54 protein-coding genes (1 of these 54 running past the window's edge) are annotated in these 56379 nt (G+C 64.0%); 25 read left to right on the forward strand and 29 right to left on the reverse strand.

Going from position 1 to position 56379, the window contains the following annotated elements; translation table 11 throughout:
* Positions 1-100, reverse strand: partial view of an aminotransferase gene (locus ACN6KF_RS17880; RefSeq protein WP_434958137.1) — the 5' end (the start) only. Its footprint begins 1055 nt before the window's first position; the window shows 100 of its 1155 coding nt (coding positions 1-100); it begins with the start codon at positions 98-100; its stop codon lies off the left edge, out of view.
* A 110-nt stretch (positions 101-210) separates the two neighbouring features.
* On the opposite strand from ACN6KF_RS17880, the gene hslV reads away from it, so the two are divergent.
* Genes hslV through ACN6KF_RS17895 form a run of 3 tightly spaced genes read left to right on the forward strand, consistent with a single transcriptional unit; the run spans position 211 to position 1520 of the window.
* Entirely contained in the window at positions 211-786 is a 576-nt protein-coding gene (hslV, locus tag ACN6KF_RS17885; protein WP_434958138.1) for an ATP-dependent protease subunit HslV, read from the forward strand.
* Positions 787-827: 41 nt separating this feature from the next.
* Positions 828-1223, forward strand: a complete 396-nt coding sequence (locus ACN6KF_RS17890; RefSeq protein ID WP_434958139.1) for a hypothetical protein — start codon at positions 828-830, stop codon at positions 1221-1223.
* Positions 1224-1256: 33 nt separating this feature from the next.
* The gene (locus ACN6KF_RS17895; RefSeq protein WP_434958140.1) at positions 1257-1520 is read left to right on the forward strand and encodes a hypothetical protein; all 264 of its coding nucleotides are present in this window, start codon (positions 1257-1259) and stop codon (positions 1518-1520) included.
* A gap of 146 nt (positions 1521-1666) precedes the next feature.
* Here ACN6KF_RS17895 and ACN6KF_RS17900 read toward each other — a convergent pair whose 3' ends face one another.
* From ACN6KF_RS17900 to ACN6KF_RS17915, 4 genes are all read right to left on the reverse strand, one after another.
* On the reverse strand, positions 1667-2560 hold the full coding sequence (locus tag ACN6KF_RS17900; RefSeq protein WP_434958141.1) for a carbohydrate ABC transporter permease: 894 nt from the start codon (positions 2558-2560) through the stop codon (positions 1667-1669).
* Between the two features lie 14 nt (positions 2561-2574).
* Positions 2575-3513 carry a carbohydrate ABC transporter permease gene (locus tag ACN6KF_RS17905; protein WP_434958142.1) on the reverse strand — a complete coding sequence of 313 codons (939 nt, stop codon included), beginning with the start codon at positions 3511-3513 and terminating at the stop codon, positions 2575-2577.
* Positions 3514-3669: 156 nt separating this feature from the next.
* Positions 3670-4986, reverse strand: coding sequence for an ABC transporter substrate-binding protein (locus tag ACN6KF_RS17910; RefSeq protein WP_434958143.1), 1317 nt, complete (start codon positions 4984-4986; stop codon positions 3670-3672).
* Positions 4987-5161: 175 nt separating this feature from the next.
* Complete coding sequence (locus ACN6KF_RS17915; RefSeq protein ID WP_434958144.1) at positions 5162-6232, reverse strand: ABC transporter ATP-binding protein; 1071 nt, start codon at positions 6230-6232, stop codon at positions 5162-5164.
* 363 nt (positions 6233-6595) lie between these two features.
* Between ACN6KF_RS17915 and hslU the strand changes: the two genes are divergently transcribed.
* Together hslU and ACN6KF_RS17925 are read left to right on the forward strand one after the other, a co-directional pair.
* Complete coding sequence (hslU, locus tag ACN6KF_RS17920; protein WP_434958145.1) at positions 6596-7897, forward strand: ATP-dependent protease ATPase subunit HslU; 1302 nt, start codon at positions 6596-6598, stop codon at positions 7895-7897.
* 194 nt (positions 7898-8091) lie between these two features.
* Entirely contained in the window at positions 8092-8895 is an 804-nt protein-coding gene (locus ACN6KF_RS17925) for a MetQ/NlpA family ABC transporter substrate-binding protein (RefSeq protein WP_434958146.1), read from the forward strand.
* Between the two features lie 68 nt (positions 8896-8963).
* Here ACN6KF_RS17925 and ACN6KF_RS17930 read toward each other — a convergent pair whose 3' ends face one another.
* The 3 genes from ACN6KF_RS17930 to ACN6KF_RS17940 form a co-directional block, all read right to left on the reverse strand.
* Positions 8964-9626 (reverse strand): class II aldolase/adducin family protein, encoded by a 663-nt coding sequence (locus tag ACN6KF_RS17930; RefSeq protein WP_434958147.1) that lies wholly within the window; start codon positions 9624-9626, stop codon positions 8964-8966.
* Between the two features lie 345 nt (positions 9627-9971).
* A complete protein-coding gene (infA, locus tag ACN6KF_RS17935) occupies positions 9972-10253 on the reverse strand; it encodes a translation initiation factor IF-1 (RefSeq protein ID WP_149253648.1) in 282 nt (93 codons plus the stop codon).
* 237 nt (positions 10254-10490) lie between these two features.
* Positions 10491-11798 (reverse strand): DEAD/DEAH box helicase, encoded by a 1308-nt coding sequence (locus tag ACN6KF_RS17940; RefSeq protein WP_434958148.1) that lies wholly within the window; start codon positions 11796-11798, stop codon positions 10491-10493.
* A gap of 638 nt (positions 11799-12436) precedes the next feature.
* On the opposite strand from ACN6KF_RS17940, the gene ACN6KF_RS17945 reads away from it, so the two are divergent.
* From ACN6KF_RS17945 to ACN6KF_RS17955, 3 genes are all read left to right on the forward strand, one after another.
* A complete protein-coding gene (locus ACN6KF_RS17945; RefSeq protein WP_434958149.1) occupies positions 12437-13465 on the forward strand; it encodes a tetratricopeptide repeat protein in 1029 nt (342 codons plus the stop codon).
* Between the two features lie 204 nt (positions 13466-13669).
* A complete protein-coding gene (locus ACN6KF_RS17950) occupies positions 13670-14017 on the forward strand; it encodes a tetratricopeptide repeat protein (protein WP_434958150.1) in 348 nt (115 codons plus the stop codon).
* A gap of 109 nt (positions 14018-14126) precedes the next feature.
* Positions 14127-15725 (forward strand): inorganic phosphate transporter, encoded by a 1599-nt coding sequence (locus tag ACN6KF_RS17955; RefSeq protein ID WP_434958151.1) that lies wholly within the window; start codon positions 14127-14129, stop codon positions 15723-15725.
* Between the two features lie 57 nt (positions 15726-15782).
* Here the strand turns inward: ACN6KF_RS17955 and ACN6KF_RS17960 are convergent, their stop codons facing one another.
* Positions 15783-16499, reverse strand: a complete 717-nt coding sequence (locus ACN6KF_RS17960; RefSeq protein WP_434958152.1) for a copper homeostasis protein CutC — start codon at positions 16497-16499, stop codon at positions 15783-15785.
* Complete coding sequence (locus ACN6KF_RS17965; protein WP_434958153.1) at positions 16496-17410, reverse strand: ROK family protein; 915 nt, start codon at positions 17408-17410, stop codon at positions 16496-16498. The genes ACN6KF_RS17960 and ACN6KF_RS17965 overlap by 4 nt, the downstream gene beginning before the upstream one ends.
* 192 nt (positions 17411-17602) lie before the next feature.
* Here ACN6KF_RS17965 and ACN6KF_RS17970 point away from each other — a divergent pair, with 192 nt between their 5' ends.
* Positions 17603-18592: a LacI family DNA-binding transcriptional regulator gene (locus tag ACN6KF_RS17970; RefSeq protein WP_434958154.1), complete on the forward strand. Its 990-nt coding sequence runs from the start codon at positions 17603-17605 to the stop codon at positions 18590-18592.
* A gap of 54 nt (positions 18593-18646) precedes the next feature.
* Here ACN6KF_RS17970 and ACN6KF_RS17975 read toward each other — a convergent pair whose 3' ends face one another.
* The 12 genes from ACN6KF_RS17975 to ACN6KF_RS18030 all read right to left on the reverse strand — a co-directional run bounded on the left by ACN6KF_RS17975 (position 18647) and on the right by ACN6KF_RS18030 (position 32659).
* Positions 18647-19438, reverse strand: a complete 792-nt coding sequence (locus tag ACN6KF_RS17975) for a transporter substrate-binding domain-containing protein (RefSeq protein ID WP_434958155.1) — start codon at positions 19436-19438, stop codon at positions 18647-18649.
* Between the two features lie 19 nt (positions 19439-19457).
* Positions 19458-20375, reverse strand: a complete 918-nt coding sequence (locus ACN6KF_RS17980) for an isoaspartyl peptidase/L-asparaginase (RefSeq protein WP_434958156.1) — start codon at positions 20373-20375, stop codon at positions 19458-19460.
* Positions 20375-21109 carry an amino acid ABC transporter ATP-binding protein gene (locus ACN6KF_RS17985; protein ID WP_434958157.1) on the reverse strand — a complete coding sequence of 245 codons (735 nt, stop codon included), beginning with the start codon at positions 21107-21109 and terminating at the stop codon, positions 20375-20377. The genes ACN6KF_RS17980 and ACN6KF_RS17985 overlap by 1 nt, the downstream gene beginning before the upstream one ends.
* 1 nt (position 21110) lies before the next feature.
* Complete coding sequence (locus ACN6KF_RS17990) at positions 21111-21782, reverse strand: amino acid ABC transporter permease (protein ID WP_434958158.1); 672 nt, start codon at positions 21780-21782, stop codon at positions 21111-21113.
* A complete protein-coding gene (locus tag ACN6KF_RS17995; RefSeq protein WP_434958159.1) occupies positions 21782-22453 on the reverse strand; it encodes an amino acid ABC transporter permease in 672 nt (223 codons plus the stop codon). The genes ACN6KF_RS17990 and ACN6KF_RS17995 overlap by 1 nt, the downstream gene beginning before the upstream one ends.
* Before the next feature lie 161 nt (positions 22454-22614).
* Positions 22615-23571 carry an ABC transporter substrate-binding protein gene (locus ACN6KF_RS18000; RefSeq protein ID WP_434958160.1) on the reverse strand — a complete coding sequence of 319 codons (957 nt, stop codon included), beginning with the start codon at positions 23569-23571 and terminating at the stop codon, positions 22615-22617.
* A gap of 299 nt (positions 23572-23870) precedes the next feature.
* Positions 23871-24773, reverse strand: a complete 903-nt coding sequence (locus ACN6KF_RS18005; protein ID WP_434958161.1) for an OmpA family protein — start codon at positions 24771-24773, stop codon at positions 23871-23873.
* A gap of 10 nt (positions 24774-24783) precedes the next feature.
* A complete protein-coding gene (locus ACN6KF_RS18010) occupies positions 24784-27492 on the reverse strand; it encodes a DUF4384 domain-containing protein (protein ID WP_434958162.1) in 2709 nt (902 codons plus the stop codon).
* A gap of 10 nt (positions 27493-27502) precedes the next feature.
* Positions 27503-28981, reverse strand: coding sequence for a caspase family protein (locus tag ACN6KF_RS18015; RefSeq protein ID WP_434958163.1), 1479 nt, complete (start codon positions 28979-28981; stop codon positions 27503-27505).
* 38 nt (positions 28982-29019) lie between these two features.
* On the reverse strand, positions 29020-30609 hold the full coding sequence (locus ACN6KF_RS18020) for a caspase family protein (RefSeq protein ID WP_434958164.1): 1590 nt from the start codon (positions 30607-30609) through the stop codon (positions 29020-29022).
* Positions 30610-30917: 308 nt separating this feature from the next.
* Positions 30918-31844, reverse strand: a complete 927-nt coding sequence (locus tag ACN6KF_RS18025) for a c-type cytochrome (protein ID WP_434958165.1) — start codon at positions 31842-31844, stop codon at positions 30918-30920.
* A gap of 380 nt (positions 31845-32224) precedes the next feature.
* Positions 32225-32659 (reverse strand): c-type cytochrome, encoded by a 435-nt coding sequence (locus ACN6KF_RS18030; protein ID WP_434958166.1) that lies wholly within the window; start codon positions 32657-32659, stop codon positions 32225-32227.
* A gap of 345 nt (positions 32660-33004) precedes the next feature.
* Here ACN6KF_RS18030 and ACN6KF_RS18035 point away from each other — a divergent pair, with 345 nt between their 5' ends.
* From ACN6KF_RS18035 to ACN6KF_RS18090, 12 genes are all read left to right on the forward strand, one after another.
* On the forward strand, positions 33005-33886 hold the full coding sequence (locus ACN6KF_RS18035; RefSeq protein WP_434958167.1) for an AraC family transcriptional regulator: 882 nt from the start codon (positions 33005-33007) through the stop codon (positions 33884-33886).
* A 55-nt stretch (positions 33887-33941) separates the two neighbouring features.
* Positions 33942-35030, forward strand: coding sequence for an alcohol dehydrogenase catalytic domain-containing protein (locus tag ACN6KF_RS18040; RefSeq protein ID WP_434958168.1), 1089 nt, complete (start codon positions 33942-33944; stop codon positions 35028-35030).
* Between the two features lie 256 nt (positions 35031-35286).
* Positions 35287-35874, forward strand: coding sequence for an acyl carrier protein phosphodiesterase (locus ACN6KF_RS18045; protein WP_434958169.1), 588 nt, complete (start codon positions 35287-35289; stop codon positions 35872-35874).
* 88 nt (positions 35875-35962) lie between these two features.
* Positions 35963-36469, forward strand: a complete 507-nt coding sequence (locus tag ACN6KF_RS18050; RefSeq protein WP_434958170.1) for an invasion associated locus B family protein — start codon at positions 35963-35965, stop codon at positions 36467-36469.
* A 256-nt stretch (positions 36470-36725) separates the two neighbouring features.
* Positions 36726-38198: a L,D-transpeptidase family protein gene (locus ACN6KF_RS18055; RefSeq protein ID WP_434958171.1), complete on the forward strand. Its 1473-nt coding sequence runs from the start codon at positions 36726-36728 to the stop codon at positions 38196-38198.
* Positions 38199-38341: 143 nt separating this feature from the next.
* On the forward strand, positions 38342-38965 hold the full coding sequence (locus ACN6KF_RS18060) for a PadR family transcriptional regulator (RefSeq protein ID WP_434958172.1): 624 nt from the start codon (positions 38342-38344) through the stop codon (positions 38963-38965).
* Positions 38966-39097: 132 nt separating this feature from the next.
* Positions 39098-40543 (forward strand): FAD-dependent oxidoreductase, encoded by a 1446-nt coding sequence (locus tag ACN6KF_RS18065; RefSeq protein ID WP_434958173.1) that lies wholly within the window; start codon positions 39098-39100, stop codon positions 40541-40543.
* Positions 40544-40566: 23 nt separating this feature from the next.
* On the forward strand, positions 40567-41379 hold the full coding sequence (locus tag ACN6KF_RS18070; RefSeq protein ID WP_434958174.1) for a class I SAM-dependent methyltransferase: 813 nt from the start codon (positions 40567-40569) through the stop codon (positions 41377-41379).
* Between the two features lie 162 nt (positions 41380-41541).
* Positions 41542-42456 carry a class I SAM-dependent methyltransferase gene (locus ACN6KF_RS18075; RefSeq protein ID WP_434958175.1) on the forward strand — a complete coding sequence of 305 codons (915 nt, stop codon included), beginning with the start codon at positions 41542-41544 and terminating at the stop codon, positions 42454-42456.
* Positions 42457-42553: 97 nt separating this feature from the next.
* On the forward strand, positions 42554-43408 hold the full coding sequence (locus ACN6KF_RS18080; protein ID WP_434958176.1) for a TrmH family RNA methyltransferase: 855 nt from the start codon (positions 42554-42556) through the stop codon (positions 43406-43408).
* A gap of 10 nt (positions 43409-43418) precedes the next feature.
* On the forward strand, positions 43419-44417 hold the full coding sequence (locus ACN6KF_RS18085; RefSeq protein ID WP_434958177.1) for an Lnb N-terminal periplasmic domain-containing protein: 999 nt from the start codon (positions 43419-43421) through the stop codon (positions 44415-44417).
* A 133-nt stretch (positions 44418-44550) separates the two neighbouring features.
* Entirely contained in the window at positions 44551-45414 is an 864-nt protein-coding gene (locus tag ACN6KF_RS18090) for a hypothetical protein (RefSeq protein WP_434958178.1), read from the forward strand.
* Positions 45415-45426: 12 nt separating this feature from the next.
* On the opposite strand, the gene ACN6KF_RS18095 is transcribed toward ACN6KF_RS18090, so the two are convergent.
* The 6 genes from ACN6KF_RS18095 to ACN6KF_RS18120 all read right to left on the reverse strand — a co-directional run bounded on the left by ACN6KF_RS18095 (position 45427) and on the right by ACN6KF_RS18120 (position 52320).
* Positions 45427-46098 (reverse strand): class I SAM-dependent methyltransferase, encoded by a 672-nt coding sequence (locus ACN6KF_RS18095; RefSeq protein WP_434958179.1) that lies wholly within the window; start codon positions 46096-46098, stop codon positions 45427-45429.
* Entirely contained in the window at positions 46095-47717 is a 1623-nt protein-coding gene (locus ACN6KF_RS18100; protein ID WP_434958180.1) for a Mur ligase family protein, read from the reverse strand. Before ACN6KF_RS18100 ends, ACN6KF_RS18095 begins: the two co-directional genes overlap by 4 nt.
* Positions 47717-48511, reverse strand: a complete 795-nt coding sequence (locus tag ACN6KF_RS18105) for an alpha/beta fold hydrolase (protein WP_434958181.1) — start codon at positions 48509-48511, stop codon at positions 47717-47719. The genes ACN6KF_RS18100 and ACN6KF_RS18105 overlap by 1 nt, the downstream gene beginning before the upstream one ends.
* Positions 48505-49338 carry a M15 family metallopeptidase gene (locus ACN6KF_RS18110; protein ID WP_434958182.1) on the reverse strand — a complete coding sequence of 278 codons (834 nt, stop codon included), beginning with the start codon at positions 49336-49338 and terminating at the stop codon, positions 48505-48507. Before ACN6KF_RS18110 ends, ACN6KF_RS18105 begins: the two co-directional genes overlap by 7 nt.
* 133 nt (positions 49339-49471) lie before the next feature.
* Complete coding sequence (locus tag ACN6KF_RS18115; RefSeq protein WP_434958183.1) at positions 49472-50803, reverse strand: 8-oxoguanine deaminase; 1332 nt, start codon at positions 50801-50803, stop codon at positions 49472-49474.
* A 293-nt stretch (positions 50804-51096) separates the two neighbouring features.
* Positions 51097-52320, reverse strand: a complete 1224-nt coding sequence (locus ACN6KF_RS18120) for an acyl-CoA dehydrogenase (RefSeq protein WP_434958184.1) — start codon at positions 52318-52320, stop codon at positions 51097-51099.
* Between the two features lie 79 nt (positions 52321-52399).
* Between ACN6KF_RS18120 and cobD the strand changes: the two genes are divergently transcribed.
* Positions 52400-53413: a threonine-phosphate decarboxylase CobD gene (gene cobD, locus ACN6KF_RS18125; protein ID WP_434958185.1), complete on the forward strand. Its 1014-nt coding sequence runs from the start codon at positions 52400-52402 to the stop codon at positions 53411-53413.
* Between the two features lie 22 nt (positions 53414-53435).
* Entirely contained in the window at positions 53436-54008 is a 573-nt protein-coding gene (locus ACN6KF_RS18130) for a hypothetical protein (RefSeq protein WP_434958186.1), read from the forward strand.
* Between the two features lie 57 nt (positions 54009-54065).
* On the opposite strand, the gene ACN6KF_RS18135 is transcribed toward ACN6KF_RS18130, so the two are convergent.
* Positions 54066-54782 carry a glutathione S-transferase family protein gene (locus ACN6KF_RS18135; RefSeq protein ID WP_434958187.1) on the reverse strand — a complete coding sequence of 239 codons (717 nt, stop codon included), beginning with the start codon at positions 54780-54782 and terminating at the stop codon, positions 54066-54068.
* Between the two features lie 102 nt (positions 54783-54884).
* Here ACN6KF_RS18135 and ACN6KF_RS18140 point away from each other — a divergent pair, with 102 nt between their 5' ends.
* Positions 54885-55784 (forward strand): LysR substrate-binding domain-containing protein, encoded by a 900-nt coding sequence (locus tag ACN6KF_RS18140; RefSeq protein ID WP_434958188.1) that lies wholly within the window; start codon positions 54885-54887, stop codon positions 55782-55784.
* A gap of 79 nt (positions 55785-55863) precedes the next feature.
* Positions 55864-56343, forward strand: coding sequence for an OsmC family protein (locus ACN6KF_RS18145; protein ID WP_434958189.1), 480 nt, complete (start codon positions 55864-55866; stop codon positions 56341-56343).
* Positions 56344-56379: the final 36 nt, after the last annotated feature.

Here is a 56379-nt window from a genome sequence, read left to right on the forward strand (position 1 = left end):
CCGGAAAGCCCTGGCCGAGATTGACGGCATCATGCTCGCGGGCAAGGCGCGACATGGTTTCGAAGACGGTGGTGGAAAGGCCGGCGAAGATGCTGTTCATGCCGAATCGATAGACGAGTTGAGTGAAGCGATAAAGGGGACTCTCGCCTTCCCGCCCTTTGCCTTTTGCCCGGGACCTCCTAGATAGAGGCCATGTTCAGTGAGGTTCCGATGACATCAGATCGTTCCGCCGGCCCCGACAGCGGCCCCCGTTCGCCCTTTCACGCCACCACCATCCTGATGGTCCGCAAGGGCGGGCGCGTGGTCATCGGCGGCGACGGGCAGGTCAGCCTCGGCCAGACCGTGATCAAGGGCAATGCCCGCAAGGTGCGCCGGCTCGGCAAGGGCGACGTGATCGCCGGCTTTGCCGGGGCCACCGCCGACGCCTTCACTTTGTTCGAGCGGCTGGAAGCCAAGCTCGAGCAATATCCCTCCCAGTTGACGCGGGCCTGCGTCGAGCTCGCCAAGGACTGGCGCACCGATCGCTACCTGCGCCGGCTGGAAGCAATGATGCTGGTGGCCGACAAATCGGCAGGGCTGGTGCTGACGGGCACCGGCGACGTGCTGGAGCCCGAAGGCGGCGTGATGGCGATCGGCTCCGGCGGCAATTATGCGTTGGCTGCCGCAAGGGCGCTGGTCGACACCGACTATGATGCCGAGGCCATCGTCAAGAAGGCGATGAACATCGCAGCGGATATCTGTGTCTATACCAATCATAACCTGGTGATCGAGAGCATCGATCTCTGATAAGAGGTGGGCATTCACATCAGGCAGAAAGCCGCCCGCGCATGCTCTCGTTCCGGATCAGCCTCCCCGTCATCTTCGCCGCTTTCGCCCTTGCCGGCTGCGCGGCGGAAAAGCAGCCCGAATTCCCCACCACCAACCCCCTCGAAAAGGCCTGCCAGGCCGAGGGGGTGAAGGCGGGCACAGCCATGGCGGACTGCATGCGGCGCAAGGCCTCCCAGGGTATTGCCGGCGACACCTGCAGCCGCAAGGGCGTCCGGCCTGGCTCGCCGCAACGGGAGCGTTGCGTCAAGCTGGAAGCCGAGTACAGCCAGGCGAGTTCCGAATGCCAGGCCCAGGGCCTCGGCACTTTTGGGCCTGAAGAAGTCGCCAAGTTCAAGGCCTGCATCACCGGCAAGGCTCCGGAGGCCGCTGCCTACAAATTCGCCGAGGACAAATAGGCGGGACATCGCGTCACCTGAACGGGAGGCCGCGTGAAGGGCAGGCTCGACATCAGCGGCTATGACAGCTGGACGCAATTGGCGATGCATCTGGTGGTGCTGCTGGCATGCCTGCTCGCCAGCGCGCTGATCTGCTTCGGCCTCGTCGCGGTGAGCGCGCCCTTCGTGCTGTTGCAATGGATCGGCTTCTTCACCCTCGCCAAATTCGTCTATTTCGTCGTCGCCTATGTGCTGTTCGGCGGCTCTTTCATCGACCCGCTCGAGCAGATGTATGAGGACCGGCGCAACCGGCGCTGAGACATGGGTGACCACCGCATATTTGATCGCCATTTCCCTGGGACCGCCAGCATCCTGCTGGCTCTTTGTTTCCAACAAGGGCGGCGTTTCCAAGAGCCAGCAGGATGCTGGCGGTCCCAGAGAAAAGCGGCCGCAATGCGAACCAGTTATTCCTTCACCGCGCCCGTCATCGAGGACACGTAATAGTCGACGAAGAAGGAATAGAGGATCACCACCGGCAGGGAGCCGAACAGCGCCCCCGCCATCAAGGATCCCCATTCGAAGATGTCGCCCCGCACCAGTTCGGTGAGCACGCCCACCGGCACCGTCTTGTTCTCGGACGACTGGATGAAGGTCAGCGCGTAGATGAACTCGTTCCAGGACAGGGTGAAGGCGAAGATGCCGGCGGAAATCAGGCCCGGCACCGCCAGCGGCAGGATCACCCGCACCAGGATCTGCCAGCGCGAGGCTCCGTCGACCAGGGCGCTCTCCTCCAGCTCATAGGGGATCGAGCGGAAATAGCCCATCAGCAACCAGGTGCAGAAGGGAATCAGGAAGGTCGGATAGGTGAAAATCAAAGCAAGCTTGGTATCGTAGATGCCGAGCTTGAAGACGATGAAGGCGAGTGGGATGAACAGGATCGAGGGCGGTACCAGATAGGCCAGGAAGATCAGGAGGCCGACGATACGCGATCCCCTGAACCGGATGCGTTCGATCGCATAGGCGGCGAGAACCGAGGCAAAGAGTGCCAGCGCCGTCGCGCCAACCGAGACATAGATCGTGTTGAGCAACCAGCCCGGATAGGAGGTCTCGAACAGGAGATAGCGGATATGTTCGAGCGTGGGTCCTACAACCCAGAACGGGCTGTGATTGGCGTAATCGGTCAATTGGTCGTTTGGCTTTACCGTGGTGATCGCCATCCAGTAGAACGGGAACAGCAGCACGATGACGAAGACCAGTAGGGGCAGGTAGACCGTCACCACCCGCCGCGGCAGGCTGGAGAGATAGGCCATACCCTCGACGTTGTCGGTAAGCGGCGCGGTGGCTTGTTTCGAATTCATCGTCGTGCCTCCGCTCATTCCTGTCCACCCTGCTGCCAGCGCCGGCGCTGCAGGCCGAAGAAGCTGAACAGGATCGCAGCCAGCAGGAAGGGCACCATCGCCACCGCGATGGCCGCGCCTTCGCCGAGCTGGCCGCCGGGAATGCCGCGCTGGAAGGAAAGGGTCGCCATCAGATGGGTGGCATTCACAGGGCCACCCTTGGTCAGCACATAGATGAGCTGGAAATCGGTGAAGGTGAACAGCACCGAAAAGGTCATCACCACGGCGATGATCGGCGTCAGCAGCGGCAAGGTGACATGACGGAAGCGCTGCCAGCTCGTGGCGCCATCGAGCGAAGCGGCTTCCTGCAGCGAAGGCGAAATGGTCTGGAGGCCGGCCAGCAGCGAGATGGCGACGAAGGGAATGCCGCGCCAGACATTGGCGACGATCACCGAGATGCGGGCATTGACGGGATCACCGAGGAAATTGATCGGCTGCTGGATCAGGCCAAGCTGCATCAGCGTCCAGGAGATGATCGAGAACTGCGCATCATAGATCCACCAGAAGGCCAGGGCCGAGAGCACGGTGGGCACGACCCAGGGCAGCAGCACGATCGCCCGGAACAGCGACTTGAAGGGCAGATGCTGGTTGAGGAGCAGAGCGAGCCAGAGGCCGAGGCCGAATTTGAGGATCGAGGCAACGACCGTGTAGACGACGGTGTTGAACACCGACATCCAGAACACCGAATCGGCCCAGAGAAACTCATAGTTCTCCAGCCCGACGAAAACGCCCTCACGCCCGATCTTGGTGTCGGTGAAACTGAGCCAGACGCCCAGGCCCAGCGGATAGGCCAGCAGGCAGATCAGGAACACCGCCGCCGGCAGCATGAAGAGTGTGCCGAGCGCGCCCCTGCTCTGCGCCAGCCTGGCGAAGGCGGAAGGTCGCGGCCGTGCTCTCGATGTCGCGATGCTCATGGGGTGCCTTGGTGGAAAACGGGATATCGAGGTTTACCATGGGGCTACGCATCCACCCCTCATCCCCCTGCCGGGACCCAAGGCACTTCCGCTGAAAGTGCCAGGTCCCGCAAGGGGAGAAGGGGTGCAAGCGCAACCTATCCGACCGGCAAGCCCCTATACCCGGTAATAGCGATTGGCCCGCTTCTCGGCCTGGGCGGCCGCGTCCTCCGGCGACATCTGGCCTGTCACCGCGACCGCATACATGTCGACCAGCACATAATCGGCCATCACGCCGGCCGAGGCATAGCCGAGGGGGCCGGCATAGCCGTTGGGGCGCAGCGTCTCGGAGGCATGCGAATAGGGTTCATGGATCGGATCGGCCGTCCACACCGGATTGGCGGCAAAAGCCTTCAGGGCCTGGCAGCAATAGGCGCTGGATCCGCCGATCCAGGCATTCATCTGCGCGTCCTCATACATGAATTTCAGATAGGCCTTGGCCGCCTCGGGATATTTGGAATGCTTGAACAGCAGCGCCGAGGTGGTCTGGTGCAGTTCGACCTTCTGTCCCACGGGGCCGACCGGGAAGTTGACCGTGCGGATATCCGCGGCCAGGTCCTTGAGCTTGGCATCCTTCTTGGCCGCGTAATAGAGCGAGACGCCATTGGCGGTCAGTGACACCTGTCCGGCCAGGAAGGCACGGTTGTTGTTGATGTCGAGCCAGCTCTCGGTGCCGGGGATGAAGGTCTCGTAGAGCGATTTGGCATATTTGATCGAGGCGATGGTCTCGGGCGAGTTGATGGTGACCTTGCCGCTTTCGTCGACCATCTTGCCGCCATGGCTCCACAAGAGCCAATGGGCATAATTGTTGCCGTCGCCCACGGCCTTGCCATGCGGGAAGCCGGCCGGGGTGCCCTTGGCCTTGAGCGCCTTGCACAATTCGAGGAAGCCAGCGGTATCCTTGGGGAATTCGCTGAAGCCGGCTGCCTTCATATGGCTGTCGCGATAGCAGATGGCGTTGCCGATCGCCGCCAACGGCAGGGCGATGAACTTGCCCTCGCGCGTGGCGTAGCCCTTCAGGCCGTCATACCAGCCGCCATATTTGCCGCCGAGATAGGTGCCGAGTTCGGTGAGGTCGACCAGCTTGTCGGGATATTGATGGGCGTCGTCGAACCAGCACAGCACGATGTCCGGGCCCGAGCCGACATTGGCGGCCACCGCCGCCTTCGGACGAATGTCCTCCCAGCTCTCCTTGTCGACGCGGACCTGCACGCCGGTCGCCTCGGTGAACTTCTTGGTATTGGCGAGCCAGGCATCTTCGTCGCCCTGCACGAAGGGGGTCCAGCGCAGCACGCGCAGGCTTGCGCCTTCCTCGGGCTTGTAGCTGGGTTCGGCTGCCTGGGCGAAGGCTGGCGCAACGCCAAGGCGGCCAAGCCCGGCAGCCGCGGCGAGGCCCGCGGAAGCAGTGAGCAGATCACGTCTGTTGATCGTCATCGAAGTCCTCCCTGGCAATGGCAATTATTTATGGCCCGAACGCCGACCGATATGCCGGGCGTGCAGGCAAGCAGTTTTCGTCAGCCGTCAGAAAAGACGAGCCCAGCCTTCGCAAGGACCGCGCTCGTTCCTGCCGCCGAATGCGGAAGCGATATCAAGATGCCGCCCTGGCCGGTCAGGCGGCAGGCTCCAAGCGGCGGCCATTTTCGGCATCGAACAGATGGGTCGAGCCGACATCGATGGAGACATTGATGGTCTCGCCAGGCTGGGCCCCCACGCGCTCGTGGAAGACGCAGGCCACGTCCACGCCCGCGAGCTTGGCCATCATATGGGTCTCGGATCCCGTCGGCTCGGTGACCACGACGGTCAGCGGAATGCCGCTGGCACTCAATCGCAGGCTCTCGGGCCTGAGGCCGTAGATGAGCGGCTTGTCGGTCGTCTCGCGCGGCACGCGCGTCGGCAGAACGCTGCCATCCGCGGCGATGAAGCGGCTGGCATCCTGGGGATCGAGCCGGCCCTTGATGAAATTCATTGACGGCGAGCCGATGAAGCCGGCCACGAACAGATTGGCCGGCTGGTCATAGAGCTCGAGCGGGGCGCCGATCTGCTCGACGATGCCGTCATGCATCACCACGATCTTGTCGGCCATGGTCATGGCCTCGATCTGGTCGTGGGTGACGTAAACCGTCGTCGTCTTCAGGCGCTGGTGCAGTTCCTTGATCTCGGCGCGCATGGCCACGCGCAGCTTGGCGTCGAGATTGGAGAGCGGTTCGTCGAACAGGAAGACCTGCGGGTCACGCACGATCGCGCGGCCCATGGCGACGCGCTGGCGCTGACCGCCGGACAATTGGCGCGGATAGCGGTCGAGCAGCTTGGACAGGCCGAGAATTTCGGCGGCCGGCTTCACGCGCTTTTCGATCTCGGCCTTGTTGGCGCCCTTCAGCTTGAGCGAGAAGCCCATATTGTCGGCGACGCTCATATGCGGATAGAGCGCGTAGTTCTGGAACACCATGGCGATGTCGCGCTCTTTGGGCGGCAGGTTGTTGACCACATCCTTGCCGATGCGGATCTCGCCGTCCGAGATGTTCTCCAGGCCCGCCAGCATGCGCAGGAGCGTGGATTTCCCGCAGCCCGACGGGCCGACCAGGATCACGAACTCGCCATCGGCAATCTCGATGTCCACGCCCTTGATGACGGGGTGGGTCCCGAATGATTTCCTGACATTGACGAAGTCGACTGACGCCACGACGCTTCCCCCCAAGCAAAAGGATGATGTTGCCCGATCGCCGCCACGAGGGGCGGCATTTCTGCCTTCTCGGCCTCTTTCGGACCGTATCGAACCACCTGCGGAAGCCGGCCCGCCATCGGAAGGGGCCGGTCCATGCAAGCGGCGGCATCCTGACGGTGGGACAAGACCCCTGTCAAGGCAAAGAGCCCCTCATCCCGCACAAATCTTCAGACCAATGTTTTCCAGCGGAAGCGCAGCGCTATCATCATACCGCTGCACCTTTGTTTGCCTCGCACAATTGCACGAGCGCCTTTAATTCTCGATGCTGGATTTTCGCGCTTCAGCCATTATGTAGCAGCTTTACCCTTCCCCCGAGTGCCTATGTCCAATTTCTCTCCCCGCGAAATCGTCTCAGAACTTGACCGTCACATCGTCGGCCAGCACGACGCCAAGCGCGCCGTCGCCATTGCCCTGCGCAATCGCTGGCGCCGCCTGCAGCTCGACGAGACGCTGCGCGAAGAGGTGATGCCCAAGAACATCCTGATGATCGGGCCGACCGGCGTCGGCAAGACCGAGATTTCGCGCCGCCTCGCCAAGCTCGCCAATGCTCCCTTCCTGAAGGTGGAAGCCACCAAATTCACCGAGGTCGGCTATGTCGGGCGCGACGTCGAACAGATCGTGCGCGATCTCATCGATATCGGCATAGCCTTGGTGAAGGCCGAAAAGCGCAAGGAAGTCCAGGCGAAAGCTCATCTCGCCGCAGAGCAGCGCGTGCTCAACGCCCTGGTTGGCGCGACGGCGAGCCCGGCGACCCGCGACAGCTTCCAGAAGAAGCTGCGTGCCGGCGAGCTCGACGACAAGGAAATCGAGATCGAGATGAAGGATACGTCCTCGCCGTCCTTCGAGCTGCCCGGCTTGCCCCAGGGCCAGATGGGCGTGGTCTCGATCGGCGACATCTTCGGCAAGGCCTTTTCGGGACGCACCAAGACCAAGCGCACAACGGTCCGCGAAAGCTATGACCAGCTGATCCAGGAAGAGGCCGACAATCTGCTCGACCAGGACCAGATCGTGCAGGAGGCCATCCGCCAGGTCGAGAACAACGGCATCGTCTTTCTCGACGAGATCGACAAGATCTGCGCCCGCGAGAATCGCGGCGGCGCCGATGTCAGCCGCGAAGGCGTACAGCGCGACCTCTTGCCGCTGATCGAGGGCACCACCGTGTCGACCAAACACGGCGCGGTGCGCACCGACCACATCCTCTTCATCGCTTCCGGCGCCTTCCATGTCGCCAAGCCATCCGATCTGCTGCCCGAATTGCAGGGCCGCCTGCCGATCCGCGTCGAGCTGCAGGCTCTGACCCAGGACGACTTCCGCCGCATCCTCACCGACACGGAAGCCAGCCTGATCAAGCAATATGTGGCGCTGATGGGCACCGAGAACCTCACCCTGGATTTCACGCCGGAAGCAATCGACGCCATCGCCGCCATAGCGGTGCATGTGAACGCCACCGTCGAGAATATCGGTGCGCGCCGGCTGCAGACGGTGATGGAGCGCATCCTCGACGAGATCTCCTTCACCGCCCCCGACAAGGGTGGCGAGAGCGTCACCATCGACGCCGACTATGTGCAGAAGACGGTGGGCGACCTCGCCAAGAACACCGATCTCAGCCAGTTCATTCTGTGAGCGGCTAGCACCGTCCGAGCAAGAAGGGGCGCGATCTGCCTTCCCTCACGTCGTGGAGAAGGCTGATCGCGCCCTGTTTCGCGAGGTCCAATTACGAGGATTGTAGGGTTTAGAATTTAATATATAATTTTTATAGACTATATTGATTGAGCTTACTAGCATCGTTCCGACCTGTTCCAGCAAGAGATCGATCGATGCCTCCTTCCCTCACCCGCCGCTCCGTTCTGTCGCTCGCCGCTGCGTCCCTGCTGACCGCTCCCGCAGCCGCATGGGCCACGCCCACCCGCATCCGCGTCGGCGCCACGCCCGGGCCCATGGCCGAAACCCTGGAAGCGGCCAGGCCGGTCGCCGCCAGGCGCGGCCTGGAGATCGAGGTGATCGAGTTCTCCGACTATGTCGTTCCCAATGCTGCGCTGGATGCGGGCGAGATCCAGGCCAACGCCTTCCAGAACCAGCCCTATCTCGACAACCAGATCGCGGATCGCGGTTACAAGATCGTCGGCATCGCACCGATCATCAATTCGCGGCTCGGCGTCTATTCACGCCGGCACAAGGCCTGGAGCGAGGTGCCCGATGGTGCCACCATCGCCATCCAGAACGACCCGACCAATGGCGGCCGCACGCTCCTGCTGCTGCGCGACAAGGGCGTGATCACGCTCAAGGACGGTGTCGGCTACAAGCCGATCGTGGCAGACATCACCGCCAATCCCAAGCAGTTGCGCTTTCTGGAGGTCGACGCCGCCCAGACGCCGCGTTCGCTCGATGACGTCGATGCCGCGGCGGTCAATGCCAATTACGCCGTCACCGCCGGCCTCGATCCCACCAAGCAGGCTCTGCTGCTGGAGGAACTCAAGCCGCAATACACCAATTTGATCGCGGTGCGCACGGCGGACAAGGACCAGCCCTGGGTGCCGATCCTGGCCGAGGCCTACCGCTCGCCCGAGGTCAGGGCCTTTGTCCTGGACAAATACAAGGGCGCCTATGTGCCGACCTGGTGAAGTGTCGACATCCGCCGACGGGATCCCGCTCCCCTGAACGATCCTCTACTCCACCAGGACTTCGAAGCTTATGGCTTCTTATCCTGCAGGCCGTAGTTCTTGAAGCCCTCGATCACCTGCGCGATCTCGCTGTCGGGCAGGATGTTGGCGCCGCCGATCTGCAGCGCATGATAATATTGCTTGGCCAGCGTTTCCAGCTCATGGGCGAGCCACATCGCCTTGTCCAGGCTGGAGCCGACCGCGATCATGCCGTGATTGGCGAGCAGGCAGCCATTGCGGCCTTCCAGGGCCTCAAGGGCGAAGCGCGACAATTCCTCCGAACCGTAGCGGGCATAGGGCGCGCAGCGTATGTCGGGTCCGCCGAATGCCGCGATCATGTAATGGATGGCCGGGATGGGCTTGTGGGCGATGGCGAGGATGGTGGACCAGGTGGCATGCGTATGCACCACGGCACCGGCATCCGGGCGGCCCTTGAGGATGTCGAAATGGAAACGCCATTCCACCGAAGGCTTGAGCGGGCCTTGCCAGGCGCCATATTCGCCCTCGAAGGGCATGGCGGCGATCATCTCCGGTTCCATCTCGTGATAGGGGACGGCCGAAGGCGTGATCAGCATGCAGTCGCCGAGACGAGCAGAAATATTGCCGGAGGTGCCCTGATTGAGACCGTTGGCATTCATCCAACGGCATTTTTCAATGATGGCGCGGCGCAGGCCGAGTTCGTCTGGGCTCATGAGGGATCTTCCGGATTCGAGGCTATTCCATCGAATGCGGAAGAAGGTCCCGACATGGCAAGCTCTAATCGCGGGATGAGCGAAATTGAGCGCCTCAGAAGGCAATTCAGGGGATTTGCACGCGAAGCTGCGTCCCAAGCTTCTGGATCTACACCGGACAACTCGTCCGATGGGGGCATGCCCCGCGACGACAAAAGTCGAGACTCACCGAGCTTTTCGACCGGCCCCGCAGGGCCGCCCGACTCCTGGAGTAGGCGCGTTGAGACGGAAACGCTGCTTTACTCCAGCTCTTTGGTTCGATGTGTCTTTGCGATTCTTGGCGTGACCGCCAAATCGCAAAACGCTTTAGCGGCGACGCATATTGCCGCCACCGCGCTGCGGCGGGCGGGGGCCGGATGAAGCACGCTCGTCCTTGTGGCGGAAGATGATGCGGCCCTTGTCGAGGTCGTAGGGCGACATCTCGACGGTAACGCGATCGCCCTCGATGGTCTTGATGCGGTTCTTCTTCATCTTGCCGGCCGTGTAGGCGATCATCTCGTGGCCATTGTCGAGCTTCACGCGAAAACGGGCATCCGGCAACACTTCGGAGACCGAGCCTTCAAATTCCATCAGTTCTTCTTTTGCCATGTGCAGGTCCTGTCAAAGCGTTTTGTGATTTGGCGGAATCACCAAGAATCGCAAAGACGCATCCAAACGAAGCGTTAGAACAAAGAAGCGTCCACACCTAGAGCAAAGCGCGTTTTGGCAGAAACGCCGTTTGCTCTAACTCTTTGGTTCAACGCGTCTTTGCGATTTGAAGTGTCTCCATCAAATCGCAAGACGCCATGGACGCCCTTTGCTCCCAGAAAAGGATAGGCCGCGCCCTCAGGCGGCGCGACGCTGGTTGTTGCGGCCACCCGGACGGCGCGCGCCCCCCGAGCGGGGCTGGCCCGATTGAGGCTTTTCGGCTTGCCCATTGTTCCGGGGCTTGCCGTTGGGCTTGCCCTGGTGCGGGTGACGAGGGCCGCGTTCGCCATGCTTCTGATCGGCTTCCAGCCCCTGTACGGGAGCGGCCACCGTCAGCGGCTTCTTGGTCAGGCGTTCGATCGCCTTGAGCTCGTCGCGCTCATTGGGATCGCAGAAGGAATAGGCGATGCCGCTGCGACCGGCGCGGGCGGTGCGGCCGATGCGGTGCACATAGCTCTCGGCATCCACCGGCATCTCGAAATTGATGACATGGCTGATGTCGTCGACATCGATGCCGCGGGCGGCGATATCGGTCGCCACCAGGATGCGCGAGGCGCCGGAACGGAAATCCTCCAGGGCCTTCTGGCGAGCATTCTGCGACTTGTTGCCATGGATCGCCGCCGAGGGGATGCCGGCCTTGTCGAGATGGCCCGAGACGCGGTTGGCGCCATGCTTGGTGCGGGTGAAGACGATGACGCGGCTCATTGCCGGATCGTTGAGCAGGTGCAGGAGCAGCGAGCGCTTCACCGATGCCGGCACGTGGTAGACATGCTGGTCGATCTTGTCGACCGTCACCACTTCCGGCGTCACTTCGATATGCACGGGGTTGAGGAGGATCTCCTCGCCGAGCTTCTTGATCGTCTTCGGCATGGTGGCCGAGAACAACAGGGACTGGCGCTCCAGCGGCGTCTCGTCGACGATCTTGAGTACGTCACGCGAGAAGCCCATATCGAGCATGCGGTCGGCCTCGTCGAGGACGAGAACTTCGACCTTGTCGAGGCGAACCTTGCGCTGCTGCACGAGATCGAGCAGGCGACCGGGGGTGGCGACCAGAATGTCGACGCCATCGGAAAGCGCCTTGACCTGCGGCACCTGGCTGACGCCGCCGAACACCACGGCGCAACGGAAGCCCATATGCACGCCATAGGAGCGGAAGCTCTCGTCGATCTGCAGGGCCAGCTCGCGGGTCGGGGCCAGAATCAGGGCGCGGGTGCCCTTGGCGCCGGCACCGTGGCGGGACTTCGACAGGCGCTGCAGGATCGGCAGCGCGAAGGCAGCCGTCTTGCCAGTGCCGGTCTGCGCCAGGCCCATCATGTCGCGCCCCTCGAGGAGGGCGGGAATGGCCTTGTGCTGGATCGGGGTGGGGGTCACATAGTTGGCGGCGTCAAGCGCACGCAAAAGCGGCTCGGCCAGGCCGAGCGCTGCAAAAGTTACTTCGGAAGTCACATCAAATCCTTCATGCCACGCTCATCGAGCGGACAGCAGCGCGCCACCGTCCGGGTCCGCGATCGCAAGTCCGTCGTCAGCCGGAAAGGCATGATGAGGCGGTACGGCGATATCGCGACCCACGCGCGGATGGGAGCAGCGGAATGTTATTGGGGACGGCCGGGAGGTGAGGCGCTGCTTCTCAAAAAGCCAAAAACCAGCGCGCCGCGCGAACCCCCGAGCGGTCGTTACACACGGTTGCTGCGCTTTTCGCAGTGCAAAGTCAAGGGAAAAGCAAAGAAGCGCCTTTTCATCCAGACATTCGAAGTGGACGGAATGCCCCTCCAGGGATAACGGGCATCCCGGTTTCCTCTCCCACGAATGCGCCGTATCCAGGGGCAGAAGGGGATAACGGCTTCCCGGGGCAACTGACGGGTCCGCCGCCCCTGGAGCAAAGTGCGTTTAGACGGAAACGCTGCTTTGCTCTCGCTCTTTGGTTCCAAACCAATCCAATGGATTGTCTGGAGCGTCTTTGCGATTCTTGGCGATTCTTGGCGATTACGCCAAATCACAAAACGCTCTAAGGCAGCCGTTTCCCACGCCACCGATCGCGCCTATAGATGGTGGGCTGCGTTTACCGCCCCACCGCGACTTCCACGATGCTGCCTCTCAAAGCCCTGGTTCCGGCCTTCCTGGCGCTCCATCCGCACGGTCCTGCCCAGCCGCTCGACTGGAAGGCCTGCCGACAGGGCGCGCCGGACCGCGTCATCATCGCCTGCACCTCGATTGTGGATCTGGGCGGCGTCGACGATGGGGCCAGGGCGATCGCGTTGATCGCACGCGGGAGTGCCTATGCCGCCAAGAAGCAGCCGGCCCGGGCGTTGGAGGATCTGCACCGGGCCACCCTTCTCGATCCGCGCAACCCCGACGGATTCTACGCGCTGGCCGGGCTCTATGGCCGCCAGGGTGATATCGAGCAAGCCATTCTGGCCTATGACAGCGTAATCCGGCTCAATCCCAAGCACGTGCTCGCCCTGACGTCGCGGGGCTATGCCCGTGCCAGCCGCAGGGAATTCACTCTCGCCATCGCCGACTATGATAGGGCGCTGAAATTCAACCCGCGCCATGCCGAGGCCCTGCGCCTGCGGGGTGCCGTCCGCGGCCTCAGGGGTGACGATATTGGGGCCATCGCCGATTTCGACCAGGCCATCGGCCTCAACCGCCGGGACTGGTCCGCCTTCTTCAACCGGGCCATCGCCAAGGACCACCGCCACGATTTCAACGGCGCCGTGGCCGACTATGACGAGGCCTTGCGCTTGAGGCCCAACAATATCGCCGCCTTGCTCGGGCGCGGCGCCGCTCATCATCACATGGGTGCGCTCGACAAGGCGATCGCCGATTACAGCCTGGCGGTCGGCCTGGCGCCGGACAATGCACAGGCCCTCTACAATCGCGGCACCGCCTACGCCAATGCCGACGACACCGCACGCGCCATCGCCGATCTCGACAAAGCGATCAGGCTTGATGGCAGCAACGCACTGGCCTTTCTCAATCGGGCAGGCGCCCATCGCAAGCGCGGCGATTTCGAGCGCGCGCTGGCCGACTACGATCGTGCCTTGCAGCTCAATCCAGGCCTGCCGCAGGCCATGGCGGGGCGCAAGCTCGCCCTCGAGCGTCTGCGCAACTGAAGCCCCCTGCCCTCTAGGCAGAGTTTCCCGGTAATTCCGCCTCATCGCAAGACGCTCTAACGCAACGCCATGGACATTCCCCAACGTTGCTGCTCATATGTGAGCAGGTTCTTTCGAGTGGACCTCATGACTCTTGCAGCGATTGAGGGGATCTTCGTTGCAGTTTCGGCAGGTTCCGTAGAGGTGCAAAGGCGTTTCGTCCGCATGTCCGCATCCGAAACCACTCCGGCCGACGCCACTCCGGCACGGCCCGACGAGCAGGACTTCGACAGGGCAATTGCTGAATTCAGCAAGGCGATCGAACTCAAGCCCGATGCTGTCGACGCCGTTTACGGACGGGCTCTTGCCTATCAATACAAACAGGCCTTTCCCGCGGCGATCGCCGATTATGACAGGGTGATCGCGCTCGATCCCGGCCATGCCGATGCCCTCTTCAAGCGCAGCATCGTCCATCGACAGCTCGGAGCCTTCGAGAAGGCCACTGCCGATTTCGACCGGGCGGTGCAGCTTCTCTGGCGGCAGCGGCTGCTTCCCTCGACGAAAGAGCCCTGATCAGCCCTCCTTCTTCCTCGTCGCCGGTCAAGATTAACATTTTGTCATCCAACCTTCACGAACCCCGCCTAAGGGTCGCCAGACCATGGAAACACGGGGGTGTTTGGAGATGACGGACGTTACATCTGGCCAGAGGAGCGGCCATCCGCTCGATAGGCCGAACTCTCTTGGCAGCTTGCCCAACATCGCGATCGCCGTGATCCTGCTCGGGGGCCTCGGCTATGTCTGCTACGCACTGGCCGCCGATCTCACGGGCGCCGTGGCAGTGCCGTGGATTCTGCTCGGCCTCGCCCTGCTGATCGCCCTCGGCTTCGAATTCGTCAACGGCTTCCACGATACCGCCAATGCGGTGGCGACGGTGATCTACACCCATTCGCTGCCGGCCGAATTCGCGGTGATCTGGTCGGGCTTCTTCAACTTCCTCGGCGTGCTCACCGCGAGCGGCGCGGTCGCCTTCGGCATCATCTCGCTGCTGCCGGTGGAACTCATCATGCAGGTCGGTTCGAGCGCGGGCCTGGCCATGGTGTTCGCTCTGCTGATCGCCGCCATCGTCTGGAACCTGGGCACCTGGTATTTCGGCCTGCCGGCCTCGAGCTCCCACACCATGGTCGGCTCGATCATCGGTGTCGGCCTCGCCAACCAGTTCCTGGCCCCTGCCGGTTCCGCCACCAGCGGCGTCGACTGGTCCCAGGCCAAGAATATCGGCCTGTCCTTGCTGGTCTCGCCGGTGTTCGGCTTCGTGCTGGCCGGCGCCCTGCTGCTGGTGATGAAGCTCGTGGTGCGGAACAAGGCTCTCTATGTCGAGCCGAAAGGCAATCAGCCGCCCCCGCTGTGGATCCGCGGCCTTTTGATCCTGACCTGCACACTGGTCAGCTTCTTCCACGGCTCCAATGACGGCCAGAAGGGCATGGGCCTGATCATGCTGATCCTGATCGGCGTGGTACCCACCGCCTTCGCCCTCAACCGCACGCCCGACATCAACTATCTCGAGACCTACAAGGCTGCTTCGAGCGCGGCGGGTTCGGTCCTGGGCAACTACATCAAGCCGGGCGCGACGGTCGCTCCCGCCGATGCCAAGGCCAAGGTCTCCGAGGCGGTGCGCACGCGCAGTTGGAACGACGAGACGACGCCAGCCCTGAAGACCTTCATCGAGCAGACCACCTCCCAGCTCTCGCCTTACGGCTCGGCCTCGGCAGTGCCCGCAGGACTGGTCTCCAATACCCGCAACGACATATATCTGATCGGCGAGGCCCTGAAGCTGATCGATTCCAAGAAGCTGCTGCCGGTGTCGGACGCCGATCTGAAGACGATCAAGACCTATCACACCGCCACCGACAACACGACCAAGTTCATCCCGACCTGGGTGAAAGTCGCCATCGCCCTGGCCCTTGGCCTCGGCACCATGGTGGGCTGGAAGCGCATCGTGGTGACGGTCGGCGAGAAGATCGGCAAGACCCACCTGACCTATGGCCAGGGTGCCTCGGCCGAGATCGTTGCCGCGGCGACGATCGGTGCTGCCGACTATCTCGGCCTGCCGGTGTCGACCACCCATGTGCTGTCGTCGGGTGTCGCCGGCACCATGGCGGCCAATGGCACCGGGCTGCAGATGTCGACGGTGCGTAACCTGCTGATGGCCTGGATACTCACTTTGCCCGCCTCGATGGCGCTGTCCTTCCTTCTCTTCGTGGTGCTGCGCCAGGTCCTCTGAGGCGGCACATCTTGTTCGCCGGAATGGCCGCCTTCGGGCGGCCATTTCTTTTCCGGCTTATGCCATCGCCTTGCGGAAAGTGCAGACGATGTCGGCGCGGGTCTGGCGCCGCCGCCCCACGGCGAAGCCCAGGCGGACGGCCTCGGCGCTCCATGGCTCCCCGGCGGCGGAACAGGAACTGTGCACCTCGGAGACGGGAAGCGCCGCCAGCAATGGAGCGATATTGGCCGGCGTCAAGCCCGAACCCGGCATGATGCCGATCCGCCCCCGGGCGGCCCGATGCAGGCGCAGCAACGCCTCCAGTCCCTCGGGCGCGGTGACGGCTCCTCCCGATGTGAGGATGCGTTCAAAGCCGAGAGCAACGGCCGTCTCCAGAGCCGCCAGCGGCTCGGGAACGAGATCGAAAGCGCGATGCAGCGTGGTGCCGAGCCCCTGCGCCTGCACCCGCAGGCGCGACAGCAGGGCCTCGTCGAGCTGGCCGCCGGGCTGGGAGGCACCCAGCACCACGCCGGCGAGCCCTGCTCCTCCCGCTGCCTCGATATCATCAAGCATGATCTCGCTTTCCCGCGCGGAGAACACGAAATCGCCGGCCCGCGGCCTGATCATGGCATAGACCGGGATCGGCGCCTGCGCCGCCAGCCGCATCAGCCCTGATGATGGCGTCAGGCCACCGAGTTCGAGCGCCGAGCACAGTTCGATGCGATCGGCGCCACCCTCGATCGCGGCTTCGAGGCTGTGGGCGTCGGCAACGCAGATTTCAAGCAAGGCGGTCATAGGCGTTCTCCCTGGCGGGCGAGCAGGGCCGCGCCGATCAGCCCGGGTTCCGGCGCGAGGATGCTGGGCACCACCAGCGGCTCCGGGGAGTGCCGCAGGATGCGGCTGCGCACCGCCTCGTCCAGCCTTGCGATCAATTCCGGCACGCTGGCAAGGCCGCCCCCGACCGGCACTATGTCGGCGCCGACGATATTGACGGCCAAGGCCAGGGGAGAGGCGACGAGATCGACCTGACAAGCCACGCTGCGCGCCGCCGCTGCGTCGCCGGCCCGCCAGGCCGCGATGATCTCGGTACTGTCGCGTTCAACGCCGGTAAGGTGGCGATGCAGCCTTTCGAGGCCGCGGGCTCCTCCAACCGTATCGACGCAGCCTTTCTGGCCACAGCCGCAGGCGAAGCGGGGGAGCGCGACCGGCGGATTACCCGATTGCGTCGCCGCCACCGGTCCATGCCCCCATTCGCCGGCAAAACCGCCCGCGCCGGTTAGGATCCGCCCGTCGATGACCAGGCCGCCACCGATGCCCGTGCCGAGGATGATGCCGAAAACGATGCGATGCCCGCGCCCAACGCCTTTCACAGCCTCGGCAAGGGCGAAGCAGTCGGCGTCATTGGCAACATGCACCGGCACGCCCAGGCGTTCGGCAAGGTCGGGGCCCAGCCGCCGCCCGTCGAGGCAGGGAATGTTGGCGCAGGTGATAATCTCGCTGCGCGGATCGACGACGCCGGTGATGGACAAGGCGACGCCGCCGCCAGCCCCGCCCCCTGCTTGCCTTCTGAGATCCGCGAGCACCTGCACGAAGGCCTCGAAATCGCCGAGCGGCGTTGCAACGCGGGCAAAGGGCCTGATCTCGCCTTGAGGCGCGGCGACAGCCGCCTTGATGGCGGAGCCGCCGATATCGAAGCAGATCGTCATTGACAGAAGAGACCTTCCAAGCCGCTGTTTCCTGTATTAGAGCAAAGTGCGATTTCCCTGAATCGTGCTTTGCTCTAACTCGTTGTTTTGACGCATTTTCCAGGCGAAAATCTATCGACCTTTCTGAAAAATGCTTTAGGGCGTGTCGTCAGTCATGGTTTCGAATTTCCGGCAAGGAGCGTGCAAGGCCTCATGAGGCGCAAGGCAGCACCGACCATCAGCGACGTTGCCGCACTCGCCGGCGTCTCCAGGGCCGTGGCCTCGCGCGCGCTCTCCGCCTCCAAGCGACCGGTGTCCGGCGCCAAGCGCGATCGCGTCCTGGCCGCGGCCGCCGAACTCGGCTACCGCGTCAACCTCCTGGCGCAGAGCCTGACGACCAAGACCGTCAATCTCGTCGCCGTCCTGGTCAACCATATTCACGACCTTTCCGACCTCGATCTGTTCGACCTGCTGCTCGCCGAGATCCAGGCGGGCGGGCGGCAGGTCATCCTGGTGCGCGTCGGCTCCACAGACAAGGTCGAGGAATTCCTGCGTCAGGGCGTGGCCTATCACGTCGATGCCGCCCTGGTATTCTCCGATTTCGCCGATGCGGCGACGGTGCGGCGCATGTTCCGCTCCGACCTGGTGGTCATGCTGAACGGCCGACATGACCACCGCTCGCCCGCCATCATTCCCCACGAAGCCGTCGGCATCGGCCAGGCGGCCGCGGATGCCGCTGCCAAGGGCGTGAGGCGCGCCAGCCTGGTCACGGGCCGGGCAAGCTCCCTGGTGGAACAGGCGCGCATCGGCCTTTACGCCCAAGCTTTCGCGGCTCATGGCATCGAGTTGCTGCGAACCTTGCAGGGCGACTATTCCTATCGTTCCGGTCATGCTCTCGCGCCGGGCCTGTTCGAGGGCGACCACCCCGACGCGGTATTCTGCACCTCAGATGCCATGGCGATGGGCATTCTCGACGTGTTCAGGGCCGATTTCCCCGGCAACCGGCCGGCACGCTTCCGCCTCTACGGCTTCGACAATCTCTCGCTGCTCGATTTCGAGGCCTATCCGATTTCCTCGATCGGCTATGACAAGGCCGCCTATGTCGCCCGCATGGTGCGCCTGCTCAACGAGCCGCCGGTGGTCGAAAGCACATTCGAGCCGGAGTTGGTGCCGACCCGCTATGTGCCGCGCCTGACGGGGTGAGACGAGGCGTTATTGCCTCCTCCCCTTTGCGGGAGAAGGTTTTGCGCAGTCTCCTCACCACAGCGGCGTGAGCTTGGGCGGATTGGCCTTCTCGCCCCACCATTTCTTGTAATTGGCCTCGTAGGCGCCGGACTGGATATAGTCGGACACGAACATGTCGAGCCAGCGCACGAATTCGGGATCCCCCTTGGCGACCGCGATGCCGATGGGATCGTTGGAATAGAGCCCCGGCAGGGTGGCGAGCGAGGGGTTCTTGGTGGCGAGATAGTCGAGCAAGGACGAATCCTCGATCGCCGCGTCCACGCGCTTTTGCTGGAGCTGCAGCACGCCATCGGGCGCGAACTGGTCGACATAGACGAGATTGGCCGTCGGCACCGCCTTCTTGAGGAAGCTCTCGCCGGTGGTGCCGCGTCCCACCACCACCGACTTGCCGCCGAGATCCTCCAGCTTGGCGATGCCGGCATCGGCCTGCACCAGTATGCGCAGGCCCGCCCGGTTATAGGGAATGGAGAAATCCACCGTCTTGGCCCGCTCCAGCGTGGCCGAAGTATTTGCGACCACGATGTCGAGCTGCCCGGAAACCAGCATCGAGATGCGGGCATCGCCGGAGACATCGGTGAACTCCACGGGCACGCCGAGCTTTTCGGCCAGGAGGGTGGCGACATCGACATCATAGCCGACGGGATTGTTCTGGGCGTCTCGGAAGCCGATCGGCTCTCCTCCCAGCGAGACGCCGATGCGCACGCTGCCGCGCGCGCGGATGTCGTCGAGCTTGCCGGCAAACGCCGGCAGGGCGGCGCAGGCGGCGATCGCCAATCCCAATAATGCGGGCAGGATTTTCTTCATGTTTGTACACTCCCCTCAGTCAGATTGTTCTTGCCGGCCGGAGCTCGGGCTCCGCCATGCCGTCTTCCCACAGCCAGTAGCGGATCTCGCCCTCGCAGCGGAAATTGACGACCTCGTGACGGCCTTCGGCATCGGCCGCATGGATGACGACACCGCCGAGAAACCCCTCGCTGAGTTCGGCGAGTTCCTCCACGGCAAGGTCGACGGCTTGGCGCAACGACCGGCCGAGCTTGAGCGCGAGCACGATGGTGCGCGCGGTGGCGCAGCGCATGGTCATCTCGCCGGTATGGGTGCAGACGGCTGCACCATAGCGGCTGTCGGCATAGAAGCCGGCGCCGGGAATGGGGCTGTCGCCGAGGCGGCCGGGATATTTCCAGGCCCAGCCCGAAGTCGAGGTCGCGGTGTGGATGCCGCGCCGCGCATCGGCACTGAGGAACACGGTGGTGTCCCTCACCCGCTCCGGATCGGTGATCGTGCGCGATAGAGGCGCAAGCGGTATATCGGGAAATCGGGCCAATTGCTCGGCATCGAGCTCGTTTTCCAAGCGCTCGCGCCAGACACGCCTGGAATCTTCGATCAGCACCTCATCGACGGAGAAACCGATTTCACTGGCGAAGCGGCGCGCGCCGTCGCCCGTCAGCATGACATGGGGCAGGCGCTTCATCACAGCCTGGGCCAAGGCGGCGACCGGGATGGTGTCCGGGACGGCCCCGACCGAGCCGATCTCCTTGGTGGTGCCGTTCATCACGGCAGCATCGCATTCCATCACGCCGAGCATGTTGGGCCAGCCGCCATAGCCGACGCTGCGCACGCGCGGCTCGGCCTCGACCCGGCCTATGCCGGCAACCATGGCGTCGAGGCTGTCGGCGCCCGCACGCAGCATCTCGACCGTCAACGGGAATCCGGGCCAGGCTTCGGCATTGGCAAGGAGCAACATCAGTCTTTCCGCATTTTCGAAAGGAATTGCGCGATGCGCGGATGGTCACGCCCCACCTCGGGGGCAAAGAAGGCCTGCGTCGGCAGGTCGACCAGCAGCCTGCCATGTTCCAGGAAGACGATGCGGTCCGAAATGCGCCGGGCGAATTCCACCTCATGGGTGACGAACAGCATGGTGGTGCCGGAGCGGGCAAGCTTGGCCAGGATCGCCAGCACTTCGGCCGTCATCTCCGGATCGAGGGCGCTCGTCACTTCGTCGAGCAGAAGATAGCGCGGGTTCATGGCAAGCGCCCGGCAGATGCCGACACGCTGGCGCTGGCCGCCCGAGAGCTGGGCCGGATAGGAAGCCGCCTTGTCGCGCATACCGACCCGCTCCAGGAGGACGATGGCCCGGTGTTCGGCCTCCGCCCGCGACTGGCGCAACACCTCCAGCGGCGCCAGGGTGATGTTCTGCAGCACGGTCAGATGCGGATAGAGATTGAAGAGCTGGAACACGGTGGCCGAGCGCTTGCGCGCCTCGGTGAGATCCCGTGGCGCGGCGACATCGAAATCGTCGATGGTAATCCGGCCTGCATCGAGCTTCTCCAACCCGTTGATGCAGCGGATCAGGGTTGATTTGCCCGAACCGGAGGAGCCAAGCACCGAGACGACCTGCCCGGGTTCGATGGCGAGGTCCACGCCGTCGAGCACGCGATGGGAGCCGAAATCCTTGCAGACCTTCTCGACCTTCAGCACGTCAGATCCCTCTCCAGGCGCTATGGGCCCTCAGCCTTGTCTCATAGCGCGTACCCAGCCAAGCCAAGGTCTTGGCCGCCGCGTAATAGAACAGGCCGACCACGGTCCAGACCACGAAGGGCTTGAGGGTGCGCAGATTGAGGATGTTGCCGACCTTGGTCAGGTCCATCACGCCGATCACCGAGATCAGCGAGGTGACCTGGAGCTGGTTGACCAGGAGCCCGGTCAGCGGCCCGATGGCGAAGGCGATGGCCTGGGGCGCGACGACATGCTTGAGCACCTGCCACCGGGTGAGGCCGAACACCCTGGCAGCCTCGAGCTGATCGCGCCCCACAGCGTCGATGGCGGCGGTGGCGATCACATAGACGAAGGCGGCGGTGTTGCCGGTCAGGGTGATCGATGCCGCCGTGATGGGCGTGACATTGATCTTCAGGAAGGCCGGCAGGCCGAAGAAGACCAGGAAGAGCTGCACCAGCACAGGCGAGTTCTTCAGCAGTTCGGTTACAGCCGTCAGCACCGGATTCAGCCCCGGAATACGGTAGAAGCGCAATCCCGCCAGCAAGGCGCCGAGCGCCAGCCCGGCCAGCGTGGTGCCGGCGAACAGGCCAAGGGAGACGCCGAGCCCCTGCGCCAGCAAGACGAGGTCATAGGGTGTGAACTCGGTATACCGCATCAGCGCACCGCCTCCATCATGTCCCGGTTGAGGCGGCGATGGATGAGGCCGATGGCGAGCGAGATGAGATAGGTCATCGCGGCGTAGATGACGAGCAGCGCGGCATAGACCTCGAAGGGGCGGAAGGTGTTTGAGGCCACGATCTTGGCCGTGCCGGTCAGTTCGTTCAGCGTGACGACCGACAGGATCGAGGAAGTCAGGACCAGGTTGATGAACACCGAGCCGAGCGGCCGGATCGAAGTGCGCAGGGCGATCGGCATGATGACGCGGGTGAAGATGGTGCGCCTCGACAGGCCGCTGACTTCGGCCGCCTCGAGAATGCCGGTATCGATGGCGAGAATCCCGGAGCGGATGACGTCGGACGCAAAGGCGCCGCCGGCAATGGAGAGCGCGATAACGCCGGTGGCGAAGGCGTTCAGATAGACGCCGATTTCCGGCAGCCCATAATAGAAGAAGAAGAGCTGCACGATGAAGGGGACGTTGCGGAAGAGGTCGACATAGACGAAGGCGAGCCGCCGCAACGTGGGCGAGGCCGAGGTGCGCGCGATTGCCACCAGCGCCCCGCAGACGAGGCTGCCGGCGAGAGCCAGAACACAGGCCTCCAGCGTCAGCAGCGCGCCATGGGCGAGGAAGCCGACATAGGGCGTGAGGATGGCAAGATCGAAGCGCATGCTCGCTTCTTCAATAAGTGAAACCGGTTTCACTCTGAGTTACGAGCCCGCCAGTGTCAAGCTGCCGGGACGAGAGCGTCTCCCTGGAGCGCGGCGTTTCCAAGAGCGGACACCGCCCCATGGCTTCATGGGGCTGTGAGGTCCGCGCTCCAAAAGAGACTTTAGCGGGCGGCTTCCCAGCCCTTGTAGTTCGCAAGGTTTTCACTGGTGATCAGCGCGGGGTCGAGCAGGATCACGTTCGGATCCGGCTTCTTGCCATCGACGATCCCCGCTCCCAGTTCCAGCGCCTTGCCGGCCATGGCGTAAGGATCCTGCGACGCCGAAGCCTTGATCATCGAGGTGCCGCTCTTGAGCTGGACCTCGATATCCGGCGCACCATCGACACTGGTGATGAAGAATTCACTGCGGTTGAGCTGCTTGGCGGCGAGCTCGACGCCAATGGCCGTCGGGTCGTTGATCGCGAAGACGGCATCGACCTTCTGGAAGCGGGTTAGCAGGCTCTGGGCGATGGCGAGGCCGCCGTCGCGCGAACCCTTGGCATCCTGATCGTCGGAGAGGATCTTGATGTCGGGGCTCTTGGCGAACACCTCCTTGCAGCCCTTGACCCGGTCGATCACCGAGGAGACCTGCGGCCCGTTGACGATGAGGACGCTGCCTTTGCCCTTGAGTTGGTCGACGATGTACTGGCAAGCTTCGGCGCCGGCCTTGACGTTGTCGGTCATCACGGTGACATCGACCCCGGTCGCACCGACATCGAAGGCCGCCACCACGATTCCGGCCGCCTGTGCCTTCTTCACGGCCGGCAGGATGGCCTGCGGATCGACAGCGTTGAGCATGATGACGTTCACGCCGGAAGCGATGAAATTGTCGATCTGGGTGAACTGCTTGTTGAGGTCGTATTCGGCGGAGACCGAGGTCACCTCGACGGCGGGATTGATGGATTTGGCCTTGTCGGTGATGCCCTTGATCGTGGCGACGAAAAAGGGATTGCCGAGCGAGCCGACCGAGACGCCAACCTTCTTCAGGCTCTGGGCCGATGCGGGACCGGCGAGCCCCACCGCCAGGGCCATGGCGACCCCCGTCAGCGCGGCGCCTGCGATGCGACGTGAAAACTTCATATGGCTCTCCTCTGGAAACCCGTCCTCCCCCTGCGGCCTTTAACCCGTCAGGGAGGCAAAAAGTCCGGGAGGGCCGATCCAAAGTCAAGCGAGCAAAGGGGTAGACTGCGAAATAATCTGACAAATTCAGGCTCACGCGGCCGGCCTTCGCTGCGAAGCGAACACCACTACGCCTCGCCGGGTAGCATGGTATGTCAGAAACCCCACAGGCACGGCGTTGTCGCCGGCGAGGCCGCTATAGCACCGATATCAGGCCGTGGCGGAGCTTGCCGTCCGGCTGCATGCCTGGCTCCGCCGGATCACTTCACCTGATATTCCACCCGCCGATCAAAGGAGTAGAGGTCGTCACGGCTGTATTTGGAGCGATCGTCGGCGGCGAAGGGCTCGCGGTCGCCGCGACCGACGACGCGAATGAAGATCGGCAGGCCGCGGCGGCGCAGCGCCTCGGCCACCGCCAGGGCGCGGGCACTGGACAGCCTCATATTATGCTCGCCGCTGCCACGCTCGTCGGTATGCCCGATCAGGGTGACCTCGCCAATGCTCTGGGTCTTGAGAAAGTTGTAGAGATCGTCCACCGCCTTATCGCCGTCGGCCGTCAGCACCGCCTCATTGGTGTCGAAGCGGATCGGCACCGGCACGGACACTGCCGTGAAATTGCGAAAGGTCGGCACGATCACGCCTTCGGCCTGGCCGCGCACGCCGCGTGAGGAGATATAGCTCGGCGCCAGCGACTTGGCCTGATAGGCGCGCTTGGCCAGATATTCCTCGATCTCGCGCGGTGGCGCCTTGGGCACGTCCTTGACGTTGCGGATGTCGTTGATGGCCGCCTCATAGGCCTCGACGGCCGCCGGATAGTCCTTGCCATCATATTTCACGTCGCCCAGCGCCATCGCCACCTGCCAGGGCCGGGCGATCGCCGCCGCGCTGGCGACGGCCTGCGGGCTGTAGTCCCCGCCCGACTGCTCGCCGGCGAGCAGCACGGCCAGAGCCATCGAGCGGCGTGCCTTGGCGACATAGGCGCTGTCGCAGGAAGTATCCTTGGTGATGGCCTCCGCCAGGGCCGGCAGGGCATCCGCCTTGCCGGCACCGATCGCCGCCTTCACCTGCGCATCCAGGCTGGCGCAATCGGCCAGGGCCGCGCTGACTGCCGCCAGGCCGACGACCGTGGCGACACCCAGCTTCAGGATGAAGGAAACGCCCATCCTCACCTCCCTATCGCACCGGGATCACGATGGCGGTGGATGCGACCGACTGCTTGGCCGCGTCGGGAGCACCGGCCGCCACCTTGTTGCCCGTCGCCTGCGCAATCTTGGCGAACTGGGCCTGCTTGCGGCTGTCATTGTCAAGGCCGGAGGCTTCCTGGCGGTCCTCATTGGCTTCGACGACAATCTGGCGGGTCAGTCCCTGCTCGAAATTGGGGATCGAGGCAAAGCTATTGGCCACCGGATCGACCTGCATCCCGGCGATGCTGCGCGTCGCGCCGCCCACACGGCAGACCGCTACGACCTTCTCCTGGCCGGGATCGCGCAATTTGAAGGCGAATTTCGAGCCGGAACCGCCGAGCACCACGCGCTCGCCCGCCCGAACCGCGTTCTCGATCTGGAACTTGTTGGGGAAGATGATGGTGCCGGTGCCGGCCTTGTCAACGTTCACCACGAAAAGGTTGCAATCGCGGGTGGAGACCACCTGCATCACCATGCGGTCGCCGACATTATAGCTGCTCTTGTCCGCAGTGAGCTGCAGATCGAAGGAGCCGCCGGAGGCCGGCCTGTCGATCGGAGCTGCAACGGTCTGCGCCCCCTCGAGCTTGGAGGTGTCGAGCACGCGGTCCTCGGTCGCCCCTTCCACGAATTTCGAGAACAGCTGTTCGAACTGGTCGCGCGGCACGATGCCCTGCTCCAGGCGGCGCATCAGGGCGATGGCCTCGGGACCGGCGTCGATGAAGCGCTGCTTGAACTCTTCCGGCGAATAGCCGTACTCGGCGGCGGCGCGGCGCAACGAGAGATCGTCCTCATAGCGCTTGAACAGGGCGTTGGTCATTTCCACGCCGGCGAGCTTGAGCGTCGGGTCGAGCCCGGCCCGCTTCATCGCCGTATTGAAGCGCTGGAAATCGTCCTCGATGATTGCATCCATCTTGGCATTGTCGGGATAGAGCGAGGCGACGGTGTCGCGGATGTCCTTGGAGAAGGAGCGATCGGCCGTTACCGCCTTGCGCACCTCGTCCTTGGCCTTGCGCATGCCCTGGTCGTGGCAGCCCATGCAGGAAATGCCGTTGGTCACCGAAAGGTCGCGCCGCGACGGATCGCGGACGATCTGCGTCGGTCCCTTGTCGAGGCGGGCACCGTCCGACTTGTTGAGATAGTAGCCCTGGAACCCGTTGGGCAGGGAGAAGATGCTCTCGCCGCCGTCATGATGGAAGCCGTTGGCGATACCGTCCTGCTCCGGACCCAGCGGATGCAGGAACAGGCTCTGCTTGCCCTTCGAACCGGCGAAGTCATAGGAGGTCCAGAAATAGCCGGTGCTGATCGGATGACGCTCGATCAGGCGGTTGTTCTGCGACACGCCCGATTTCTGGAAGCCGGCGCGCTGGGCGATGAACTTGTTGATGTTGTCGGCCATCGGCACACCGAGCTTGTCGGTCAGGCCGGGGAAGTCGTTGGGCAGTTGCAGCAGCGTATCATAGAGCGGGGGCTGGGACGCGGTGAAGGCGAACCAGTCGCCGCGCACATAAGGCAGCTCGGTGTTGGTCTGCTGGGCGATGAAGTCATAGGCCCGCACATCCGGCTTGGCGGCGTAGGGATAGTTGGCGAGCACCGTATTCCAGTCGCTTTCCTGCCAGCCGAGGTCCTCGAGATTGATCCCCACGATGGTCTTGGCTTCGTCGACGGTGGCGAGCTTCACCACGTCGGAGCGGCGGCCGAGGCCGTTGATCAGCTTGACCAGGCCCTGGCGATAGACGTTCATCGCCTCGTCGCTGGCGCAGGCATTGTAGAGATTGGTCAGCGTGAAATAGCGCATGCCGCGGACGCGGTGATCGTCCTGCTTCTGGAGGTCGGCCGAGATCGCAGCGACGATATCTTCGGAGGTGACGAATTTGCGCCCGGTGCAGGCAGCAGCCTCCTGGTCGCCGGTTGCCTTGATCCAGGTGCGCAGCGCCTCGATATCCGCCGTCGTGACTTCCGGCTTCGTCGTATCGAACTCGTAGTTCACGTCATACGGCATCTCCTTGTTGAGCACCTGCTGGAACAGCTTGGAACCCTCGGGATTGCCGGCCTGAATGAGATGCGGATCCGCGGCGATCTCTTCCATATGCAGGATGTTGCCGAAATTCTTGGCCGGCTTCTCGCGGTTGAGCATGCCGTTCTGATGGCAGCGCGAGCAGTGCTTGTCCAAGACGTCGAAGGCGGCCTTGGCCACCGGATCGCTCGGCACCTTGATATCGGCGGGAATACCGGCGGCGGCGGCCGCCGGGGCTGGCGCGGGTGCGGGTGCGGGCGCTGCCGGAGCTGGAGCTGGAGCTGCCGCAGGTGTGGGAGCCGGTGCCGGCGCCGGCTCGGCAGCCGGAGCGGCGGCGGGCGCAGGGGCGGCTGGTGGCGGCGGCGCGGACGGAGCGGCGGCGGGCTCGGGTTTCGGCTCGGAAGTGGGTGGAGCCGGCGGTGCAGCGGCAGGCGCAGGCGTCGCAGCGGGAGCAGCGGGTGCGGCCTGGTTGGCCGGTTCGGCAGGTGCCGCCGGCGCGGGGGCGGCTACCGCCGGGTTGGCTGGCTTGCTGTCCCCCGCCGGCGCCTCGGCCGGCGCAGGGGCAGCCGTATTCTGATTGCTGGTCTGGGCGAAAACCTGCGAGGTCGAGGCCGCCAGCCCCGCCGTCAGCAGGGCGCCCGCGACCATCAGGCCGGCGATGCGCAGGGGATTGCGGTAAAACATGACGGTCTCCTCACGGGACGATTTCATAACGCATGGTTGCAACGGAACGTCCTATCGCCTTGGCATTGGCCTTGACACTGTCCGCATTGGCTGTTTTGGCGAGGCTGTCGGCCAGTTCGGGCAGGACCGACCCGTTGACCTCATCCTGCGGGATCACGTCGATCTTGCGCGTGACGAAGCCTTTCGACAGCTTCAAAGGATCAACCGCAACCAGCGCCAGGACTGTACCTTTTGTCACAGAGGTCGCATCGAAGCGCATGCCGTAGCTGGCATCGGGCACCATGATCGGGCTGCCGGCGCGAATCCGGCCATCCTTGCCATGGGCCGCCGCGATGGCGTTGGGAAAGAGCTGTACCACTTCGCCCTCGTCGGAGACCGAGAGCAGGATCAAGAAGCCGTCCTGCGAGGAGGTCACCTTGAAGCGCATGTCCCTGGTGCCCAAACGCACGGGCGATGGCGGAATCTGCTCGACGCTGACGCTGTCGGACAGTTTGGCCCCCAGCAAATCGAGGATCTTGTCCGCCGTTGGCTTGCCCTGGTTGAGTGCCTCGCCGCTCCCGGCCGAGGCGGTTCCTCCAACAACCGCAGCGACCTTGAGCGCCGCGCCATCCCCCGACAGCATTGGCGTCAGGCCCATCTCGCAACGGTCGCGGTGGCGTCCGCAATAGGCCGAGGATTGTGCCCTCACATAATCGAGCAGTTCCTGGTTCGAGACGGTGCCATTGCCATTGGCATCGGCCAGCCCCTTCTCGATGCCGTCGGCAAAAGCGGTGGTGAAGACGCCGCGATAAGCAGGCGCCGCCTCCTCGTCGACCAGAGCGGTCTGGGCGGGGGAGACCGCCTGCCATTTGACGAAATCGGTGCCCGCCGGCGCAGGCGCGGCCACCGGCTCATCCCCCAGCGCGGGCTCGACCACGATCGAGCGGGTGGAACCATCGAGCTGTGGCGAACGAGCGGCTGGATTGCCGCCGCCGCTGGCTTCGACGCTGATCGCCCGCGTCACCGTGCCGGCATGGCTGGAATCGATGACTTCCGTGATCCGGCGTCCGGCAAGCTTGCCGAGCTGCCGGTCGATCTCGTTGCGGCTCAGCGTATTGCCGAAGCCACCGGGCTGCATGGTGGCATCGAACGGCAGAAGGACGTCCTCGCGCCCGCTGCCGGTCTTGGCGGCTTGGCCCTTGCCCGCGAAATAGAAGAATACCCGTTCGCCCGACTTGCTGCCGCCGAGCCAATCGCGCAACCCGGAGAGGATCGCCGTGCCGGTCGCCTGATCGTCGAGGAGCAGCCTGACATCGCTCTTGTCATAGCCGAGCGCGCCCGTCAGCATCGCCTGCATGCGCAGAGCGTCGGCACGAGCGCCGCCCTTGAGCTCGGCCGAAAGCTCATCAGCCCGATAAGTGTCGATGCCGACGATCAGGGCTTTGTCGGCCAAGGCCGGGGTGGCGCCCACCAAGGCCATGACACCGACCACTATCCGGAACTTCCGCATGAATGGCATCCGAATGAAGGGCCTCCAAATGAAGAGCCTCATGGCGTCCCCGCGCTGGTGAAGACGTTGGCGATGCCGACCGTGACCGATTGGCCGCTCAGGGCGTTTTTCAGCGTATCAGGCAGGTCCTCGGCAGCCTGCGGGCTCGACAGTTTCTGCAAGGCAGTGTGCAACTGGTCCAGCGGCTGGTCTGACAGGACGGCGATCAGGTGCTCGGCGCCGAAAGGCGGATCGCGCACCTGCAGCGGCAAGGTGAAGGGCTTGCCGCTCCAATTCTCGTCGCGCTCGGCCTGGGAGGTCGGATAGAGGAATTCGACCTTGCCGTTGGGCGGCAGGTTGAACAGCGTCATGAAACGGTGATTGGAAGCGGCGAGGCCCACCGTCAGCTTTTCGCCGCGGTTGAAGGTGCGCGAGCCGCCTGCCACTTCGAAAGGCTGGATCGAGCCTCCGGCCATGGCCTGCAGGAAGGCGATCGCCCGCCATTTGGCGACGATGCCGCCAAGGCCGGAGGGCTGCACGCCCTCGGCCACCACACCGGCCACGCGCTTTTCCACGGTGCCGGCGGCCGCGTCATAAACGAGGTCGGCGCCGGCTTCGTCGCTCACCAGCGTAGCGCCGGGAGGAGCACCGGCGAGGCTGCCATTGCGCACGGCAAGCGTAAGCTGGGTATTCGTCGCAACCTGCTCGGCAACGGCGATTGCCTTCACGATATCGTCCTGGCTCCCCTTCGGGCCGGCCGCCACGGAGCGGAAGACAGGAATATCTCGGCTGATATCGGGGAAGGACTGCGAGACCTGCTGGCTCTGCGTCGCCTGCAGCACGAAGGCGCGCACGAAGGCGACGAGTTCCTTCTCGGTGGTCACGCCGTCATGATTGGCGTCGGCCTGCCCCTCCACTGCGCGCGAGAAGGCGTAGGACAAGGCACCGCGCGGCTGGCCGTCGATCGCCACCTCCGGCACCAGCTTGTCGTCGGCAACGCCCGCCAGGAAGGTGAAGGGGTCGTTGGCAGCGATCTTGGTCGAGACATCAGGCACGGGCGGGGCGAAATCCAGCAATTCCTCACGCGAGATCTTGGCCTGGGGCGTCGCGCGATAGGTCAGGCCCAAGGTGACCGAGCGATACATTGTGCCGGAGTTGCAGGCGTCGATGACAATGATGGGATAGACCTTCTTGGCGGCCGCCTCCTTGAGCAGTACCGCCATTTCCTTGTCGACGATGCGATTGGCGGCACCCGGCAGCCTGGGGGCGAAGTCGGCCATCACCAGGATATTGTTCAACCCGTCGGGCGAATCGGGATCGTTTGGCTTGCCGGGCTCGCGCGAGCCGTGGCCGGCATAGCTGAAATAGAAGGTGTCGCCGGGCTGGGCCTGGTCCATCAACTCCTTCCAGGCGGCGAGGATGTTGGGTTTGGTTGCCTGCTTGTCGGTGATCAGGGTCAGCTTCTTGACGCCGGCCTTGGTCAGGGCCTGAGCAATGTCCTTGGCGTCGTTGACGGCACCGTGCAAGGAGTTGATCGGCGCTTCATAGGCATCGATACCCACCACCAGCGCATAGGAATCGGCGCCAAGCACCGGTGAAGCGAGTATCAGCCCCGCCCCGGTCACAATCGCCCTGATCGACGTCAGCATTCTCAGCGCTCGCACCACGTTTTGTCCCTGCCTACAGCAAAGCGCGCTTATGAGAAAACGCTGCTTGGCTCTCACTCCCCGTTTCGGCGCGTCTTGCGTTTCAGGCCAGATATCCAGGCCTTCCCGAGGCAAGGCTGGAACCTGGGCACTATCAAAGCCTGCGTGATTCCTCCGGGACAGGAATGGCCCCGTCCCGGGAAGCCTGCATGGAGCGCGTTCCTGCCACACGGACCGGACCACGCTCTTTAAGTCCTTGTTTCAATGCATAATCTTGTCCAAAAAGTCGCGCAACCTTCTGGGATTATGCTCTATGGCTTCTTCGGCGCCTTACCCGGGATCGCCGGCAGCGTCACCAGAAAGGCGGCCATCGCCTTGCGGTCGTCGTCGCTGAGATGGCCCGTATTCTGGACCACTTCGGCCATGCTGCCACCCGCCGAGTCATAGTCAGGCGTGAAACCATCCTTCAGGAAACTCGCGATCTGCGCCTCGGTCCAGGTGCCGATGCCGTCGGCATGGGGGGTGATGTTGGGCACCCAGCCCTTGCCTTCCGGATCGGGCCCGCCCGAAAACCGCTTATCCGCTTCAATACCGCCAAACGCGTTGCGCGGGCTGTGACATTCGGAACAGTGGCCAGGACCGAGCACCAGATAGGCGCCGCGATTCCACTCCGCGGTCTTGGACGGATCGGGCTTGAAGGGTTTGTCGTCGAAGAACAGGAACTTCCAGCCACCGAGCAGCCGGCGGATATTGAAGGGAAAGCCGATCTCATGCGGTTTGTCGGCGGTATCGACCGCCGGCAGCGTCTTCATATAGGCATAGAGATCGCGCACATCCTCCAGCTTCAGCTTGGCGTAGGACGTGAAGGGCAGAGCCGGGTACAGATGCTCGCCCTCGCGCCCGACGCCGCGCTGCAAGGCGTTGACGAATTCGAGCTCACTCCAGGCGCCGATGCCCTGCTTGGCGTCGGGGGAGATGTTGGGGGCATAGAAGGTGCCGAAGGGCGAGCCCAGCGCCAGCCCTCCACCGAGCTTGAGCCGCTCTTCCTGGCCCGGGGACTTGTGGCAGGAGACGCAGCCGCCGATATTGAAGATTGTCTCGCCATTGGCCAGGTTCGGCTTGTAATCCGCCGTGAGGACAGAGGCCGGCAAGGGCGCGGGCTGCGTCACGAACCAGAACACGCCCAGCCCGATCAGGCCAAGCACTACCAACCCACCGAGTATTCGCTTCAGTGACATCCGGGAAAGCCCCCTTTTCCGGCTTGAACGCCATTGTTCAGGCCCGTCTTGCCTGACAGTCGCCGCAGCCGGTTTATTCCCCGGTCGCGCCAGCTGCAGATTGCGCGGCCCTTATCGTTTTTTGCCCCGGCCGTCCCCTCACCAGAGCATTCTGTGATCTGAATGACTCAGTTCAAATCGCAAAGACGCGCCAGAGCAAAGAGCTAGAGCAAATAAGCGTTCAAGCCTGAACGCGCTTTGCTCCAGATGTCCCAGGGTCATTTTGGCGACCCCGGACAATGCGGTCACACAGCCTCAAAACGACATTACCGGGACGAGCCCGGCAATGTCACTTCGAGATCAATTTCCGGTGAAGCATCCCGGCAAGGCGCAAGCCTGCCTCAATTCTTCTTGATGCGATAGGTGCCGTGGCAGGCGTTGCAATTGGCGGCAACCGTGCCGAAAGCCTTGGCGAAACTGGCCTGGTCTGCCGCAGCGAAAGCTGCCGTAGCGTCCGTACCGAGCTTGGCGGCGGCGGTCTTGAAGCCGGCCTGGTCTTCCCAGATCTTCGGTGCGGCCGTGGTCGGATCGGTGCCGCCGGTCTTGCTGTCCTCGGGGAAGAGCGTGGGCAGCTTGGCCGAGTCGTCGACATAAACCTGCAGCAACGCCTTGACCTTGGCAGCGTCGAACGGCGTCTCGCCCTTGGCGACCCCTGCCAGTTCCTTGGTGTTCTTGGCCATGGTCTTCATCAAGGCCTGACGATCTTCGATCGGGCCGGCAAAAGCCGTGGCGACGCCGGCGGCAACCAGAGCAGCGGCGATAACGAAACGTTTCATACAGTTCTCCCTCACATGGGCAAAACGACGCGGTGGCGAATAGCACCTCGTTTTTGTTCCAATCGCAAGTGGGTAGCTTGGAATTATTTCAAATCATCCGGCGTTTTTGCGCTTGACCTTTGCGGATGTCATGGCCGCGTCACGCTACATCGTGGGACCCGGCGGCAGGACGCATGGCCCGAGCCGCTCGACACTTGGCCGGCCCTATCGATCAAAAAAGTATCGGTGTCCACGTCGATGGCTGGTAGCTGGCGCCGCTGCCTTGCAGTAGGGTTTTCAGGGCAGGACACTCCTTGACAAGAAAATGACAATGTCCGGCAGCCTGAGACATGGGAGGCGAGGGCGATGGAGCCACAGCTTGAACTGGTTCAGATTCATAGCGGCGAATCCTTCATCGTCTGGGCGCATGGCTATCCCTTCCGCACGGTCCGCTGGCACTTTCATCCCGAATACGAAATTCACCTGATCACCGACACGACCGGGCATTGTTTCGTCGGTGACTTCATCGGCGACTTCGTGCCCGGCAATCTGGTGATGACGGGCCCCAACCTGCCGCACAACTGGATCAGTGACGTGGCCGAGGGCACCACCATCCCGCGCCGCTGCATCGTGCTGCAATTCACCCAGACCTTTATCGAATCCTGCATCGGTGTGTTCCCCGAGCTCGAACCGGTCGCCGCCCTGCTCGACGAGAGCCGGCGCGGTCTCCTGTTCCGGCCCGAGACCGGAGAAACCGCCCGCAGGATCATGACCGCACTCCTCAACGCCCAGGGTGCCGAGCGTATCGCTTTGTTCGTGCAGCTCCTCGGCCTGCTCACTGCCGACAGAGGCCGCAAGAATCTCACCAGCGCGAGCTATCTGCCCGATCCCTCGGCCTATATGTCGGGCGGCATGAACCGGGCGCTCGCCTATGTCGGCGAACATCTCGAGGGCAATATGAGCGAGGGCGCCATCGCCGCCATTGCCGGGATGACCCCCGGCGGCTTCTCGCGCGCCTTCAAGCGCCACACCGGCATGACCTTCGTGCACTACGTCAACCGCATGCGCATCAACCTGGCCTGCCAGCTCCTGATGAGCGAGAAGAGCCCGGTCACGGACATCTGCTTTCGCATCGGCTTCAACAATCTGTCGAATTTCAACCGGCACTTCGCCTTGCAGAAGGGCATGTCACCGAGCCGCTTCCGCGCTTTGTTCAACGAGAACCGGACCTCGAATTTCGCGGCCTGACGCCGCCGCCGAACCATTCAAAAACACGATCGATGCCCCAGCACAGAGGAACGCCATGCCTGCCAGTAATTCGAGAATGACGGCCATCGTCTGCCACGGCCCCGAGGACTATCGCGTCGAGGACGTCGGGCGGCCGGTGGCGGGGCAGAACGAGCTGGTCGTGAAGATCGGCGCCTGCGGCATCTGCGCCAGCGACTGCAAATGCTGGTCGGGCGCGGCCATGTTCTGGGGCGGCAAGAACCCCTATGTGAAGCCGCCCGTCATCCCCGGCCATGAATTCTTCGGTTATGTCGAGGAATTGGGGCCGGGCGCGGCCGAGCATTTCGGCGTGAAGGCCGGCGACATGGTGATCGCCGAGCAGATCGTGCCCTGCGATCGCTGCCGGTATTGCCGCTCGGGCAGCTACTGGATGTGCGAGGTGCACAACATCTTCGGCTTCCAGCGCGAGGTCGCCGATGGCGGCATGAGCGAATATATGAAGTTCCCGACGACGGCCCGCGTGCACAAGATCCCGGCGGAGATGCCGCTGGCCGATGCCGCGGTGATCGAGCCCCTGTCCTGCGCCATCCATACGGTGCAGCGCGGCGACATCCAGCTTGCCGACGTGGTGGTGATCGCCGGCGCCGGCCCGCTCGGCCTGCTGATGACACAGGTTGCCCGGCTGAAGACACCCAGGAAGCTGGTGGTCGTCGACCTGATGGAAGACCGTCTGGAACTCGCCAGGGGCTTCGGAGCCGATGTCACCATCAATCCCAAGACTGATGATGTCGACGAAGTCGTGCGTTCCCTTACCGACGGCTATGGCTGCGACGTCTATATCGAGACGACAGGCCATCCCAGCGGCGTGACCCAGGGCCTGCAGATCATCCGAAAGCTCGGGCGCTTCGTCGAATTCTCGGTCTTCGGCAAGGAAACCTCCGCGGATTGGTCGATCATCGGCGACCGCAAGGAACTCGACATCCGCGGCGCCCATCTTGGACCCTATTGCTATCCGATCGCCATCGACCTCTTGACGCGCGGGCTGGTGACTTCGAAGGGCATCGTCACCCACCAATATGACCTGGCCGACTGGAACGAGGCGCTCAAGCTCGCCAACTCGACCGACTCGATCAAGGTGTTGCTGACGCCTGGGTATCGCAAATAAGCCCCGGGCGGCCATGCGGCTCACTGAAAAAGAAAAAAGCTTCGAATTGTCATAGCCGGGCTTGACCCGGCTATCCAGAAGCCGCCCGCACGACCTTCCGCCCGGCAGGTCAAAGCATCGGCAGGGATCGTCCCCTCGGCTTCTCTCCCAAGCAGAGGGGTCGGACTCTGCCCGAGGGCCGGCGCGTCTTGCGTCCCAGCGCGCCGGCCCTCATATCTTGCGGAAACGGGCGCCTGTTTCGTCCCGCCGGATCCGCATGAACTATCTCGCCCATCTCCTGCTTTCACCGCCTGATGCGGCGTTCCGGATCGGCAATCTCCTGCCCGACCTGCTGCGGCTGCCGCAACTCGAACTGTTCGAGGGCCGCTATCGCGAGGGCATCGAGCTGCATCGGCGCATCGACGCCTTCACCGATGCCCATCCCCTTACGCAGCATAGCCGGCAACGCCTCTGGCCCACCTTTCGGCGCTTTTCCGGCGTGATCGTGGATGTCGTCTATGATCATTGCCTGATCCAGCGCTGGGAGCTTTATCACGGGCAGCCTTTGCCGGTGTTCCTGGCCGAGGTGCGGGCCTCCCTGCCCGCCCTGCGCGAGGATCTGCCGGACAGGGCCTACAGGCGCATCGACTCCCTCACCCAGTGGCTCGGCGACTACGAGACCATGGCAGGTGTCAGCACCGCCATGACCGAACTCGGCAAGCGCCTGCGCCGACCGGTGGAATTCGTCGGACTCCAGGCCATCCTGGAACAGCAGCAACAAGGATTTCTCGACGATTTCGACGCCTTCTTCCCCGATCTCGTCACCATGACCCAAGCCAGCATGAACGGCGCCGCTCAAAAGTAATGCAATTGTAATGATACCTTAGCCTCTCGTTAACGCTTGCGCCCAAACATTGTCGTGCGGGGGCAAGAGACGAGGAATTCATGCAAACATGACTCAACTATCGATTTTCGCACTGGTCATTTTCGTTCTTTCGACCACGGGTGTACTTGCGGCATCACCAAAATCTTTGGGTGTATTCGGCAAATGGAGCACTTGGGCCTATACTGACAACTCTGGGAATCATTGTTTCATCTATTCGAGTCCGGTCAGCAAAGAACCCGCTTCGCTCAATCACGGCGATGTCTCCTTCTTCATTCGCGCCGCCAGGCAGACCGAGGCTCGCAGCGAGGCCAGCCTGCAGACCGGCTATGCCCTTGCCGGTAATGCCGACATCCTGGTCAGCGTGGGAGCACAGCCCTTCCACATGATTTCGTCCGGCAATGGCGCCTGGCTGCGCCGAACGGGCACGCGGGAGACCGAATTCCTGGCCGCACTGAAGCAGGAGCGCACCATGACCGTGGACGCGGTCTCGGGCCGGGGCAACAAGACCCGTTATGTCTTTTCGCTCGACGGCGTGACCAAGGCGATGGCCCGCCTGCGCCAGGCCTGCCCCTGACGGGGCGAGGACCGGCATCATGCCACCGGCTCGACGTTCCGATTGATGGACCTCTCGTCATTGCGAGCGCAGCGAAGCAATCCAAGCTTATGGCGCAGGAAAAACTGGATTGCTTCGCCATGCCAACCCTGCGGATTGGCAGAGCTTGCAATGACGATTATCGTTAATGGCCACGGGAGGTCCCGTAAGGAAAGATTCACTATCCTCGCGATAGTCTGGGGACCTGTAAGTGTCCCAGTTGCGTTTGAGTGATTTCATGACCTCCTCCTGGCTTTCCTATTCGTTTCAGAACCGGGAGACTTCGTCCCGCCGCGCTTCTTCACAAGCGGGATGGTCCGGCGCGCCCCTGCGCCGCCTGGTCGCCCTGACCTCCGCCCTCGTCGTCGCCTTCACCATCCCGGCTTTCGCCAACGAGGAACCCAACTACTCCCCGCGTACCTATGAGCTGACCTTGCGGGCCATCTCCGCCTATGAGGAGATCGCCGACAATGGTGGCTGGCAGGCTCTACCGCCAACTGCCGCAGGCATGAAAATCGGCGCCAAGGGCAAATTCGCCAAGGCGCTGCGCGACCGGCTCACCGCCACCCGCGACCTCGATCCCTCCCTGCCTCCCAGCAGCGAGTTCGACCAGGCCACGCAGGACGCGCTCAAGCGCTTCCAGGCCCGGCACGGCCTGAGCGAGACCGGCTCGGTCGGCCGCCTCACCATGCTGGCGCTCAACGTACCGGTAGAGCAGCGGCTGCGCGAACTCGATGCCTCCGCCAACCGCCTGGCCGCCTTGAAATTCAAGTTCGGCGAGCGATACATCGTCTCCAACATCCCCGCCGCCGCCCTGGAGGCGGTCGACAATGGCGTGGTGGCACGCACCTACACCACCGTGGTCGGCCGTCCCGATCGCGCCTCGCCGACCCTGCAGACCAGAGTCATCGCCGTCAACATCCTGCCTTATTGGAATGCGCCGCAGTCGATCTTCAAGGCCGACATCATGCCCAAGCTCCAGAAGGATCCGGGCTATCTGAAGGCCAACCATCTCAAGCTCTATCGCGGCCGCCAGGAGATCGACCCCACCACCGTGGACTGGAGCAAGGCGCGCGCCTCCGATTTCCTCGCCAAGCAGGATCCCGGCGTGTGGAACTCGCTCGGCTTCCTGCGTATCGACATGCCCAACTCCGATGCCGTCTACATGCATGACACGTCCCATCGCGAACTCTTCCGCAACGATGTGCGCTTCCAGTCTTCGGGTTGCATCCGCGTCGCCGGTGCGCAGGACCTCGCCGCCTGGATCATGGAAGGCTCGGACTGGAGCGGCCAGGCGATCCAGGACCAGATCGATTCCGGCGAGCCCAAGACCATCAAGCCAGCCAAGCCGATTCCCGTGGCCTGGGTCTACCTGACCGGCTGGGGCGGCCCCGACGGCAGCGTGCAGTTCCGTCCGGACGTCTACAATTTCGACACGCCGGCCGATCAGCTCGTCGCCAAGGACGCCAGCGCCCAGCCCGTCCCGGTGGACCGGACCGGCTCGGTGCCCGTTGCGCCGCCGAAAGCGGCCAAGCCTGCAACACCGAAGCCCACCGCGGCCAAGCCCATTTCCGCACCCAAGCCTGCCGTCCCGGCCAAGCCGCTCGTCGTCAAGCCTGTGAGTGTGAAGCCCGCGACCGTGAAGTCGCCCGCCACCAAGACAGTGACGGTCAGGACCATTCCCGTCTCGGTCAGCCTGCCGGCGAACTGATCGCCCTTCAGTACCCGGTCCGCCCTTTCGCCTGACGCCCCGGTCCCCAAGGCCGGGGCGTTGTGCGTTTCAGGGTGAGTCGCTTGAAATGTTCATATAGTCATAATTTGACTAGTTGTGTCTAATCTAGTAATAATATGACTATGGCAAATTTCAAACGCTCCTCACTTGCCCTCGCCGTGCTCGCGCTGCTGATCGAGGCACCCATGCATCCCTACCGCATGCAGCAATTGCTGAAATCGCGCGGCAAGGAGGAGGTCATCAACATCCGCCAGCGCGGCTCACTCTATCAGACCATCGAACGGCTCGAACGCGAGGGCCTGATCGCCCCGGGCAGCGTCGAGAAGAGCGACGGACGGCCGGAACGGACCGTCTATGAGGCAACCCCGCTTGGACGGACAGTTGCCGTCGATTGGCTGCGCACGATGCTGGCGGAACCTCATAACGAGTTTCCGGAATTTCCCGTCGCCATGTCCTTCCTCCCGCTGCTTTCGCCGGAGGAAGTCATGCCGCTGCTCGAAACGAGATTGACGGCCTTGCGCAAGCGCGAATTCGGGCTCGCCGCGGAGCTGGAGAATTATCTCACCGTGCTGCCGCGCGTGGTGCTGCTGGAGAGTCAGTACATGCTGGCCATCGTGAGCGCGGAGCGAAACTGGATCGAAGGCGTCATCGCCGATCTTCGCTCGGGCCGGCTCGCCTGGTCGATCGAGGAACTCAAGACAATCGCCGCCCAGTTCGAGGGTGAACAGCCGCCCCGCACCGGATAAGTCCGCGCCCCCGCGCTCCACCCGCAATCCCAAGGAAGACCGCGACCGGCCTCGTTCGAGGCGGATGTCGCACGCCCTTCATCCATCGTCAGCCACCCGCCGGGAAACACCGTGCGCGGGAGAGGAGGAACCATGTCCAATGCCCCCGAAAAGCAAAATCTGAGCGTGATCGTCATCGGCGTCGGCACCGGCACCGGCGGCCTGTGCCTTGCCCATGGGCTCAGGCGGGCCGGCATCACGGTGAACGTGTTCGAGCGCGACCGCACTCGCAAGGACGGGCTGCAGGGCTTCCGGGTCGGCATCGATCCCGATGGCTGCCGCGCGCTCGACGCCAATCTGCCGCCGGCGCTGTACGAGACCTTTCTGGCGACCTGCGCCATCTCCCCGCACTGGTTCAACATGCTCAGCGAGCACTATGGGGAATTGTTGAGCCTGAAGCCCAGCCCGCCGAGGGATCCACTCCATGGCGAACGCTCCGTCAGCCGCATGACGCTGCGCCAGGTCCTGCTGACGGGGCTGGAAGACGTCACCCATTTCGACAAGGTGTTTTCCCGTTACGAGCAGCGGACCGACGGCCAGGTCGAGGCTTTCTTCGAGGATGGTTCGAGCGCGGTGGCCGACGTGCTGGTTGCAGCCGACGGCTCCAACTCGCGCATCCGCAGGCAATATCTGCCACAGGCCGAGATGGACGACACGCTGATCCGCTCGATTGGCGGAAAGGTGCCGGCCACACCCGAGACCCTGGCGCTACTCACCCCCAAAATCCATCGCGGGGTGACGCTCATCATGGCCCCCAGGGGTTTTGGTGGCATCCTCCATGTCATGGAGTTTCCCTGGGACAAGGCAGGTGCCCCCAAGCAGGGCATCGGCACGACGGATGCCGATCTGATCGCCCAATGGCCCGGCCTGCGCTTCGACAACAGCCGCGACTATATCAGCTGGGGCATCTGGGCGGCCGCCGACAAGTTTCCCCAGGATCTGCGCACGATGAATGGGGAAACCCTGCTGGCGCTGAGCCAGAGCCTCACGGCCAAATGGCATCCGAACTGGCGTCGGCTGCTGGCTGCCTCCGACCCGAATTCGGTGTTTCCGGTAGTCATCCGCACTTCCGTGCCGGTCGAACCTTGGGCGCCGTCCAATGTCACCTTGCTGGGCGATGCCATCCACACCATGACGCCCGGGTGTGGTGTCGGTGCCAACACGGCGCTGCGCGATGCCGCCTTGCTGACCCGCCATCTCAAGGTGGTGCAGGAAGGAAGCGCGGGGCTGGTGGAGGCGATCGGAGCCTATGAGGCCCAGATGCGGCGATACAGCAATGAAGCAGTCGAGCGATCACGCCAGCAGATGGACGGGCGCACGGTGATCCACAAGCCGGTGATCGGACGTGCCTTGCTGGCCTGCCAGCGCACCGCCATGCGCCTCGTCAACGTCACGCCGCCACTCAAGCGCAAGATGCTGCACTCGCTGGAAGCCCTCCGGGGCGGCGAGCGCGAGGCGGATGGGGTGGTCCAGCGCGCACAATGCCGCTCGGTCGAAAACGCGCAAGAGCAAGCCATTCATGCTAAGCTGGCGGGCTAGCGAACCGCTGGCGGGTGATGGCCATGTTGGAAACGGACAAGCTGTTCACCGGCTCGATTGCGGAAAACTACGACCGCTACATGGTGCCGTTGATTTTCGAGCCGTTCGCCACCGACCTGACCAGACGGGCCGCCTCCCTGTCGCCCATTTCAGTCCTGGAAATCGCCGCGGGCACCGGGGTGGTCACCCGCATGCTGGCGCCGAAACTGCCTCCCGACGCCAGCTATGTCGTCACCGACCTCAACCAGCCGATGCTCGACTATGCCGCCTCGCGGCAAACGCCCGACAGTCGCATCACCTGGCGCCAGGCCGATGCTCTGGCGCTGCCGTTCGACGATGCGGCCTTCGATCTCGTTTGTTGCCAATTCGGCGCGATGTTCTTCCCCGACCGGCCGGCCGCCTACCGCCAGGCTCGGCGTGTCCTCAAACCCGGAGGACATTTCCTGTTCAACGTCTGGGACCGGATCGAGGAGAACATCTTTGCCGATGAGGTGACGAAGGCGCTGGCGGAGATTTTCCCGGACGATCCGCCGCGCTTTCTGGCGCGCACGCCGCACGGCTATCACGATACCGGACTGATCCGAAGCGAGCTGGAGGGCGCAGGCTTTTCCCGCGTACTGATCGAGACGAGAGCCAAACAAAGCCGTGCATCCTCGCCGCGCCTTCCCGCCGTTGCCTATTGCCAGGGAACCCTGCTCCGCACCGAAATCGAGGCTCGAGAAACTGGCAAACTGGACGCTGCAACCGATCACGCTGCATCAGCGATTGCCGGCAGGCATGGCCATGGCGAGGTTGCCGCCAAAATTCAGGCGCATGTCATCGTGGCAGCGGTCTAGAGCAAAGCGCGTTCAAGCATGAACGCTTATTTGCTCTAGCTCCCTGTTCCGACGCGTCTTTGCAATCCTTGGTGATTCCACCAAATCGCAAAGACGCGTTAGGCACCACAAACCGGCAACAACGGACTTGCCGCGCGCGACAAACTCCTGTTTGGTCCGCGCATGCCCGACCCACGAAATTCCGCCACCCAAACCCTGCCGCAATTACTGGTGACGCCCGGCTTCGCCGATTATCGCCTGGTCGATTGCGGCGAAGGCCGCAAGCTCGAACGCTTCGGCAAGCTCCTCGTCGACCGTCCCGAGCCGCAGGCCATGGGCCTGCGCCATAAGCCCGAGGCCTGGGACAAGGCCGATGCCGTCTTCCTGGGCATGAATGCCGAGGACGAAGGCTCGGACGGACGCTGGAAGTTCGCCGGCAAGCCAGTGGAAAACTTCCCCGTCTCCTATCGCGGAGTCGCCTTCCACGGCCGCTTCACGCCTTTCCGCCATCTCGGGTTCTTCCCCGAGCAGGCCCCGCATTGGGATTACATGATCGAGGCTCTTCAGGCGCTGAAGCGGCCTGCCCGGGTGCTCAATTTGTTCGGCTATACCGGCGTCGCCTCCCTGCTCGCGGCCAAGCATGGCGCGCAGGTCACCCATGTCGACGCCTCCAAGAAGTCGATCGGCTTCGCGCGCGAGAACCAGGCCTTGGCCGGCCTCGCCGATGCCCCGATCCGCTGGATCGTCGACGACGCCATGAAATTCACCGCGCGCGAGCAGCGTCGCGGTTCCCAATATGACATCGTGCTGCTCGACCCGCCCAAATATGGCCGCGGCCCCGGCGGCGAGGTCTGGGACCTCTTCCGCGACCTGCCCAAGATGCTCGACCTCTGCCGGGCCGTGCTCACCGACAAGCCGGCCTTCGTGATCGTCACCGCCTACGCCATCCGCGCCTCCTTCGTGGCGGTGCACGAACTCACCCGCGAGGTGTTCGGCGAGCTCGGCGGCGACATCACTTCCGGCGAGCTCGTGGTGTCGGAGGAAGGCTCAGGGCGCCTGCTTTCGACCTCGCTCTATTCGCGCTGGAGTGCCGCATGAGGCCGAAAGCTTCTACCAACCAGCGGCGGGCTGTCATCCCCGGCGAGGCCGCAGGCCGAGGGAAGGGGATGACGGTCCCCCTCGAAAGGACGCTGGCATGAAGTCCCGCTTTCAACGCCCGCGCCCCGCAGCGACCGCCGCACCGGTCTCGCGCGTGGTGACCAGCCTGACCAACCCCCTGATCAAGGACATCCGCGCTCTCGATATGCGCAAGGTCCGCCAGGAGGCCGGCCTGTTCATCGCCGAAGGGCTGAAGCTGGTGGCCGACGCCATCGAGGCCGGCTGGCCGATCCGCATCCTGGTACACAGGTCCGGCGAGGACAAGCCGATGCTGGCCCGCGCCGTGCGCGCCACCCGGCAGGCCGGCGGAGAGGTGCTGGAGGTCACCGGCGAGATCCTGGAGAAGCTGTCGCGCCGCGACAACCCGCAGACGGTGATCGGCGTATTTGAGCAGCGCCTGGAGAAGATCGACAGCGTCAAGATCGCGCGCGACCGGATCTGGATCGGACTCGACCGCGTGCGCGATCCCGGCAATCTCGGCACCATCATCCGCACCGCCGATGCGGTCGGCGCCGAGGGCATCGTATTGATCGGCGACACCACCGATCCCTTTGGCATCGAGGCCGTCAGGGCCACCATGGGCTCGATCTTCAATGTCCGCCTCGCGAGCGCGACGCCGCAGGCCTTCCTCGCCTGGCGCAAGGGTTTCGACGGCCTCGTGGTCGGCACGCATCTGTCCGGCACGCATGATTATCGCGAGGTCGACTATGCCGGCCAGCCCTGCCTCCTGCTGATGGGCAATGAGCAGCAGGGCCTGCCCGACGATCTCGCCGCGGCCTGCAGCCACCTCGTCAAGATCCCGATGCGCGGTCAAGCCGATTCCCTCAACCTGGCCGTGGCCACCGGCGTGATGCTGTTCGAGATCGCGCGGGGGCAGTTGAAGCTGGGATGAGATATCATCGATGATCGCCAGGCTGCTCAGCATCGCCGGCCGCCTCCTGCTGGTGCTGGCGGCCATGCTCGCCGCACTCTGGGGCACGCTGGCGCTATGGTATCGCCTGCCACTCGGGGAAGCTGGCCGCTACGCCCTCCCCGCTCTATGGATCGTCCTTGCGTTCCTTGCCCTGGCCGCCGTGATCGCCGCGCGCTGGCGGCTGACCTTGCCCTTCGTCGCCGCCCTTGCCGCCCTGCTGATCTGGTGGTCCACCATCCAGCCGACCGGCAAGGGCGATTGGGCGCCCGACGTGGCCCGCCAGTTCACTGCTGCCGTGGAGGGCTCCACCGCCCGGCTCAGCGATGTGCGCGATTTCGACTGGCGCTCCGATGGCGACTTCACCGAGCGCTGGGAGGGCCGCAGCTACGACCTCGACACCATTACCGGCGTCGACCTGTTCGCCTCCTATTGGGCAGGCCCCGCCATCGCCCATACCATGCTCAGCTTCGGCTTTTCCGACGGGCGCCACCTCGTCTTCTCGGTGGAGGTCAGGCGCAAACAGGGCGAGGTCTACTCGGCGGTCTCCGGCTTCTTCAAGCAGGACGAACTCGTGGTCATCGCGGCCGACGAGCGCGATGTCATCCGCGTGCGTTCCAATGTCAGGGGGGAGGACGTCCAGCTCTTCCGGCTGCGCACCAGCCCGCCCCAGGCCAAGGAACTGTTCCTCTATCTGCTCTCGGAGGCCAACGATCTTGCGGCCAGGCCGCGCTTCTACAACACGGCGACCACCAACTGCACCACGGTGCCGTTCCACCTCGCCCAGAAACTCGATCCCGATTTGCCGGTGGACTGGCGCGTGCTCGTCAGTGGCTATCTGCCCGACTACCTCTACGACATCGGCGCGCTGAGCCATCAGGTGCCGCTCACCGAGTTACGCCAGCGCGGTCAAATCGATAAGCGCGCCAAAGCGGTCGGCGAAAGCCCCGACTTCTCTGCCCTCGTCCGGGTCGGCGTGCCCGGGCCGTAGCGGCACCGCCAGGCTTCTCCGGCGCGTTCATTCCGGCAGGGGGCGATGACCCGGGGCATCGGAGAGAATATCGCAGTGCCATCCCGGCGTCGTATCCTGGCGGACCTGACCATGGCCGAATGGAAAGAGCAGCATGCCGACGGTGACGTCCCAGATTCTCGCCGACCAGATCAAAGCCATTTCCAAGACCGCCATTCCGCCCAGCCTCGTCCCCTATGCCCCAATGTGGGCCATCGGTGTCGCGGGAGGACTCTACGATATCTATTTCGTCGAAACGCTGGGCGGCCCGCGCACGATTGCCTTGATGAAGCTATGCTTCCGCTTCTCTTCCGAAGGCAAGGAAGGCTGGTCGGACAAGCAGGAGGCGATTGCCTTTGCCACGCGATGGCAGGCCGAAATCCAGAAGAAATACAATACCAAATCCCTGACCACGACGCCGAGCGGCCGCATCGTCGGGCTCGAATTCCATTTCCGTTCGAGCCTCTCCAACCCGGCTCCGGGCGATCACTGGCTGATCGATGTGGTCAAGGTTCCCAAGGGCCGGTTCTATACCAGCAATGTCGAGCATGCCCATGACAACCTCATCGGCCGGACGACGCTTTACAGCAACGACCTCTCGCCCGTTACCCGGCAAAAGGAAGGCCATTCCTACAAGCAACGACCTGCCATCCACGAATTCGCGCACATGATCGCCCTGCGGGACGAGTATGCGGATGAATGCGACGCCAATGGCTTGCGCCCCGACGGTTTTAAATGCAATGCGGTTCCTCGGGATCCCCGCTATATCAGGGACTACCCGTCCGTGGCCAATAGCGGCGAGCAAATACGCCCCCGTCACCTGGAGGCGATCAAGAACTGGACGAACGCGGTCACGCCCCTATCGCCGATCGAGAACAGCAGCTTTGCGGTCAAGGGAATCACGGAAGTCCTGGCCTTCCTGAAAGCCATGCCGCAGAACAACGCGCCCATGCAGGCCGCCCAGGCAAAGCTGCCATAATCGCCGGTAGCGCTATGCCTTCAGCGTCCAGACGCTGGTCTTCTTGATCTCGAGATCCTCGAGATCGCGCGAAACCGGCACCTGATAGGTTGCCAGCAGGTTGAGTTCGTCCCTGGGCAGATAGGTCCGGCCGGGATCGCCCACCAGGATGGTGGCGCCGCGTTCGCGCCAGCCCTTGAGCCAGGCCAGGACTTCGGCCGAGATCTCGCGGTCGTAGAAGATGTCACCCGCCAGGACGACGTCGACGGGCCGATCGAAGCGGCCGAGCACATTCTCGCCGCAGGGTTCGACCGCCACGCCGTTGAGATCGGCGTTGAGCCGGATGGCCTCGACAGCGAATTCGTCGATGTCCGCGGCAAGGGCCTGCGCCGCTCCGGCCTTCATCGCCGCGATAGCCACCAGGCCCGAGCCCGAGGCGAAGTCGAGCACGCGGTGGCCGGCCACGTGGTCGGGATGGTCGAGGATATAGCGCGCCAGGGCCTGGCCACCCGCCCAGGCGAAGGCCCAGAAGGGCGGCGGCAACCCCATCGCCCCCAGTTCTTCCTCGGTCTTCAGCCAGAGAGGCGTGACCTCGTCAGCGAGATAGAGGCTGATTTCCGGGGCATGCGGCACCGGCAGCGGGCGCGTATTGGCGGCGATGAAGGCGCTTCTGTTCCAGATCGTATCTCTGCGAGAGGATGTCACAGCCGCAACTGGCGCTCATAGAGATCGGGCAGGTCGTTTTCGAGCAGCACGACGTCTCCGGCCTTGAGATTGGTGCCCATCCAGGTCTGCGCGGCGGCAAAGCTGGCGCACGCCACCACCTGGCCGTCGGGCCTGGCCGCCTTGTAGGCATCGATGAGGTCGCGAATGCGATCGGGTGCCACGGCGAGCAGGATGTCGACTGTCTCGCCGGCCTTTGTACCGATCTTGCGGTGCTCTTCGGCATGGGCAGCGCCGAGTTCGACCATGCCCGGCGTCACCAGAATGCGCCGGCCCTCGCCCGAGACCAGCAAGGGCAGGATCTCCAGGGCCGAGGCGAAGCCCGCCGGATTGGAATTATAGGCATCGTCAACGATGACGATGCCGTCGGCCTGGCGTTTCACCTCGAGGCGATGGCTGATCTGCGGCGTCGAGCGCATGGCGATTTCGGCCGTCTCGGCGTCGATGTCCATGGCCAGCGCCGTGACGAAGGCAATCGCCATGTTGCTGCCGTGATGCAGGCCGTAGAGCGGGGCGGAGAGCTGGTAGTCCTTGCCGAGATAGGTCAGGGAAACCTTGAGCCCGTCCTTTTCCTGAGTGACGCTGTTGATGCGGGCCTCACTGTTACCGCCATTGCCGACCAGCACCATCGAGGCGCGATGCGCATCGGTGAAGTCGCGGGCATCCTTGAAGGCCAGCACGGCGTCGTTGATGATCGCCTTGCCATTGCGCGCGATCGCCGCCGCCGGTAGTTCGAACTTAGTCTTGGCCACGGTATCGAGCGACTTGAAGCGTTCGTAATGGGCCGCACCAACAGCCGTCACCACCGCGATGTCGGGCGGGGCGAGACGGCAGAGCCTCTCGATCGAGCCCGGCCCATAGGCGCCCATCTCCACCACGAAATGGCGGTGATAAGGCTCCAGGCGTTCGCGCACGATGCGGGCAATGCCCATCGGCGTGTTGACCGAGCCGGGCGTGATCAGCGCCGAGCCGGCGCTTTCGAGCAGATGGCCGAGGATGTGCTTGGTCGAGGTCTTGCCGTAGGAACCGGTAACGCCGACGATCACCGGCGACAGGCGCTTGAGCTTGTCATGCGCTTCGTTCCAGAAGCCCTGCTGGATGCGATTCTCACCGGGCTGCAGGATCATCACCGCCGCGACCAGGGCGAAGGGGATCAGCTGGATCAGGAGCACGATCCAGACCGGCGCCACGCCAAAGCCAACCCCGACGAGGCCGATCACCAGGACGAGGGCGAAGGCGACGCGCAGGATGCGGGTGGCGCGCTGCGTCATCGCCAGCTTCTTCTTGCCCGTCTGGCGCGGGTCGCGCTCGCGGCGCGCCACCACCAGCAGGATCACCGCGATGAACAGAGCGAGCACCAGCACCGGCGAGGGGTAGAGCTTGGCCATCACCGACAGGAGGACGATGGCAAGGCTCGCCTTGGTATCGACAACCACGTTGTAGAAGAGCCAGTGCAGGAAACGCCGGCCGTCATATTCCTCCTGCTGGAAGATATGCAGATAGGTCAGGAAACGCTTCCAGGCGAAGGGGATGAAGCCAATGAGGACCAAAGCCGCGGCGAGATGAGCCGAATTCAGCACGGGGGCCAGTGTTTCGAGCATCAAGCCTCCAAGAGCTTCGCAACCGTATGGGCGATCTGGGGGCCGCCATCGGACAGAACGGTGTAATGATCGAGGCCAGGCAGGATGCTGACGCTGGCGCCCGGGATGAGCTGGCCCATGCGTTCGCTCATCTCCGGCGGGGCCTGGTCGTCGAGGGCGCCGCAGATGATGCGGACGGGAATGCGGATGGCCTTGATATCCTGGCTCTGGTCCTCGCCGATCACCTTGACGAAGATCGGGCGCATGGCGCCGGCATTGCGGTAATCGGCCGAGCCGAACTTGGCCTTGCGGGCCGACACGTCGACACCGAGCTTTTCCAGGAGCTTGAGGGCCTTGAAGGCCCGCACGCGCAGGAAGATCTTCAGCCGGGTCATCAGGCTGCGGATGGGCTTGAGGCCATGCGAGCCGACCAGCACCATGCCGTCGAGAATATCCGGATGGCGAGCCGCCAGGCGGAGCCCGACACGCCCGCCGAAGGAGTGTCCCACCCAGATGCGTTTGCCACGCGGCAGGGTTTCAAGCCATTCGGCGACGGCATCGGCGTAATCGGCCGTATCCCAGATACCACCATGGCCTGTTTCAGGCGGTACCGGGCTCTGGCCGAAGCCGGGAAAGTCGATCAGCGTGTGATGACCCGTCCGTTCCAGAGAGCCGGCCAGGGCCTGGAAGGCCCGATGATCCTGGCCCCAGCCATGGGCCCAGATGACATGCGGGGTTCCGGCCTCGAGCGGCTTGCCCAGCGAGACGATGGCATGGGGGGCGCCCTTGGCGGAGAAAGTCGATTGGATCAGCATAGTCCTTCCGGCAGGTCCGTGGTGCCATACCACGCGGCTTTGGGAGCGCCGGCCACGCCTTCATCCTGCAAGGTCAGGATATGGGCCTGCGTTCCGTAGTCGAAGTGCCAGAATTCGTACGCGTAGTTGGTAAAGCCCACGTTAACCATCGCATTGACCAGAATGCGGCGGTTGGTGAGGCGCGCATCGTCGGGAGCGATCTCGCCGCGCTGCAACAGACGCTCATAGTGATCGGTGTAGGAGCGTTCGTGGCCCTCGTCGAAGGCCGCGCCGTGATCGAGCATGGCGCCACTGGCCGCATCCACCAGCACGACGTCGACGGAGCCCCCCGTGGAATGGATCGGCCAGGTGGTCTCGTCCTCGCGGTTGAAGCGGCGCGGATCGGAGACGAAGGTGCGGACGATCGCCTCCTGCTCGGCGGCGGAAAGCTCGGGCCGCTCGGCCGCGACTTCCTGCTCGAAGAAGGTCCACAGGCCGGCCTGGGTCTCGATCGGCCTGTAGGCATCAACAACCTTGAGCCGCAGCCCGAGGCCGGAGACGGCTGCATCGGCCTCGCGTACCAGACGCGCCACGCTGGTGCGGGCCGCCACCGTCTTCACCGCGCCGGCGATCGGCATGAAATAGGGTGCGTTGCCGCCATCGGTGCGGGCATACCAGGCCTCGGCAAGCAGCCCCTCGGTCGCCATGTCGACCAACGGCTCGTGCCAGCGGGCATCCGTCCGGTCGAAGGGGATCCACCGATACTCGACGGGCGTGCCGTTCGGGTCGGGGCGGAGGCGAAGAGGCGCATGGAGATTGGGCATGGCCTGCGGATAGCAGAACGCCATGCCCAGGTCGAGGCAAGAAGCGCCGCGGCTGGGACCGCGGACGTCCCGTCCGCATTCTGGAAACGCGGAGGTTGCGGGATAGGAAGAGGCGGACGAGACGTCCGCGTTTCCAGCCGCAGCGTTTCCCGGAGACCTACAAAAACTTCGCCGCCACCCTGCCATGGGCTTCCCGCAGCGCGCCGAGATCGACACCGACGGGCAGGCCATCCTCGACGCGCCACTGGCCCGCCACCATCACGCGGTCGGCGCGATGGGCACCGCAATGGACCAAAGCCGCGATGGGGTGGTGGGCGCCGGAAAAACGCAGTTCATCGAGCGTATAGAGCGCGAGGTCTGCCTCCAGGCCGGCTCGGATCGCACCGATGTCGTCGCGGCCCAGGCAACGGGCCGAGCCTTCGCTGGCCCAGCGCAGACAATCGCGCCAGGAGACCGCCTCCGCGCCATGAGAGAGGCGGTTGATCATCAAGGCGTGGCGCACGCCTTCCATCAGGTTGGAGGAATCGTTGGAGGCCGAGCCGTCGACGCCGAGACCGACGGGCGCGCCAGCCTTTTCAAGCAGGCCGGTATGGCAGAAGCCGGAGGCGAGCACGGCGTTCGAGGTCGGGCAATGGCAGACGCCGACGCCATGGCGCCCCAGCGTGGTGCAGTCGTCGGCGCTGAAATGGATGCCGTGGGCGAGCCAGGTGCGCGGGCTCATCCAGCCCACTTCGTCCAGGAGCTCGATCGGCCGGCACTTGTAGGTGGCGAGGCAGAAATCATCCTCGTCATGGGTTTCGGCCAGATGGGTATGGAGGCGGCAGTCGAAACGTTCGGCCAGATCGGCCGTCTTGCGCATCAGGCTCTTGGTCACCGAAAAGGGCGAACAGGGCGAGAAGGCGATGCGCGTCATCGCGCCCGGCCTGGTGTCGTGATAGGCACTCGCCACCCGTTCGCAATCTGCCAGGATGGTGTCCTCGTCCTGCACCACCGAATCAGGCGGCAGGCCGCCATCCTTCTGCGACAGGTTCATCGAGCCGCGCGACACCGTCATGCGGATTCCGAGCTTGCGGGCCTCCTCGACCTCGATGTCGACGGCGTTTTCCAGCCCCTGGGGGAAGACATAATGATGGTCGGCCGCCGTGGTGCAGCCGGACATCAGGAGCTCGACCAGTGCCAGGCGCACGGAGAGGCGGAAACTGTCGGGATCGAGGCGCGACCAGATCGGATAGAGCGTCTTCAGCCAGGGAAACAGCGGCTGGTCGCAGGCATCGGGATGGGCGCGGGTGAGCGTCTGGTAGAAATGGTGGTGGGTATTGACCAGGCCAGGCAGCACGACATGCCGGGAAGCCTCGAACACCTTGTCGACGGGAGCGGTGGGTTCGCCCCCCGCCGGCACCAGCTCGACGATGCGGCTGCCTTCGACGACGACGCCGCGCTCGGCGCCCTCGGCAAGAATGGCGAGCGGATCCTTGAGCCACAGGCGCATGACATTTCCTCGGAAGCTGATTTTGGTTGTGCGCATAAGAACGCGGCCCAGCCTCGAGGCCAAGCGTCATTAAATTGGAAGATGTTTCGCAGGAAACCGGAGTCGGCCTTTCGATCGCCACCATAGGGGTAGCTGATCAACAGGCGAACTGGCTCAACCTTTGTCATTGCCGGGCTTGACCTGGCAATCCAGCAGGCCCCGTTGCGCTGGATGCCCGGGTCGAGCCCGGGCATGACAAGGATTGCGCTCTTTTCTTTATAAATCAGATATTTAAGAACGCCGAACGGCCACCCTCAGAAGAATGCTTGAATACCGGTCTGGGCGCGGCCGAGGATGAGGGCGTGCACGTCATGCGTGCCCTCATAGGTGTTCACCGTCTCCAGATTCTGGGCCACGCGCAGCACATGGAACTCGTCGGCGATCCCGTTGCCGCCATGCATGTCGCGGGCGACGCGGGCGATGTCGAGCGCCTTGCCGCAATTGTTGCGCTTCATCAGGCTGATCGCCGGCGGCGCCGCGGTATGGGCGTCGAGCAGGCGGCCGAGCTGCAGCGCGCCGAGCAGGCCGAGCGCGATCTCGGTCTGCATGTCGGCGAGCTTTTTCTGCACGAGCTGCGTCGCCGCCAGGGGCCGGCCGAACTGCTTGCGGTCGAGCGTGTATTGGCGGGCGCGGTGCCAGCAGAACTCGGCCGCGCCCATGGCGCCCCAGGCGATGCCGTAACGCGCCTTGTTGAGACAGCCGAACGGCCCGGACAGGCCCCTGGCGTTGGGCAGGAGGTTTTCTTCCGGCACCACCGCGCCATCGAGCACGATCTCGCCGGTGATCGAGGCGCGCAGCGAGAGCTTGCCCTCGATCTTGGGCGTGGAGAAGCCCTTGGTACCGCGCTCGACGATAAAGCCGCGGATGACGTCGTCCAGCTTGGCCCAGACTACCGCGATGTCGGCGATCGGCGAATTGGTGATCCACATCTTGGTGCCGTTGAGCTGGTAGCCGCCGGCGACCTTGACCGCGCGGGTCTTCATCGAGCCTGGATCGGAGCCGGCATCGGGCTCGGTGAGGCCGAAGCAGCCGACGAGTTCGCCACTGGCAAGCTTGGGCAGGTACTTCTTGCGCTGCTCCTCGCTGCCATAGGCATAGATCGGGTGCATCACCAGCGAGGACTGCACCGACATCGCCGAGCGATAGCCCGAATCAACCCGCTCGACCTCGCGGGCAACCAGGCCATAGGCGACATGGCCAAGGCCCGCACCGCCATAGGCTTCGGGAATCGTGGCGCCGAGCAGGCCGAGCTCGCCCATCTCCGACATGATCGCGCGATCGAAATCCTCCTCGCGATAAGCCTTGAGTACGCGCGGCATCAGCCGGTCCTGCGCGTAGTCGCGGGCGGTGTCACGGACCAGCCGCTCCTCCTCCGTCAGCAGCGATTCGAGATCGAGCGGATCCGACCAGTCGAAGGCTTCACCAGCCTTTTTGATCGCTTCGCCGGCGTCATGAAGCTTGATCGCAGCGTCCACCATGGCCATACCCTCCAATAAACAAATTTGGCGCGACATTGGTCGCGCCGGTTTCAGGCGTCAAGACAAGAGTGGCAGGAGAATGAGCGCAGTGGAGCATGGCGGCAATCTCGGCGAGGCACGTCGCCTCTTCCCGCAGGCCTCCGGGCCCTGGATCGATCTTTCCACCGGCATCAACCCCTGGCCCTATCCAATTCCAGCGATTCCGGCCGAATCCTGGGCTGCCCTGCCCTCTCCCGACGAGGCCCGTGAATTGGAGGCCGTGGCGGCCCAATGCTATGGCGTGCCCTTCGATGCCTGCGTCGTTGCGACGCCGGGCACGCAGGCCGCCATCCAGTGGCTGCCCCATCTGTTCGCCGCAGGTACGGTGAGCGTGCTGAGCCCGACCTATGCCGAACATGCCCGCAGTTGGGCGCTGGGCGGCCATCACGTGCGAGAGGCTCGCCGCTTCGAGGAACTGGCCGGCTCCGAGATCGCGGTCCTCGTCAATCCGAACAATCCCGATGGCAACTATTTCGGCCGCGAGGAGTTGCTCGCGCTCGCCGCCGAGAAATATGCCAGGGGCGGCGCCCTCGTCGTCGACGAGGCCTTCGCTGACGTGATGCCGCAGGTAAGCCTGGCCGCCATGGCAGGCACGCAGGGCCTAGTGATGATGCGCTCCTTCGGCAAGTTCTTCGGCTTGGCCGGCATCCGGCTCGGCTTCGTGCTGGCCGAACCCGCGCTCACCGGCAAATTGCGCCAGGCGATGGGAGCCTGGGCGGTTTCGGGCGAGGCCATCGCCATAGGCCGCGCCGCGCTCGCCGACATCCTCTGGCAGAACGGCACGCGCACCTCACTGCGCACGGCACGCCAGAATCTCGACGAGGACCTGACCAAGGCCGGCGCGGTGATCGGCGGCACCGATCTCTATCGCCTGCTGCAGACCGCGCATGCCCCCGCTTTGTTCCGCCAGCTCGGCCAGGCCGGCATCTGGGTGCGCCGCTTTGGCGCCAACCCACGCTGGCTGCGCTTCGGCCTGCCGCCCAACGCGGACGCCGAAGCACGCCTGCGCGCCGTGCTTGCCCGCTACCACAAAAGCGGCACCCGGGCGATGTGAGAACCGCGATCCGGAGCTCCCGATGGCTCACAGACGACTGGTTGACCGAGCAGTTGCAGCCTGGCTGCTTGTTCTTGCAGGTCCAGTGGCCGCGCAGGCACAGGCTAATATCGAAATGCACCGGACCGAGGTCCGGCAGACCGACGGCCAGGGCGGCTATCCGGCGCGATCGACAAGGGGGCGTTTCTTCGTGATCTCCCCCATCCCCTTCAACGATTACAGCTTCACGGTGGACGATCCGAAGATCGGCCCCATGGTCGTGCATGGTGTCGGCAGCCGGATGGGGCAGCACGAGTTCGGCGTGATCAAATTCGAACGAACAGCCAGGATGAAGGATATCGATCTACGGACGTTCATCCAGGAACTGGCGCAGAAGCGAGGCATCCGGGTGCCGGATCTGCCGATCGGCCGTAGCGGCACCGAGGAGTTCGTTCGCGCCGAACTGAGGGGGCCTAAGCAGTCCGCCATCACCCGCGTATCCAAGACGCCAGACAGCGTGTTCAACATCGTCTGCGAGTTTCCAACCTCCGAGATCGAGACGTGGCGTCCGCTCTGCGACCGCTCCATCGCAAGTTTCCGCCCCGAGGCGCCATAGGCATGGCAAGGGGGTGAGCCCCCTTGCCATCCAGGCAGCGCGAGGCGATCCGGGTGCTCACGCCGCCAGTCTGGCACCTAACTCACCCAACACCTCCTCCAGCGGCAGCAGACCGCGCAAGGCGCCACTGCCGATCGCGGGAACACCGTCCTCGATCGCGTGAGCGAACCGCACGGCCGGATCGGGCTCCAGCCTTGCCTTCAACGCCTGGATCTTCGGGAAGGGCGTGAGATCGAGCGCCTGGTGGAACTCGGCCCAGCGCGCGACGCCGATGAAGACCGCATCGGCCAGGCTCGGCCTGTCGCCGGCCAGATAGGCCGAGGAACCGATCATCGCCTCGAGCTGGCGATGACGATGGGCGACGAGGTCGCGCCCGAAGGTCCGCAGCGCTTCCTTATAAGCCTCGCTTCCGCCCTGCATTTCCAGCGCCACCCAGAGCGGGGTGAAGGCACCGGTGAAGCCGGTGTTCAGGAAACCGATGAATTGGTGCATGCGATGCGCCTCGGCACTATCGGTAGCGAAACTGATGCGATGTTCCTCGTCGCGCAGTTCGAGCCAGCGGGCAATCGCCGTGGTTTCGGTCAGCACACTGCCGTCCTCGCGGATCAGCACCGGGGTCTCGCGCCGGCCGTTCACCCGCCCATAGGCTTCGCTCAGCATCTCGTCGGGCATATGCACCCGCGTGGCGCGATAGGGCTTGCCGAGCCATTCGAAAGCGGCGACGAGACCGAGGGAGCTGCCCGCGGGATGACCGGCGAAGATGATCGGTTCCATTGTCGTATCTCCTATTGGGTTGATAACGACAATATGCACACATGGACTTTGGAGCTGTAGACTGGCAGATATGGACCTGAAGTCCATACTTGGAAACTTTGAATGTCGAACCTCAACGATTTCATCCTCTTTGCCCAGGCCGTCGAGCAGGGCGGCTTTGCTGCCGCAGCCCGGCACCTCGGCATCCCGAAATCGACAGTGAGCAAGCGTGTGGCCGAATTGGAGGCTCGGCTGGAAGCCAGGCTGCTGAACCGCACCTCGCGCAGCTTCGTGCTGACCGATGCCGGCCGGGAGGTGTTCGAGCATGCCCGGGCAGCGATGATCGAGGTCGAGGCGGCCGAAAGCGCCGTGCTGGCCCGGCGGGCGGAACCGAGCGGCACCGTCCGGATCACGGCTTCGGTTCCCACTGCGCAATTCCATCTCGCCGCCCAGCTACCCAGGCTCGCCGCCGCCCTGCCCAAGCTGCAGGTGCAGTTGCATGTCACCGACCGTTTCGTCGATCTCATCCAGGAAGGCTTCGACATCGCGCTCCGGAGCCATTTCGGGCCGCTCGCCGATTCCGACCTGATGGCCCGCCCCATTCACCGGGAGGCAATCGGCCTGGTGGCTGCCCCCGCCTATCTCGCCATCAGGGGAATGCCGGCCACGCCGGAGGATCTTGCCGGTCATGACGGCCTCCTCACCCAGCCCCGGGCGCCGATATGGAAGCTCTCGGCGAACGGCCAGACGATAGAGGTCATGCCCCGCGCCCGTTTCTTCGCCGACGAATCCGTCGCCCTGCTGGAAGCGGCCAAAGCCGGGCTCGGCATCACCGCTTTGCCCCGCTCGATCAGCGCGGCGGCCGTGGCGGGCGGCCTGTTGCGTCTCGTGCTGCCGGACTGGCAGGCAGGCGAAGTCACCACCACGGTGCTGACCACCCATCGGCGCGGGCAGTTGCCCGCGGTACGTGCCGTGGTCGATTTCCTGTCCCGCTCCCTGCGGCCGGCGGACGCGGAAGATTGACGCGCTATGCACACACCCATTGCGAAACAGCCGGACAAGAGGGCATCCTCCCGCCACATAACGACATGAGGAGGAAGGTATGGCAGGGCGCGAACACCGCTATGCGGTCAAGGTCATCTGGACCGGCAATGAGGGCGAGGGCACGCCCACCTATCGCGGCTACAGCCGCGCCCACCAGATCCAGGCCGAGGGCAAGCCGACGATCGAAGGCTCCTCCGACCCGAGCTTTCGCGGCGATGCCACGCGCTGGAACCCCGAGGACCTGCTGGTCGCCTCGCTCTCGGCCTGCCACAAGCTCTGGTATCTCGGCCTGTGCTCGCAGATGGGCGTGAATGTGCTCTCTTATGAGGACGAGGCAGAAGGCGTGATGGTCGAGGTGGCTGGCGGTGCCGGCCAGTTCGAGAAGGTCACCCTGCGCCCGCATGTCGTGGTCGCCGCCGGCACCGACCTGCAGAAGGCGCATGAATTGCACAAGAAGGCGCATGAGATGTGCTTCATCGCCCGCTCGGTGAATTTTCCGGTGGAACACGAAGCGGAGATCGTCCTGGCGGGTGCGTAGAAGTTTTCGACCGCTTTAGGGCGATGCCGCGCTGGC

Source organism: Labrys methylaminiphilus subsp. lupini (assembly GCF_051161885.1).
Taxonomy (GTDB): Bacteria; Pseudomonadota; Alphaproteobacteria; order Rhizobiales; family Labraceae; genus Labrys.

Coding starts and splice junctions, on each gene's coding strand:
- ACN6KF_RS18135 (WP_434958187.1), bottom strand. CDS start 54,782: ATGGAACCGATCATCTTCGCCGGTCATCCCGCGGGCAGCTCCCTCGGT.
- ACN6KF_RS18035 (WP_434958167.1), top strand. CDS start 33,005: ATGGAGCCACAGCTTGAACTGGTTCAGATTCATAGCGGCGAATCCTTC.
- ACN6KF_RS18005 (WP_434958161.1), bottom strand. CDS start 24,773: ATGGGCGTTTCCTTCATCCTGAAGCTGGGTGTCGCCACGGTCGTCGGC.
- ACN6KF_RS18105 (WP_434958181.1), bottom strand. CDS start 48,511: ATGCTGATCCAATCGACTTTCTCCGCCAAGGGCGCCCCCCATGCCATC.
- ACN6KF_RS17955 (WP_434958151.1), top strand. CDS start 14,127: ATGACGGACGTTACATCTGGCCAGAGGAGCGGCCATCCGCTCGATAGG.
- ACN6KF_RS18050 (WP_434958170.1), top strand. CDS start 35,963: ATGACTCAACTATCGATTTTCGCACTGGTCATTTTCGTTCTTTCGACC.
- ACN6KF_RS17960 (WP_434958152.1), bottom strand. CDS start 16,499: ATGACCGCCTTGCTTGAAATCTGCGTTGCCGACGCCCACAGCCTCGAA.
- ACN6KF_RS18060 (WP_434958172.1), top strand. CDS start 38,342: ATGGCAAATTTCAAACGCTCCTCACTTGCCCTCGCCGTGCTCGCGCTG.
- ACN6KF_RS17900 (WP_434958141.1), bottom strand. CDS start 2,560: ATGAATTCGAAACAAGCCACCGCGCCGCTTACCGACAACGTCGAGGGT.
- ACN6KF_RS17970 (WP_434958154.1), top strand. CDS start 17,603: ATGAGGCGCAAGGCAGCACCGACCATCAGCGACGTTGCCGCACTCGCC.
- ACN6KF_RS18040 (WP_434958168.1), top strand. CDS start 33,942: ATGCCTGCCAGTAATTCGAGAATGACGGCCATCGTCTGCCACGGCCCC.
- ACN6KF_RS18115 (WP_434958183.1), bottom strand. CDS start 50,803: ATGCGCCTGTGGCTCAAGGATCCGCTCGCCATTCTTGCCGAGGGCGCC.
- infA (WP_149253648.1), bottom strand. CDS start 10,253: ATGGCAAAAGAAGAACTGATGGAATTTGAAGGCTCGGTCTCCGAAGTG.
- ACN6KF_RS18075 (WP_434958175.1), top strand. CDS start 41,542: ATGCCCGACCCACGAAATTCCGCCACCCAAACCCTGCCGCAATTACTG.
- ACN6KF_RS18055 (WP_434958171.1), top strand. CDS start 36,726: ATGACCTCCTCCTGGCTTTCCTATTCGTTTCAGAACCGGGAGACTTCG.
- ACN6KF_RS18140 (WP_434958188.1), top strand. CDS start 54,885: ATGTCGAACCTCAACGATTTCATCCTCTTTGCCCAGGCCGTCGAGCAG.
- hslV (WP_434958138.1), top strand. CDS start 211: ATGACATCAGATCGTTCCGCCGGCCCCGACAGCGGCCCCCGTTCGCCC.
- ACN6KF_RS18085 (WP_434958177.1), top strand. CDS start 43,419: ATGATCGCCAGGCTGCTCAGCATCGCCGGCCGCCTCCTGCTGGTGCTG.
- ACN6KF_RS17950 (WP_434958150.1), top strand. CDS start 13,670: ATGTCCGCATCCGAAACCACTCCGGCCGACGCCACTCCGGCACGGCCC.
- ACN6KF_RS17990 (WP_434958158.1), bottom strand. CDS start 21,782: ATGCGGTATACCGAGTTCACACCCTATGACCTCGTCTTGCTGGCGCAG.
- ACN6KF_RS17890 (WP_434958139.1), top strand. CDS start 828: ATGCTCTCGTTCCGGATCAGCCTCCCCGTCATCTTCGCCGCTTTCGCC.
- ACN6KF_RS18010 (WP_434958162.1), bottom strand. CDS start 27,492: ATGTTTTACCGCAATCCCCTGCGCATCGCCGGCCTGATGGTCGCGGGC.
- ACN6KF_RS18000 (WP_434958160.1), bottom strand. CDS start 23,571: ATGAAGTTTTCACGTCGCATCGCAGGCGCCGCGCTGACGGGGGTCGCC.
- ACN6KF_RS18015 (WP_434958163.1), bottom strand. CDS start 28,981: ATGCGGAAGTTCCGGATAGTGGTCGGTGTCATGGCCTTGGTGGGCGCC.
- ACN6KF_RS17925 (WP_434958146.1), top strand. CDS start 8,092: ATGCCTCCTTCCCTCACCCGCCGCTCCGTTCTGTCGCTCGCCGCTGCG.
- ACN6KF_RS18070 (WP_434958174.1), top strand. CDS start 40,567: ATGTTGGAAACGGACAAGCTGTTCACCGGCTCGATTGCGGAAAACTAC.
- ACN6KF_RS18045 (WP_434958169.1), top strand. CDS start 35,287: ATGAACTATCTCGCCCATCTCCTGCTTTCACCGCCTGATGCGGCGTTC.
- ACN6KF_RS18025 (WP_434958165.1), bottom strand. CDS start 31,844: ATGTCACTGAAGCGAATACTCGGTGGGTTGGTAGTGCTTGGCCTGATC.
- ACN6KF_RS18100 (WP_434958180.1), bottom strand. CDS start 47,717: ATGCTCGAAACACTGGCCCCCGTGCTGAATTCGGCTCATCTCGCCGCG.
- ACN6KF_RS18090 (WP_434958178.1), top strand. CDS start 44,551: ATGCCGACGGTGACGTCCCAGATTCTCGCCGACCAGATCAAAGCCATT.
- ACN6KF_RS17975 (WP_434958155.1), bottom strand. CDS start 19,438: ATGAAGAAAATCCTGCCCGCATTATTGGGATTGGCGATCGCCGCCTGC.
- hslU (WP_434958145.1), top strand. CDS start 6,596: ATGTCCAATTTCTCTCCCCGCGAAATCGTCTCAGAACTTGACCGTCAC.
- ACN6KF_RS18130 (WP_434958186.1), top strand. CDS start 53,436: ATGGCTCACAGACGACTGGTTGACCGAGCAGTTGCAGCCTGGCTGCTT.
- ACN6KF_RS18080 (WP_434958176.1), top strand. CDS start 42,554: ATGAAGTCCCGCTTTCAACGCCCGCGCCCCGCAGCGACCGCCGCACCG.
- cobD (WP_434958185.1), top strand. CDS start 52,400: ATGAGCGCAGTGGAGCATGGCGGCAATCTCGGCGAGGCACGTCGCCTC.
- ACN6KF_RS17995 (WP_434958159.1), bottom strand. CDS start 22,453: ATGCGCTTCGATCTTGCCATCCTCACGCCCTATGTCGGCTTCCTCGCC.
- ACN6KF_RS18065 (WP_434958173.1), top strand. CDS start 39,098: ATGTCCAATGCCCCCGAAAAGCAAAATCTGAGCGTGATCGTCATCGGC.
- ACN6KF_RS17945 (WP_434958149.1), top strand. CDS start 12,437: ATGCTGCCTCTCAAAGCCCTGGTTCCGGCCTTCCTGGCGCTCCATCCG.
- ACN6KF_RS18120 (WP_434958184.1), bottom strand. CDS start 52,320: ATGGTGGACGCTGCGATCAAGCTTCATGACGCCGGCGAAGCGATCAAA.
- ACN6KF_RS17980 (WP_434958156.1), bottom strand. CDS start 20,375: ATGTTGCTCCTTGCCAATGCCGAAGCCTGGCCCGGATTCCCGTTGACG.
- ACN6KF_RS18145 (WP_434958189.1), top strand. CDS start 55,864: ATGGCAGGGCGCGAACACCGCTATGCGGTCAAGGTCATCTGGACCGGC.
- ACN6KF_RS17930 (WP_434958147.1), bottom strand. CDS start 9,626: ATGAGCCCAGACGAACTCGGCCTGCGCCGCGCCATCATTGAAAAATGC.
- ACN6KF_RS18030 (WP_434958166.1), bottom strand. CDS start 32,659: ATGAAACGTTTCGTTATCGCCGCTGCTCTGGTTGCCGCCGGCGTCGCC.
- ACN6KF_RS18020 (WP_434958164.1), bottom strand. CDS start 30,609: ATGCTGACGTCGATCAGGGCGATTGTGACCGGGGCGGGGCTGATACTC.
- ACN6KF_RS17905 (WP_434958142.1), bottom strand. CDS start 3,513: ATGAGCATCGCGACATCGAGAGCACGGCCGCGACCTTCCGCCTTCGCC.
- ACN6KF_RS18110 (WP_434958182.1), bottom strand. CDS start 49,338: ATGGCGTTCTGCTATCCGCAGGCCATGCCCAATCTCCATGCGCCTCTT.
- ACN6KF_RS17910 (WP_434958143.1), bottom strand. CDS start 4,986: ATGACGATCAACAGACGTGATCTGCTCACTGCTTCCGCGGGCCTCGCC.
- ACN6KF_RS17965 (WP_434958153.1), bottom strand. CDS start 17,410: ATGACGATCTGCTTCGATATCGGCGGCTCCGCCATCAAGGCGGCTGTC.